The sequence below is a fragment of the Nocardiopsis prasina DSM 43845 genome (assembly GCF_000341265.1).
GTDB classification, from domain to species: Bacteria; Actinomycetota; Actinomycetes; order Streptosporangiales; family Streptosporangiaceae; genus Nocardiopsis; species Nocardiopsis prasina.
Map to the genome: position 1 here is coordinate 57,672 of NZ_ANAE01000133.1, position 52,973 is coordinate 110,644.

The window sequence follows — 52,973 nt, forward strand, 5'->3', positions numbered from 1 at the left end:
CGTCTGCGTGGCCCTGGGCACCCTGCTCGGCATCATCGCCGGTTACATGGGTGGCTGGGTCGACACCGTCATCAGCCGTGCCATGGACATCTTCCTGGCCTTCCCACTGATGCTGTTCGCGATCGCCCTCGTCGGCGTCATCCCCGACGGCGTCTTCGGCCTGACCGGCAACGGGCTGAGAATCGGCGTCATCGTCTTCATCATCGGCTTCTTCAACTGGCCCTACATCGCCCGCATCGTCCGCGGACAGACCCTCGCCCTGCGCGAGCGCGAGTTCGTCGAGGCGGCCAAGAGCCTCGGCGCCAGCAACCGGCACATCCTCTTCAAGGAGATCCTGCCGAACCTGGTCACGCCGATCATCGTCTACTCCACGCTCCTGATCCCCACGAACATCCTGTTCGAGGCGGCTCTGAGCTTCCTCGGCGTCGGCATCAACCCGCCCACTCCGAGCTGGGGCAAGATGCTCTCCGAAGCGGTGCCCTTCTACCAGACGGCGCCCTACTTCATCATCTTCCCCGGACTGGCCATCTTCATCACCGTCCTGGCGTTCAACCTCTTCGGTGACGGCCTGCGCGACGCCTTCGATCCCCGGACCTCGGACTGACCCGACCCCGAGCGGGGAGGCCCGTCTCCCAATCCGCTCACAAGTCCGGTCAACCCATGTTCCGACCATCCCCATACCAGGTTCAGAGAGGTACTTCCTTGATGAAGCGCACCCTCGGATTCGTCGCGCTCGGCGCGGCGGCGTCCCTCTTCCTGTCCGCCTGCGGCGGCGCCGCCACCGGCGGCGGCTCCGACTCGGCCGACAGCTTCGACCTCGGCTCCACCGAGGTCGTCAACGCCTCGGACAAGGCCGGCGGCACGCTCAAGTACGCGCTCGCCGCGGACTTCGACTCCACCGACCCGGCCAACACGTACTACGCGTTCAACTGGAACTTCTCCCGTTACTACGCTCGTACGCTCCTCGCCTTCAACACCGAGCCGGGCGACAACGCCACCGACCTGATCCCCGACATGGCCGTGGATCTGCCGGAGCCCAACGACGACTTCACCGAGTGGACCGTCAAGATCCAGGAAGGCCTCAAGTACGAGGACGGCACTGCGATCACGGCCCAGGACATCAAGTACGGCATCGCCCGCGCCAACTTCAACGGCGGCGTGTTCACCGAGGGCCCGCAGTACTTCAAGGCCCACCTGGACCAGGACGACCACAACGTCTACGACAACGGTGACGACCCGCTCGCGGGCTTCGACTCCATCGAGACCCCGGACGACCACACCCTGGTCTTCCACCTCAAGGACTCGTTCTCCGAGTTCCCGAACGTGCTGACCCAGCCGCAGACCGCCCCGGTGCCGATCGAGGCCGACCGCGAGGCCCTGTACCAGGAGAACGTCCTCTCCTCCGGCCCGTACAAGTTCGACGGTCAGTACGAGCCCGGCGTCAAGCTGAACCTGGAGCGCAACGAGCACTGGGACTCCGACACCGACCCCGTCCGTCAGGCCCTGCCCGACCGCATCGAGGTCGAGATCGGCGTCTCCCAGGACGAGATCGACGAGCGCCTGCTCAGCGGCGAGATCGACGTGGACCTCGCCGGCACCGGCGTGGGCCCGGCGATGAACGCCCGCCTCCTGGACGACGAGAGCGCCCAGGGCAACCTGGACAACCCGTTCTCCGGCGCCCTGCGCTACGTGAACATCCACCTCCCGATCATCGAGGACGTGGCCTGCCGCCAGGCGATCATGTACGCCGCCGACCGCGACAGCATGTGGCGCGCCTGGGGCGGCGCGACCGGCGGCGACCTCGCTACCAGTCTGCTCCCCCCGGCCATCCCGGGCTCCAACACCGACTCGGACCTGTACCCGTCCGCCGACAACAAGGGTGACCTGGACAAGGCCCAGGAGAAGCTCGACGAGTGCGGCGAGTCCGACGGCTTCAAGACCAACATCGCGGTCCGCACCGAGCGCGAGAAGGACGTCCAGACCGCCGAGGCCCTCCAGCAGTCGCTGGCCCGCGTCGGCATCGACGTCGAGATCAAGTCGTTCCCGTCCGGGGACTTCTTCGGCCAGTACGCCGGTTCGCAGGACTACGTCCGTGAGAACAACATCGGCCTGAGCGTCTCGGGCTGGGGCCCGGACTGGCCGACCGGCTACGGCTTCGCCTCCAAGATCACGCACGGCGACGCGATCATGGCGACCGGAAACTTCAACACCTCCGAGCTCGACGACCCCGAGATCAACGGTCTCTGGGACGACGCCCTCAAGACCGAGGACCCGGACGAGCGCGCCGAGCTGTACACGCAGATCGACACCCTCGTCATGGAGAACGCCGCCATCCTGCCGGTGGTCTTCGACAAGACGCTGATCTACCGCTCGGACGAGCTCACCAACGCCTACTACCACCCCGCGTACATGATGTACGACTTCATGGCGCTGGGCGTCGACCGGGGCTAGGTCCCGAAATACCAGCCTGAACTAGTACGAGAAGGCAGGTGAAAGCGGCGGGGAGCCCGAGGCGATCCCCCGGGTGTCCCGCCGCCGACCGCGATGCTGAATTATGTTCTCCGCCGCCTTGGTGCGGGTCTCTTGCTTCTCGCCGTCGTCACGGCGGTGACCTTCTGGATCTTCTACGTCCTGCCCAGGTGGGCGGGCGTCACCCCGCACGGCATGGCGGCGATGTACGTGGGCAAGGCGCCCACCCCGGAGGCGCTCGACGCCACCGTGGAGCGCCTTGGCCTCGACCAGCCCGTCGCGGTCCAGTTCTACGACTTCATCCGTACGCTGCTGCTCGGCCAGGAGTTCACCTTCGGCCGTGAGACGGTCCAGTGCGCGGCCCCGTGCCTCGGGTACTCCTTCACCACGAACTCCCCGGTGCTGCCGCAGCTCCTCGACCGCCTCCCCGTCACCCTGTCCCTCGGCCTCGGTGCCGCGGTGATCTGGGTCATCGGCGGTGTGGCCGTCGGCGTGCTCTCCGCTGTCAAGAAGGGCAGCATTTTCGACCGCCTGGCCATGGGCGTCGCCCTCATCGGCGTCTCCCTGCCCATCTACTTCACCGGTCTGCTCGCCCTGGCCTTCCTGGTCCACGAGTGGGGCCTGTTCCCGGTGTCGCGCTACGTGCCGTTCACCGAGAACCCGGTGGCCTGGTTCCAGGTCATGTTCCTTCCCTGGGTGACGCTGGCGTTCCTGCACGCCGCCCAGTACGCACGCCAGACCCGCGCGGGCATGCTGGAGACCCTCAACGAGGACTACATCCGCACCGCACGGGCCAAGGGTCTGAGCGAGCGCAAGGTGATCTTCAAGCACGCCCTGCGCCCCACCCTGACCCCCATCGTCACCATCCTGGGTCTGGACATCGGCATGGTCCTGGGTGGCGCGATCCTCACCGAGACGGTGTTCTCCCTCAACGGCGTGGGTGCCTACGCGATCACCTCGATCGTGTCCAAGGACCTGCCCGTCGTCCTGGGCGTCACGCTCCTGGGCGCGGTGTTCATCGTCGTCTGCAACCTGATCGTCGACCTCCTGTACCCGGTCGTCGACCCCCGGGTGCGCATCGCCAGGTAGGGCGCGCCGCACACGCCCCAGCGCCGAGCGCTGAACCAGACCAGCTCTACTGAAGGAAATGTGACATGGCCTCGACCGGACCGGCATCGGCTGCCCCTGACGCAGTCGTGCGCGTGGATGACCTGCGGGTGACCTTCCCGACGATGGACGGCGACGTCCACGCGGTGAAGGGCCTGTCCTTCGAGGTGCCCGCCGGTGGCGCGCTGGGCATCGTGGGTGAGTCGGGTTCCGGCAAGAGCGTGACCTCGCTGGCCCTGATGGGTCTGCACCGGGGCAGCCGCGCCGAGATCACCGGGTCGATCGAGGTGGCCGGCCAGGACGTGGTGACCGCGAGCGACAGGAAGCTGCGGTCCATGCGGGGCAACGACATCGCGATGGTCTTCCAGGACCCGATGCAGTCGCTGCACCCGCAGTACACGATCGGCAACCAGCTGGTCGAGGCCTACCTGGTGCACCACCCCAAGGCCGGCAAGGCCGCCGCCAGGAAGCGCGCGGTGGAGGCGCTTGACAGGGTCGGTATCCCCGAGCCCGCCAAGCGGATCAACTCCTACCCGCACGAGTTCTCCGGCGGCATGCGTCAGCGCGTGGTCATCGCCATGGGTCTGATGTGCGATCCCAAGGTGCTGCTGGCCGACGAGCCCACCACCGCCCTGGACGTCACCGTGCAGGCGCGCATCCTCGACCTGCTCGACGAGCTGCGCCGCGAGCTCAACATGGCGCTGATCCTGGTCTCCCACGACCTCGCCGTGGTCGCCGGTTCCGTGGACGAGGTCGTGGTCATGCGACACGGCCAGGCCGTGGAGCGCGGCGACGTGCGCACGGTGCTGTCCTCGCCCGAGCACCCCTACACGCAGGCGCTGCTGGCCGCCGTGCCGCGCGTGGAGATGTCGCGGGCCGAGCGCCGTGCGCAGGACCGTGCCGACCGCGTCGAGCGGGAGAAGCGCGAGGGCACCGTCACCAAGCCGGGTGACTTCGAGGCCTTCACGCCCGCCTCCACCGAGGACGAGCCGCTGCTGCGGGTCCGGGACGTGGCCCAGCGCTTCAGGGTGCGTGGTGGTACGTGGGGCAGGGCGACCGACTTCTGGGCGGTCAAGGGCGTCAGTTTCGACCTGTTCAAGGGCGAGACCCTGGGCGTCGTGGGTGAGTCCGGGTCGGGCAAGAGCACGCTCTCCCGGATGGTCATGCGGCTGCTGGAGCCCACCGAGGGCACGGTGGAGTTCGAGGGCCGCGACATCACGCACATGCCCGAGCGGGGGCTGCGTCCGCTCCGCCGCGACGTGCAGATGGTGTTCCAGAACCCCTACTCCTCGCTGAACCCGCGTCTGACCATCGGCGAGAGCATCGGGACGGCCCTGCGGGTCCAGGGTGAGCGGGACGGGAAGAAGATCCGTTCGCAGGTGCAGGAGCTGTTGGAGCGGGTGGGTCTGGAGCCCAACCACTACAACCGGTTCCCGCACGCGTTCTCCGGAGGCCAGCGCCAGCGCATCGCCATCGCCCGAGCGCTGATCCTCAAGCCCAAGCTCATCATCTGCGACGAGCCGGTCTCGGCCCTGGACGTGTCCACCCAGGACCAGGTGCTGCGCCTGCTCTCGGAGCTCCAGGACGACTTCGGCCTCACCTACATCTTCGTCGCCCACGACCTGGCCGTGGTGCGCCAGGTCAGCGACCGCGTCGCGGTCATGCGCAAGGGCGAGATCGTGGAGATGGGTGACAGCGACTCGGTCTACGAGAACCCGCAGAGCGACTACACCAGGCAGCTGCTCACCGCCGCCCCCGTCCTGGACCCGGACGAGGCCCGTGACCTGCGCGCTGAGCGCGTCGCCAAGCGCGCCGCTGACGCCGCCTAGTCCCTGGGACGACTGTGACGGGGCCCCGGCCACTGGAGGACAGTGGCCGGGGCCCCGTGTTCGTTCCCCGGGGCGGGTGCGCCTACACGGGCTTGCGGAGTTCGGTGACGCAGTCGCGGTACTTGTCGACGGTGTACTGGCCCTCGGGGCCCCAGGAGGTTCGCTGCCCGGTGACCTCCAGTCCCGCCTCCCGGACCCAGCCCGCGAAGGCCTCGGGGGAGACGTCGGAGCGGTTGCCGTCATCGCGCCACCGGCGCTGGCTCAGCCACCGCTGGGCGATCCTCCCGGGGCGGCCCGCGCGCCGGTTCACCGGTGCCAGGCGCAGCGACCAGTCGGGCTTGCCCGCGTGGTGGATCACCGCGGTCGCCCCCGGTTCCAGCACGCGCGCGACCTCGCCGAGGTATCCGGAGATCACGTCCGGGTCCAGGTGAACGAAGACGTCGAAGGACCAGACGAACGAGATCGACGCGTCGGGGACCGGGTCCATCGAGTACCCGGGGGTGTGGTGGACGTCGAGGCCGTGGCGGCCCTCGAACCGCTCAAGGCAGCGGTCCAGACAGCTCTCGTTGACGTCCACGATCCAGACCCGGGGGGAGAGCTCCAGCAGGTGCTCGGTCCAGCGGCCGTGTCCCGGACCGATCTCCAGGGAGGTGCCCCGGGCAGCCCCTGGGGCGAGCAGCTCCGCGACCAGCCCGGCCTTCCACTCCTCGTAGGGCTGACCGCAGTAGGCGGCCATATGGGCCCATTCGTCACCGCTCCGCTCCCAGGTGTGCGTACCTCCCCAGGTCCGGCGATTCCAATCAACGGTGGGCATTTCTCTTCTTCCTCCCGGGGGTGGGTTCCGCGTTCGTGCTGGTGAATCGCCTCGAATCCTATCCCCGTGCCGGGTGGAGGTCCTTTTCGGAGAGGGCAGTCGTTTTTTGTGCGGATTCGCATTGCTATTTCGGAGATGATCCTTTCGGAGGCTTTTCGAACGCGGGAGAATGGGCTGACCGTGTCCCGGGAAGGAAGCCGGGATGGGCGAACTGGTGTTGGTCAGGCACGGGCAGACCGAGTGGAGCCGGGTGGGCCGGCACACCGGCCGCACCGATCTTCCCCTGACCGAGGAGGGCGAGCGACAGGCGGGGGCGGTGCGCCCGATGCTGGAGGACCGGGAGTTCGCGCTCGTGCTCACCAGCCCGCTGGACCGGGCGGTGCGTACCGCCGAATTCGCCGGTCTCGAAGGCGCCGAAACCCATCCCGATCTCGTGGAGTGGGACTACGGCGCCTACGAGGGGATCACCACTGCCGAGATCCACCGGAACACGCCCGACTGGAACCTGTGGACGGACGGGGTGCCGCCGGGGGCGAAGGGGTTTCCAGGTGAGGGCCCGCAACAGGTGGGCGCGAGAGCCGACCGGGTGCTCGACCACCTCGCCCCGGCGCTGGAATCGGGCGACGTCGTCCTGGTGGCACACAGCCACCTCCTGCGCGTCCTGACCGCCAGAAGGCTCGGGCTGCCGCCTTCGGGAGGGGCTCTGTTCCGTCTCGACACGGGTTCGGTCAGTACTCTCGGAACGGAACACGGGCGTCCCGTCCTGACCTCCTGGAACCGTTCCTGGTAGTCCTGGGGAATGAGTCATCGAAAAAGGCGTGGTCGCGAGGAAAAGGCGATTTCGTGTTTTGTGCCCGCCGGTGTTCTGGGTACGGTCCCCGTGGATGGACATCGAAGCGCGAACAGGAAACGTACTCCCGATCCCTCGTCCACGCCCCGCTCCCGATGACGGGCCACCTCCCCGCTCGCTCCCGCCCCCTGACCCACGCCACCCCAACCGCCCCGGTCAGTAGACCGGTCGGCCGTCCGTGTCGGCTCCCTCTCCCGGCACGGACGTCCGCTCCACCCGCAGACGCCGGGCCTCCACGGCCATACGCGCCCTGCCTCCGGGAACGAGCCCTCCCAGGGACAGCCCAGCGGGAACCATGCCGCAGGCTGACCGGTCTCCCCGCCCAGGGCAGGGCCCGGTCCAGGACCGTCGCCTCTTCGGGCACGACCGGTGTCGCGTAGGACCGCGTCCAGGGACCGCTGTTCAAGGGGATCTCGTCGCATCCCCGTGACCGTGGCGTCGCGGTACGACACAACGGGTCCACGCACCGGACGGGACCCACCGGTGGTGGGCGGCCGTCACAATGGAGGGATGTCGAAGCGCCCACGCCTCCAGCCGCCCCAGTCCGCAGACCAGCCCTGTCCCTGCGGCAGGACCCGGGCGTACGGCCAGTGCTGTGGGAGGCTGCACGACGGCTCCGCGAAGGCCGCCACCGCGGAGGACCTCATGCGCTCGCGGTACAGCGCCTTCGCCGTCGGCGACGAGGCCTACCTCCTCCGCTCATGGCACCCGGACACACGCCCGGCCGGGGTCGAACTGGACCCGGCCACCGAATGGGTCGAACTGGAGATCCTCGGTACCGGTCAGGGGACCCCCTTCCACAACGAGGGCACCGTCGAGTTCCGTGCCCACTACCGGGAGGGCGGCCAGGCGGGGCGGGTGCACGAGCACAGCCGATTCCTGCGCCACGACGGCGCCTGGGTCTACCTCGACGCCCTGTAGGGCCAGACGCCGGACCGTCACGAACAGGGGCGTCGGAGGCACCGGCGACCCGCGCGGGTCACCCGGGCACGGTGTGGGCGCGGGCGGCCGGTCCCCGTGTTCGGGCGGACACGGACCGTCGGTGCGACACGGTAGGAAGGAACCGTGAACACCCCCCGACCGACCGGAGCCTGACATGTCGTCCCACATCCCCGAGACCACCGGCATCCCCGACCCGGTGCGTCAGGGCGAGACACTGGAGTCCATCGCCGCCAGCCTGGCCGCGATCATGCCGGAGAACTGGCAGAACGTCACGTACAGGTTCTGGCGGGTGGGGGGCTTCTCCCACGAGGACGTGGTCGCGGCGAGCACCGACGGCGCGGTCCACGGGTTCCCCCCGCCCCCGGAGGCCACGCAGGGCGCCCTGGCTCTGAAGGACCTCTTCCACGAGGCCGGCAAGGGCACCTGGCTGTCCGTGACGGTCTCGCTCGAGGCCCCGGGAGGTTCCGCGCCGAGTACAACTACGACACCGAACCCGGTCTCCCCGAGGACGTCGCGCCTGTGGCCTACCTCCAGGAGCTGCGCCGCTACCCCCGGGGCGGGGACACGCTCCCGCAGTGGTGGGCCGGTCAGCTGGAGCGCACCCGGCCGGAGGAGCTCGACCGGCTGTACGCGGACTTCGGTGCGGACCTGGTCGCCGCCTGCCGGAAGGCCGGCCTGAGCGCGGAGTACGCACCTCCCACCAGTACGAGCCTGAACGTGCCCGGGATCGGCGCACTCCCGGACAGCGACCTGCGGGAGACCTTCGAACGAGCGGCCGTCAGCTCAGCCGGGGCCAGGTCCGAGATCGCCGCGAGCGTGGCGAACCACCTGGTGGACAGCGCGCGCGAACAGGGCATCCTGTCCGCCCTGACCTCCGACGGCGCCGTGGTGGTGTCCGCGCTCCGCGACGCCTTCCACGAGGTCGGCGCGCAGGCCTCCTTCCAGGGAGTCAACACCCTGGTCGTCCAGCTCCCCGACGGCCCGAGCATCAGCACGGACATCGGCTCCTTCCGCTCCGGGGTGGAGGGCGCCACCCCCGAGCAGGTCAACCAGCACGCCTGCGCGTTCGCCCACGCGGCCCTCGAACAGTTCGCCCAGGCCACCAGGAACAACCAGGCGGTCAGCACTCCCGCCTCCGGGCGGTTGCGGGTCCGGCTCTACCCCGCCAGCGCCTTCCCCGAGGGCGTAGTGGAACAACTCCTGGCGCGGGAGATCGCCCCCGGCCTGTGGCAGACGGTGGTCATCGACAGCCCCGAGTCACTCCAGCCGGTGTCGCGGGTGACCCACGAGCAGTCCGGACGCCCCGACGCCGAGGTCTTCACCGAGGCCGTCGCCAGCGCGCTGGAGGAGCCGGTGGAGGCGAGCGAACACGAGCTCAGCGGGGCGAGGATCGTTCACCTGGGTGCCCAGCACCCGTACGTCGGGGCCCACGCGCACGCGCTGGACCGGTTCGTGGGGGAGGCCCCGTACGGAGTCCTCGTGGCCTTCCCCGTACCGCAGGTGATCCTCGCCCACCCGCTCGGTCAGGGACACCCGATCGCGGGGATGGACCACCTGGGCCAGCTTGCCCAGCGGTTCGCCGACGACGCCGAGAAGCCGATCAGCCCGCAGCTGTACTGGTGGCACCCGGGGTCACGGGACCGCGCGCAGGGGGAGCCGCTCGACCTGCGACCGGTCGGGATGACCCTCGACCACGAGACCAGGTCGGTCACCCTGCACACCTCGGACGACGAGTTCGCCTCCCTCGTCGACTCCCTGGTGCGACAGGGCTGAGGTGCGGGCCCGGTGGTCAGCGCCGTTCGCGCAGCCGCCGGGCCAGCTCGCCCGCTCGGGAGGCGGTGTCCGGATCGGGGTGGTGGCGGGACAGGGCGTCCAGGACGGGGAGGGTGTCCGGGTGCGCTCGCAAACGGACCGGATCGGGGTCCTCCAACACGGTCCGCTCGACGTCCGGGGTGCCCTCGGCGGACAGGAACTCCGGCAGGTCCGCGTTGTCGGGGGTCATCGCCGCTGCGATCATGTCGATCACCACCCACGGTCCGTGCTCACCCAGGACCCGGTCGATGCCCCGCTGGGTGAGCATCCCCGAGGAGAGCAGGACGACCGCCGCCATGCTGGCCACGGCGGGGCGCGGTGAGTGCAGCAGGGAGCGCAGTTCGGGCTCCAGTTCGGAACTCGTGGTGTTGAGTACCTGGGTGCCCACCCAGCGGCGCAGGGCCACACCGGGCCCGTGGACGACCGCGCTGATCTGCCGCAGTGCCTCGGCGGGGCCGCGCCGGTCCAACCAGGGACCGGCCTCGGCGAGGCGTTCCTCGACGGGCAGCACCGACAGCGCGTCCAGGAAGCGCGCGGCGCGGGCCTCGGCGAGGGTGTCCACCAGCGGAGCGTGGATGCCCACCTCCAGCAGGAGCTGGCGGACCCCGTAACGGCCCAGAGCGGTGAGTTCGACGGTGCAGTGGCCGTGACCGTCCGGCCCCGTGGCGTGGGTGGGGCGGTGGTCCAGGGCGACCGCCCCGGTGTCGGAGAGCTGCCACAGGACGTGCAGGAGCAGGTCGGTGGCGCTGGTCACGGGAGGCGTCGGGGAGAGCAGCGCCTCACGCGCCAGGGTGTCCAGGTCAGGGCGGGAACCGTCAGGGGCCTCGTACAGGTGGCGCAGTACCCCGGGGAGCAGGTCGGGGCCGGTGGTACCGGGGGTGGGCGGGTCCGATCGGGTGAGTTCGCCCCGGGCGTGCTCGATGGTGTGCTCGAACTCCCGGAACCACCAGCCCAGGACCTGCGCGGGGTCGCGCACCCGGTGTTCGAGTCCCGGTGCGGGGCGGGCGTGGGCGTCGTCGATCTCCACCAGGCCCAGGCGCAGGGCTGCCGACCAGGGGACGACGAAGTGGGCGACATCGGCCACCGAGTGGAGCCCGCCCAGCCAGGTGGCGCGCTCCGTGACGAGACAGGGGAGGTCGGGCGGCCAGAGCGCGAACCGGGTGATGGCGGTCCGGGCGTCGTCGATGCCGGGCACCCCGTGCCGAGTGACCGGGGTGGCCGGGGCGCTCCAGCGGGCCAGGCTGAGGGCGTCGCACAGCAGTGGGGAGTCCAGCGCCATCCGGGCGAGGGCGTCGGCGGGGAGCAGTGACACGGGCCTTGCGGCGAGGGGTGGGTGCTCCGGGTTCGACGGGTCATGAGAGGGCATGTCCGCTCCCGGTTTCTCTTCGGGTGTTCGTCTGCGGACTCGGTACGGGGGGAGTGCTCCGCAGGTCTTCGTGAACCCCTCTTGTACCGCCCCCGCACCGGGTGGCGGGCCGGTTCGCGCAGATCGGTACGAACCCGGGAGGTGGTTGTCCACAGAACGCGGTTCGGGTCCGATGTCGGGGACGGGTCGTGTCTAGGCTGGTGGAATGGACCGTCGCACCGCGCTGGAGTCACATGTCCGATCGATGACCGCAGAACGGGTCGCCGTCCTCCTCACCACCCTGACGGAGGGGGTGGTCCGGTACGCGCGGGCCACACCCCCGACCCTGCTGCACCTGCTGCCGATCCTGGCCTACCGCCCGGGGGCCTTCGAACGGCTGACCCTCGCCCACCACCAGGTGCTCTACGCGGCGGTCGGAGCGGTGGAGGACCGGGAACGCCTCCGTGAGGCGAGGGCTGACCAGGGGACTCCGTGGGAGAGGGTGCCCGGGCCGGTGGAGCACGAGACGCTGTTGGCGAGACTGGACGCCGACCGTCCCGGGCTGGCGCGGGTCCGGGCGGAGTCCACCGTCGCGGACCTCGTGGACCTGGCGCTGATGTGGCCGGACGGGCGGAACGGCTACCACCTTCCTGACGACGCCATCGAGCAGTTCGGCCTGCCTCACGTCCCGCCCACGGTCCGGGAGGGTCTGGGCCGGCTCGACCTGGCCGGGGTGCGCAGGGTCGCCCTGACCCTGGGACTGGACCCCACCCGGGAACGCGCCACCCTGACGGACGGGATCGAGGAGGTTCTGGGCGCACCCGAACGCGTCGTGGAGCTGTGCCACGCCGCGCGGCACGATGTCGCCCACCTGCTGCTCGGCCACGCGTTCCTCGGGACCGAGGCGCGGACCTTCCTCACCAGGGGAGCCGGAGAGCCGTTCAGCGTTCCGGCGGACGGCACCGGGGACTCCGACCTGGACTGGATGTTCGAACACGGTCTGCTGCTGCCCCCGGAACACCCCGGTGACGGACTCGTCATGCCGAGGGAGGTGGCGTTGGCGGTTCGCGGTGCCCACCCGTGGCCGTTCGACCCCGCGCCGCAGGCGGTGGTGGGGGTCCCGGTGGACCGGATGACGCCGGGCGGGGGCGCCGACGTGGCCGAGGGCTCGCGCGCGGCGCTGACCGCCCTGGCCGGGGCGGACGTCCGGCTCCTGGAGGCGGTCGCCGAGCGCCCCCCGAGGCTGCGTGTGGACGGCCTGCTCATGAAGCAGGAGCGGCGGCGGCTCGCCCGGGTGGCCGACGGCGACGAGGACCTGGCCCGGGTCTGGCTGGAGGCCGGTGCGGTCCTGGGGCTCCTCACCGTCCGCCTCGGCCGGGTGGTGCCGTCCGAGCAGTCCGCGGCGTGGAGAGACCTCGACACGGAGACCAGGCTCGCTGCGCTGGCCGAGGCCTGGGCGGGAACGGAGGACGCCGCGCTCTGGTGGCCGGCACCGGAGGGCGGGTCCCCCTCCAGAGGGCGGTCCGGCCGGGCCCGGACGCGCTGGGCCCTGGCCTGCGCGCTCAACGACCTGCCTTGGGGGACCAGCACCGGGGTGGTGGGTCAGCGGTTGCTGGCCGAACGAGCTGAGGGTCGAGAGCCGCGCACGGGGGCGCGGTGGCTGGTCTCGGCGGTCACCTGGTACCAGCCGTCGGTGGAGGCCGAACCCGACACCGTGGGCCGTGTACTGCGGGCGCTGAGGGAGGCGGAACTGCTGGGGGCGGTCTTCGGTGGTGCGACCACCGAGGTCGGCCGGGCGCTGTCCCGGCGCTGCCGGTGCCGGTGGGAGGCCTGGCCGCACGGGAGCCCGGAAACGGTGGCGGGGGTCCGTTGTGGGCTGGGCCCGGCTCCAGCGGACGACGAGCGCCCGGCCGGTTCGCGGCGGTCGCCGGAGGGCGGTGCCGATGGGGGGCCGGCGGCCGGGAGAGGCCTCGCGGAGGAGCGGACGGAGGACGGGCGCGGGGAGACCGGACGGACGCGGTGGAGCGGGGGTTCCGAGGGGCGGCAGCCCCGGCGGGCGGGTGACCCTGGTCCGGAGCCCGGGATCGGGAGCCGTGTGAAGGAGGCCGGGACCGAAGGCGGGCGATCCCGTCGGCGGGATCGGGGAGCCCGGGACGGTGGTGGGTCCGGAGTGACGCGAACGGGAAGCGGCCGTGCGGAGGCCGGGTGTGGTCTGGTCGGGCCTGGGGAGGCCCGTCACCGGGAGTTGCGCGAGGCGGCCCGGGAACTCTTCGCCCCGGGGTGGTTCGGAGGGGGCGCGGACGGCACGGAGGGAGCATGATCATCCTCACCGAGATCGCTGATGGTCACGGTGTGTGGATCCGGGTGTATCGGGTAGCGCCGGGCGGCCTCGCGGGGGTGGACGAGGTGTTGACTGTGCGTGAACGCGCCAACCACGGCGTTTCTCGCCTTTTCCCTCTTTCCTGTCGGGAATGGAGTGTTTCGCGAGCTCGGTCTACTCGTGGGTAACCGTGATGTTCCGGCCGGTCCGAGGGCGTGCCGGAGCTTTCGTGACCCTGTGTAGGATTCCCTGTGCGTTCGCGTAACTCGGGTCACTTTCGTTCGCGTTCCACCACCCAGCCGCAGCCTCCGTGCGTCCGTGCGCCCTCTTACGGGTTCCGTGCGCTCTGGGGCACGTCTGTTGTGCCCCCGCACGTCCACGGGACCGTACTGAGAGGTAGACATGTCCCCTAACACCGTTGGTCTGGCGCTCCTCCTTCTGGGGGTGCTGCTTCTGATCTCCAAGCTCGTCCGCGTCCGGTGGAAGCTGACACAGAAGTTGTACCTGCCGAGCTCGATCATCGGCGGCGGTATCGCGCTGCTCCTCGGCCCCGACCTCTTCGGTCGGGCCATGGGACTGCTGGCCGACCGGGGCATCGCGGAGGGGTTCGCCGAGCGCGCCGCGGAGGGCGGGCTCTTCGGTGTGGACATCATGTCCGTGTGGGCCTCGCTGCCCGGGCTCCTCATCTCGGTGGTCTTCGCCAGCCTCTTCCTGGGCAAACGCATGCCGAAGATGCGTGAGGCGATCGACCTGGCCGGGCCCAACCTGTCCTTCGGCATCACCGTGGCCAGCGGCCAGTACGTCATCGGTCTGCTGCTCGCCCTGCTGGTGCTGGCGCCGTTCTTCGGCGTCCCCGTGATCTCGGGCGCGCTCATCGAGATCGGCTTCCTCGGCGGGCACGGCACCGCAGCCGGCCTGGGGGACACCTTCGAGCAGGTGGGCTGGGCCGAGGGCCAGGACCTGGCACTGGGCATGGCCACCATCGGTCTGCTCTCCGGGGTCGTCATCGGCATCATCCTGATCAACTGGGGCGCCCGCCGGGGAAAGACGAGCGTGATCAGCTCCGACAACAAGGGCTCCGACCGCGAGCAGGCCGGTCTGGTCGAGCGCGAGAAGCGCACCCCCGGTTCCATGATGACGATCCACCCGTCGTCCATGGACCCGCTGACCCTGCACTTCGGCCTGGTGGCCCTCGCGGTGATCATCGGTCAGCTCATCCTGTCCGCCCTCCAGTGGGTCGAGCAGGTCGTGTGGGCCGACACCATCGAGATCATGGCCTACGTGCCGCTGTTCCCGCTGGCGATGATCGGCGGCATCATCGTGCAGCTGTTCATCGACCGCTTCGACCGCAACGACATCGTCGACGAGCAGTCGGTGGAGCGCATCCAGGGCCTGTCGCTGGACGTGCTGGTCATCGCCGCGATGGCGACCCTGTCGCTCCAGGCCATCGCCGACAACATCGCCGCGTTCGCGGTGCTGTCCATCGCGGGCATCCTCTGGTGCCTGTTCGCCTTCCTGTTCCTCGCGCCGAGGATCATGCCGAACTACTGGTTCGAGCGCGGCATCGGGGAGTTCGGCCAGTCCCTGGGGGTCACCGCCACCGGCATGGTGCTCATGCGCGTGGTCGACCCCGAGGTGAGGACTCCCGCCTACCCGGCGTTCGGGTACAAGCAGCTGGTGTTCGAGCCGTTCTTCGGCGGTGGTCTGGTCACCGCTGCCGCGATCCCGCTGATCGTCAGCCCGCTGGTCGGACCGTGGGGCTTCCTGGCCATCATGGCCGCGACGATGGTCGCCTCGCTCTTCTTCGGTCTGGTGGTGCTCCGGCGCAGGCGTCGCAAGGAGGAGCAGCGGGCGGAGCAGGGCCAGGAGCAGGTTCCGGTCGCGTAGGACCGTTCAGGAGCCCTCGACGCGGGCTGGGGCGTGGGCCGAGGCTGCCCGTGCCCGGGCCGCGATCGACGGGTCGGGGTGGTGTTGTCCGAGCATGCGCAGGACGGAGCGCGTGTCCGGGTGCTCGAGCCGCCAGAGCCGGGCGACATCGTCCAGCAGGACCCGGTCGATGCCCTCGGCCGCCTCGGAGACCAGGAACGACTTCAGTCCCGTCTCACCGAGGCAGGTGGCGGCGGCGAACATGTCGATGGCGGTCCAGTGACCGAACTCGGCGGTCAGCCTGGCCCGCTCGTGCTCCGAGAGCATGCGCGAGGCCAACAGGACCACCGACGCCAGACTCGCCAGAGTCGGGTCCCCACTGCGGAGCAGGGCGTACAGCTGCGGTTCCACCCGGGAACTGATGGTGCCGAGCGCCATGGTGGCGTTCCACCGGCGCAGGGCCAGCCCGGGGCCGGAGGAGACGGTGACGATCTCCCGCAGCGCCTGTTCGGGGGTGCGCGCGTCCAGCCACGCCGTGAGGGCGACGAGCTGGCCGTCGAAGGAGAAGTCGGCCAGGGCGTCCAGGAACTCGTCCGCGTCGAGCCGGATGAACTCCTCGGTCAGGGGCGCGGGTCGTTCCTCGGCCAGGATGATCTGCCGGATGCCGAACCGGCCGAGGTCGGTGAGTTCCACCCAGGTCGGGGCCGCGCGGGGGGTGTGGGCGTCCTCGGGGTGGGGGCCGTGCCAGCCGAGGGAGATTGCTCCGGTGTCGCTGAGCTGCCACAGCGCCTGGGTCAGCAGGACGGTGTTCCAGGCGGGGCAGCGGGCCGGAAGGTAGTGGGCCTCGCGGGCGGGCAGGATCTCCTGGGTGACCAGGCGCAGGGGCACGTGCGCCCCGTTGGGCGACTCGTACAGGCGCGCCAGAGTGGTGTGGGGTTCGAGCTTGGCGATACCGCGCAGGGATTGCTCGACGCACGAGTGGAAGGCGAGGGTCCACCACCGCAGCACCCTGCCGGGGGAGCCGAGCCAACGCTCCAGCTCCGGCGCGGGGCGGGCCTGACCGGTTTCGCACTCGATCATGCCCAGGTGCTGGGCGGTGCGCCAGGCGACTGTGAACTCCTCGGCCTGGGACACGCAGGTGATCCCCTCGGCCCAGGCCTCGCGTCGTTCCCGGTCGCGACCGAGGCCGCTCGGCCACAGCCCGAACCTCTCGATGGCCGCGCGCACGTCGTGCGGGTCCGGCATGCCGTCCACGTCCACGGGGGTGACCGGGCCGCACCAGCGAGCGAGGTCGACGGCGGCGCGCAGGAGACGGCTGGACAGGGCCCTGCGGGCGAGTGCCTCGGTGGGGAGGAGGGACACCGGACGGGCCGCGAATCTGCGGTGGGACGGCGCTTCCGGATGGTGGGATGACATCTGTGCCCCGGCTTCTCCTCGCTCTGAGTTTCTCTCACTTTTACAGCGGGAGCGGGGGCCGTGGACCGTTTTCGAGGACATCGTGGGGAGAACGCAGTCGAAAGGGGCTTTCGGGTGGGGGACAAACCGGGAAGGTCGGCGGAAAAACCCGGCTTGGGGTTCCGTTAACGGTCTGTCCGGGATTGCCTGCCCTGGAATCCTGGAAGCAGCAGTGTGGATTCGCGGGCTCAGCGCAGGTGGGAGGCGCCGTTGACGTCCAGAACCGCGCCCGAGGACCAGGCCGCACCAGGGGAGGCGAGGTAGCGCACGGCCGAGGCGATCTCCTCCGGCGCGGCCACCCGGCCGAAGGGACTCTGCGCCCGGACCCCGTCCGTGAGCCGGGCGGAGACGCGCTCGGTCTCCACGAACCCGGGCGCCACCGACGCCACCGTGATGTCGTGCGGGGCCAGGGCCACCGCCAGCGACTGGCCGAGCGCGTGCAGCGCGGCCTTGCTGGCGCCGTAGGCGGGGTGGTCCGGCTCGCCCTTGAAGGCACCACGCGAGCCGACGTTGACGATGTGCCCGCCGTGGCCCCGGCCGATCATGTGCCGTGCGACCAGGTAGGAGAGGTCCGCCGCCCCGAAGACGTTGACGTCGACGGTCGTTCGCCAGGCCCGCCGCCACTCCTCGTACGAGGAGTCGGCGACCGGGTGCGCGACGTTCACCGCGGCGTTGTTGACCAGCACGTCCACACCGCCCAGGAGTGCGACCACTTCCTCGACCAACGCCGCCGCGGCCTCGGGATCACGCAGGTCGGCCCCGACCAGCACGTGACCCTCCCCGGGCAACCCCGCGAGGGTGGCCTCCGCCTCCTCGCGCCGCGAGCCGTAGTGCACGGCGACCCTGTCACCGCCCTCCGCGAAGGCGGTCGCCACCGCCCTTCCGATTCCCCTGGCAGCACCGGTGACCAGGACGTTGCGACTCATGGAGCGACCCTTCGACGGTGGTACGGCGACCCGAGGCTACCGTCCCGGGGCGGGAGACCACCGCCCCGCCCCAGGAGGGGCGGGTGCTCCGTGCCCTCAAGGACCGGCCAGCGGCCGACGGCCGCTCGGTATCGGCGGGCAGGGGAGCGCACGTCGAGGAGCTGCCGCGTACCGAGGAGTTCAGCGGCCCACCCCCACGGTGCCGAACCGGGCGCGGCGGGCGGCCCTCGCCGCGTCCGGGCCCAGCGCCCCCAGGGCGATCGCGGTCAGCACGCCGTCCGCTGCCGGGTGACCGGAGCCCCACATCAGCCTCGTGACGGTCTCCGGGTCGCGCCAGACCTGGGCGTCGGCGGGCAGCGGCGCGCCCAGCTCCACCCGCAGCGCGTAGGTGTCCAACATGACCACCACGAGCTGCTCCAGCCGCACGCGGCCGGGGTCGTTGCGGGCGTGCGCGATCCAACCGCCCAGCACGGGGTGGTCGCGGTAGTCCTCGAACACCCCGCACAACCCGTCGTCCGTGCCGTCGAGGAGCCGGAAGACGTCCAGCCGCTGGCGCCAGGCGGCGAGTTCTGCGCAGACCTCCAGCAGCTCGCGGGCACCGGTTCGGACGCCCCGCTCGGTCAGCCAGGTGCGTCCCAGAACCCGCGCGTCCACCGGACGCCCCTCCCAGAGCTGGAGCAGCAGTTCCCGAGCGGTCATGACCGCGGTCGGCGGGTAACCGGGCAGGGAGACCCCCCAACGCCGCCACCGGTGAGCCATGCCCTGGTCACCCAGGGGTGTGATCCGCAGTCCGGCGTCGGGGAGGGGCTCCACCGCGCCCACGTGGACCAGTGTCGCCACCGCGGCCGCGACCCGGTCCTCCGGAGCCGGGAGCGGCTCGTTCCGGGACGACGCCGATCCCCTCGGCGCCGGGACCGAGGGCGCCGGAGCCGCCCGGGCGGGCCACGGGTGGAGGGCCTCCACCAGATCGGGGATGGTCCACACGCCGCCCGAGGTGAACAGCTCCCCGAGCACACGCAGCCCGAGCGTGCCGTGCTCCGCCACCATCGCGGGCAGAGCACGGACCCAGGAGAGGACGATCCCGGCGTCGTCGTCCCAGTCCCTTGCCGCCGCGCCCGGACGGACCTCGGTGTAGGTGGTCCGCAGGAACCCGGCGCGCAGGGCGACCTCGAACAGCCGCGCCACCCGCTCGCGGGGGAGCCCCAGATGCGCCGAGGCCTCGTCCACGGTGTGGTCCGTGAGGATCTCCTCCTCAACCCCCTCAGCCAAGGGCAGGCCCGCCCCCGCCCACGCGGTCAGACGCAGTGCCCCCTTCAGGACGGGGCAGGCGCGAGCCGCGGGCGCCGAGCTCTCGGCGGGAGCCAGGTGCACTCGGGGGAGGTCCTCCGGCTCCCACAGGCGCCCCCACCACGGGGCGCCGTCCGGGGTCTCTGACCAGGGGACCTGATCACGGGGGAGGGGGAGGGCCTCCTCCACCGCCGCGCGCAGGGCCCGGGGACTCTCCTCGGGGCCGAGCAGCTCCCTGGCCACGAGGTGGTCGCACCAGGTCAGCCAGGTCGCGCGGAAGTCCTCGGGGAGCGAGCCCCCGGCGGACAGGGTGAGCACGACCCGGGTGACGTCGTCGCGGTCCCAGTCGGTCGGATCGGATCGGACGTGGCCGTGGACGGTGAGGAGCCGGGTGAGGAATCGCGGGTCGACACAACGGGCCGGGCGGGTCTCGCGGGCCCAGTCGAGGCAGGAACGGACAGCGTCGGTGACGGAGGGGGAAACGGTCATGGCGTCCTCGCTTGTCTCCCGGGGGCGGGGGCGGGGGCGGCCGCGTCCCTCGCACCACCGAAGGTGACGCGGCCACGTGTCCATCATCGGAGAATTCGCGTTCTTCTGCTGAGGGCCTGTGGACAACCCACGTTCGCCGGGTTCGGAGAGGACCGGATGAACCTCCGGGGGGCGCCGGGCAAACCCGTCGGAAAGCCCGCATCGCTGAAGGGCGGAACGCCCCGTCTCTTCGCGTTGAACCCCTCCCGAACGGACACCGTCGGCGACCGCGTACCGGTCCTGGAGCGTTATGGGTCGTTGGATGTGCATCCCTTGTACGCACCCTCTTCGGGTGCTCGGATGCCCCGGTGGCAGATCCGGAGCGAGGTCCCGGTGACCGGGGCGGAGCGGCTTCTCGTCCGGTGCTGCGCACCCGGACGGCGATGAACCGGGCGCGGCGCCCTTGACCTGCCCCTCCATGGTTGGCCTGCCCGAAAGCGACCGTCTCCGCCCCCGTGGTCGACCTGCCGGCCCGTGCCCACCCCACAGGGGCTGACATTGCGAGCCCGCGCGGTCAGAGAGCCCCTGGAGCCGGCGGTTGACGGTCGGAGAGGCCCCTACCGGGCCTGGGCCGCTGTGTCCCTCAGCGGGCAGGCCCTGATGCGGGCCAACACGCTGTCGGCCCAGGGGTGGGCGGACACGGTGCGGACGAACGACTCGGGGTCGTCGTCGACCGGCGGCAGCCCGGCGTCCACCAGTGCCCGCGCGGCCTCCTTCGGCGCACGGCCCGCGAGCCAGCGGTCCAACAGGACCTCCACGTCCACCGGGCGGACCCCCTCCACCAGGTCAAGGAACCCCTGCGCGTCGAGATCGGCCACGGGCGCGACGACCGGCACCTCGACGCCGGACTCGCCCAGGTGCCGGGCGGCGCAGTGGTCGCCCAGGTCGGAGGTCCGGTACCGCTCCGGGCCGACCCTCTCCACGGCGTCGAGGTCGGCCAGGACCTTGAGCGCCCGTAGGACGTGCTGTTCGGGCTCCTCGGAACCGGGGAGGGCGCCGGGGCCGCAGGAGTCGACCAGCTCGGCCGGGGTGCGCGCCCGACCGGACAGGAAGAGTTCGGCCAGCAGCAGGAACGGCGCGGGTCCGGGAAGTGCGGCCATGGTGGTCAGGGCGTCCGCCCAGGCGTTGGCGGCGGCCCCGGGACGGTCCTCGGCCCAGGCGCCCGCCGCCGGGCCGGGCAGGACGTGGAGGTAGGTGGTGCGCACCAGCGCCGCCGAGCGGGCCACGGAGAACAGGAAGCGGATCTCGGCCGGGGTGGTGTCCAGGTCGCTGGCGGCCCGGGCGGTCTCCTCCACGCCGAGTTCGTCGTGGTCGGTGCCGGGGCGCAGCAGTCTCCTGGGCGCCACCCAGGCGGCCAGGAGGGCGGCCCGGTGCAGGGTCGGGCAGGCGGCGGCCCGGGCGTCCAGCTCGGCCAGCGGAGCGGGCACGTAGGGCAGCAGCGGAGTGGGGTCCTCGTCCTCCACGCAGCCCAGTCGCGCCAGCAGGGGTGAGGCGGCGTCGTCCATCGGGTCGCGAACGGTGCGCGGGGTGAGGCCGGGTGTCAGTCCGATCCGCTCGATGGTGGCCCGCAGACGGCGCGGGCTCTCCACCGACAGCAGCCCCCCGGAGGAGACCAGATGGTCACACCAGGACAGCCAGCTGTCCCGGAGGCTCTCGGGCAGGGTTTCCCTGTGCCGCAGGATGGTGGCGACGTCGTGGACGTCGTCCACGGTCCAGTCGCCGGGTTCGTGCGCCCCGGTGTCGCGGTGGGCGCTGAGGAGGAGGGCCAGGTCGTCCTCCTCGAGGACGGGCGGGGGGTCGGTTTCGTCGGCCCAGTCGAGGCAGGCGGAGATGGCGGGCAGGATTCGCTCAGTCATGATGTAGTCACCGAACGTTAGGCGGATGGCCGAACCGCACTAGGTTAACCCCGGCAGGTGTTCTCGTATGGGAAAACGTCGAAAACCGGCCCCCTTGGCCTCCGTGTCCGGCCGGTGAATGGGTGCGTTTTTCCCTGGGGTTCATGGGGGAGCGGTGAAGTGGGGGAGAAATGCGGAGTAAAAGCGACGAAATCGTGATCAGTGAGTGTATCGACTGGTTTCGCCGTGCTCTCTCAGGTAATGGCTAATCAGCGTTTCGATGGCCGGAATCGGTCATTTTCTCAGAGGCTGTGATGTTTGGGGGCCGTGAGTCGGGAAGAATCGCCGGAGGCGGATGGCGGTGACCGACCTCGGGTGAGGGGCCCCGGGTCAGGGTGTCCGCACCGCGGGGTGGGGGTGGGCTGTCCGCGCACGAGGTTTGTGGATACCTGTGGGGAGTACATAGAAAGACAAATGCGATAATCCAACTGGATTTCGCACTTTACGTCATCCCAGGAGGTCGCCCGCGTGGCACGGAGTACCGACCCGGAAAGACGCCCCGAATGGCCCGACGGCATGGATGTCGAAGAGCTCCTCGGACGGGGGTGGCGGCCCACGCCCTTTCGCGAGTTCATCCTCAAGATCCACAGCCGCTGCAATCTGGCCTGCGACTACTGCTACATGTACGAGATGGCCGACCAGAGCTGGCGATCACAACCCCGCCGCATGGCCCGGCCCACCGTGGACCGGGTCGCCGAACGCATCGCCGAACACGCGCGGGCCCACGGCCGAGAGCGGGTGGACGTCGTCCTCCACGGCGGGGAGCCGCTCCTGGTCGGACTCGACCACCTGCGACACACCGTCCAGTCCCTGCGCAAGGCCTGCGAGCCCGACGTGCACGTCGCGCTGCGGATGCAGACCAACGGTGTCCTGATCGACTCCCACTTCCTCGACCTGTTCGAGGAACTCGGCATCCGCGTGGGCGTGAGCATCGACGGGGCCGAGGCCGACCACGACCGCCACCGCACCCGCGCCAACGGTCGGGGAACCCACGCCGAGGTGCGCGCGGGCATCGAACGGCTCAACGAGCGCGACGGCCGCCTGCTGGCGGGCCTGCTCTCCACCGTCGACCTCGAGTCGGACCCGGTCACCACCTTCGAGCACCTGCTGGAGTACGACCCGCCCAGCGTCGACTTCCTCCTGCCGCACGGCAACTGGGACGAGCCGCCGCCCGGCTGGTCGTCCACCGAGCCGCGCTACGGCGCGTGGCTGGTCTCCGTGTTCGACCGCTGGTACCACTCCGCCGAGCGCGAGACCAACATCCGCATGTTCAACGAGATCATCCGCCTCGTCCTGGGCAGCCCCTCACGCACGGAGAGCGTGGGACTCTCCCCGGCAGCCCTCGTGGTGGTGGAGACCGACGGAGGGATCGAACAGGTCGACAGCCTCAAGTCGGCCTTCGAGGGGGCGGCGAGCACGCCCCTGCACACCTTCACCCACACCTTCGACGAAGCCCTCTACCTGCCCGCCGTGGCCGCTCGCCAGATCGGCGCCCGCGCCCTCAGCGCCACCTGCACCGACTGCCCGCTCTCCCGGGTCTGCGGCGGCGGCCTCTACCCGCACCGCTACCGAGAGGGAAGCGGCTTCCTCAACCCCTCCGTGTACTGCGCGGACCTGTTCCACCTCATCACCCACATCCACCAGACCGTGGCCGCGGACGTGGCCCGCATCAGGAAAGGGCTCTGAATGTCAGATCCGGTTCCGGAACCGGTGTTCGAGGCGCTGTCGCGTGGCGGCGGCGGAGCCGGGGCCACCGCCCACCTGCGCGCCGCCCAGTTCGGCAAGCACCTCCTGCTGCTGCGGCGCGTCGTGGACGCTGCCCGGGGAGCCGGACACGCTGACGCCGACCGTGCCCGGGACGCCTACGACCTGCTTGCCGAAGCCCAGGAACACGCTCCCGACCGGGTCGCGACCGTACTGCGCCACCCCACCGTCGGAGTGTGGGCCCGACGGACCGCGCTCGCGCTGGCCGGGCACCGCCCCGAACGGCCCCGGGTGTCCGGACTGGCGGCGATCGCGGCCGTCGCCGCCCTGCGCGGCGGGATGGACGCACGCCTGGAGGTTCCGCTGGACGGCCCCACGGCGCCGCTGCCGTCGCTGGGCCGGGCCCTCGTCGGGGTGGAGAGCCGGAGGGTCGGCACGGGACGCGCCCTGTTCGAGACCACCGCGGGCCGGGCCGTGCTGCGTACCGGGAACGGACCGGAGGTCACCGTCCCCGAGGACCCCCACGAGGACGCGCCCGGCTGGCACGCCCTGCGCCGATTGGTCGCCGAACACCGGGGAGAGCGGCTCACGCTCCTTCTCGACGACCAGGACCCCGACCGCATGCCCGGTGCCGACCTGGTCGCCCACCGCCTCGGCGCCGCCGAACTCGCCCACTGGCGCCGCGACCTGGCGGAGTCCTGGCGGCTGCTGGTGGACCACCACTGGACCGTGGCCGCCGAGACCGCCGACACCGTGGTCACGCTGACCCCCATCACCGCGCCGGGCGGACGCGCCCACACCAGCGCCACCGCCCGGCACGCCTTCGGCAACCTGGGGCTGTCCACCCCGCCGGGACCGACCCTGCTGGCCCTCACCTTCGCCCACGAGGTACAGCACGCCAAACTCACCGCCCTGCTCGACCTGGTGGAACTCACCCTGCCCGAGGACGGCAGCCGCTTCTACGCGCCCTGGCGTCCGGACCCTCGTCCCGCCTCGGGGTTGTTCCAGGGGGTCTACGCCCATCTGGGGGTCGCCGGGTTCTGGCGCAGGCACCGGCACACCGTCACCGGGGACGAGGCTGCCCGAGCCCACGCCGACTTCGCGCACTGGCGGCGCTCCACGGTGGACGCGGCCGAGGCCCTGGCCGACTCGGGCAGGCTCACCGCCGAGGGCAAACGGTTCCTGGCCGCCACCGACCGCACTCTGAGGGCGTGGCTGGCCGAACCGGTCCCCGCCCCGGCGGAGGAGGCCGCCGAGGCCGCCGCCCGCTCCCACCGGGAGCGCTGGCACGCACGCCACGGCTGACCTGGATCAGGGGGCCGGCCCGAAGCGTGGGGCCCTCAGAGCAGGGGCGGATCGAAGTCGGCGACCAGCCGGCGGCCCTCCCCCGCCGCGCCGGTGAAGGAGTGCTCGCGGCCCAGGGCGCGCAGGAAGCCGGTGAAGGTGTGTTCGGCCATCGCGTCGGCGTCGTCCGTCTCCTGCTCGGCGCGCAGGTCCAGCACCAGGTTGGAGGCGCAGGCCAGTGAGCTGGGGTGCTCCTCGCCCAGCAGGGACCGGTAGCGGCGCAGGGTGCCCCGGCCCAACCGTGTGGCGTTCTTCGCCTCACCCAGGGCGGCCAGGTCGCTGGCCAGGTTGGTGGCGGCCGCCAGGGTGTAGTGGTGGTTGCGGCCGAGCCTGGCCTCCAGGGCGGTCAGCGCGGACTCGTTCATCGAACGGGAACGCGCCGGATCGCCCATCAACCGGTACAGCAGCGCGACGTTGCTCGTGCAGCCGTGCTTGTACGGGTGGTCGGCGCCGTAGGCCTGCGCGTAGCGCATGTCGGTGTCCTCGGCCAGCTCCAGTGCCCCGGCCAGCTCGCCGGTCATGCGCCACAGATTCGCCAGGCACATCGCCGCGGCCAGGGTGCTCGGGTGGTTGATGCCGTGCAGGCGCAGGTAGCGCGAGTGCGCGTCCTGGCCGAGTTCGAGGGCCTCGTCCAGCTCCCCCGAGAGCCTGCGGGCGATCGCCAGGTCCACCTGGGTGCGCAGCGTGCGGGGGTCGTCCACACCGAGGTGTTCACGACCGTAGGCGAGGGCGTCCTCGCCCAGGTCGCAGGCCTCGGTGTAGTCACCCGCCAGCCGCACCACCTGGGCCAGCCCGGACCAGAACGCCAGCAGCGTGGGCGAGGCCCCGGTCGGCCCGCTGCGCTTGAACAGCATGTAGGCGCGCTCGTGCTTGCTCTGCGCGCCCGCGAAGTCGCTGGTGAGCGCATGGTCCAGGGCCAGACTGTTCATGGCGCGCAGGGTCGCTGTGTCGTTCGGGCCGAAGGCCTCCTGGTACTGGCGCAGCACCTCCTCGTCGTGCTCGCGGGCCTGCCAGAAGTCCCCGCGCGCACGGTAGTCCGCGCCCAGCCCGGAGAGCACGGAGAGGGTCTCCGGGTGCGCGTGGCCCAGCGTGCGGCGCATCTTGGGGAGGATCGCCAGGTTGAGGTCGTGTGAGGCGATGTAGCTTCCCAGGTCCCGGAGCCGGTTGGCGTACTTGGCCTGCGCCTCCAGGACGAACGAGTCCTCCTCGCCGGAGTCGGCGGTCCATTTCTCGATGAAGTTCTCCGCGTACCGTCCGGCGGTCTCGAAGTTGCCGGACACGTACAGGAAGTTCAGCATGTTCAGCGCGAAGCGCCGCACCTCGGGCCGTTCCGATTCGGCGACTCCGGCCGGGCGCATGTGGGAGAGCAGTTCGAAGTAGCGCGCCTGGGACGCGGCGTCGGTGAAGGAGTTCGGGGCCGCCGCGCTGAGCAGGGACCACACCTCGACCCGGATCGACTCCTGGGTGGCCTCGTCCAGCTCCTCGCGCAGCAGAGCCTGGATCAGCCGGTGCACCTGGATGGTCCGGTTGGCCTGGTCGAGGCGGACCAGCGCGTACCGGCCCAGTTGGCCGATGGCCTTGCTCAGCCGGATGGGGTCGTCCATCAGGGCGGCCATCTCGGGGCGGATCGGACCGTCGTCCACGGGGAAGAACAGGTCCCGGGGGATGGGCTCGGGGCCGAAGAAGGCGCAGCAGCGCAGCAGCTCCATGGCCTCGGGCAGATTCTCCTTGAGTTTCTCCACGGACAGCTGCCAGGCGGCGGTCATGGGCTTGGGGTACTCAGGGGGCTTGCCCTCGCGCAGCAGCGGGCCGGTGCGCTCGGAGAGCAGGCGCAGGTACTCCTGGGTGGACATGCCGGTCTCGGACTGGAGGGCCCCGGCCTGTTCCAGCGCCAGGGGGAGGTGCCCCAGCGCCTCGGACAGCTCGACGGCCTCCGCGGTGGTGATGCCGCGCGGGATGCGCTTCTTGAGGAACTCCACGCTCTCGTGTTCGCTGAACACGTTGACCGGCACGGTCTCGGCCACACCCTCCCACCGGTGGTTGCGGGTGGTGATCAGCACGTGCCCGGGACCCTGGGGGATGACCTCGGTGAGTTCCTCGGGCTCGTCGGCGTTGTCGAAGATGAGCAGCCAGCGCGAGTACGGCTCACCCTTGCGCAGGGCCTCCAGGACAGCGTCGGCGGCGTCCTCGACCCCGGTCACCGCCGGGCCGGGGAGTCCCAGGTGCGGCGCCAGGTGGGCCAGCGCGGAGTCCACGAGGCCGGGCTGGTCGGCCATGATCCACCAGACGAGGTCGTACTCGGCCCGGTAGCGGTGGGCGTACTCCACGGCCATGAGGGTCTTGCCGACACCCCCGTACCCGTGGAGCGTGTGCGGGACCACCGGGTCCGAGGGGGAGTGGGGGACCACCGCGGTGACCTGGTTGAGCAACCCGCCGCGAAGTGCGCTGATCTGCTCGTCGCGGCCGGTGAAGTTCTTGTGGCGCGGCGGAACACGGCCCCAGACCTCGGGAAATCTGTTTCCGCCGTGTCCGGCTCCTTCCGGGAAACGGTTCCTGCTCTGGTCCTGGGGGTTCCCTTTGGAAGCGGTCACGCGTTGTCCTCCGGTTTCACATAGGCCCCACCAGGAATTTCTTTTCCCCTTGAACGGAAGAAATCCCGGTGTTGTGTTGTGTCACTACTTGTTGCGTGAGGGATTGGTCAACGTCATCAGCGTAGGCGAAGAGGTTAGGGAAGGACAGGTGTGTGGTAGGAACTTCTGTACGGCGAATCGAAGAACGCCGTGGCGAAAGGGCGGACCCCACCGTCAGTTCGCGGCTGGCCGCACGACGGCGGCCATTATCACGCGGAGGCGAGCACATGGGAGAACACGGGTCCACCGGGGGAACGGCACTGGTGGACGTGGGTGAACTGTCGTTGCGCGACCTGGAGGCGATGGGCGGATCGGCGATCGCCGAGGCGCTGCGCACGGTGCTCGACCCCGGGGAGGCCGGCGCCGAGGTGGTGGCCGGGTTCGTCAACGACCCCGAGTAGCACCGTTCGGTGACGCGACGTCGTCCGTGCGGCGAAAAGGACACAGGAATTTCGCAGGGGCTCGAACCACGCCCTGACCCGTGACACCATGGACAGCGCTCCTCACAGAGGTGCTGTCTCCATTCTCGCTGGCCGGGAGCTGCTTCATGACACGAGCCGCCATCGTCCACGCGCACGGACCGTTCGTCGGGGCGCGGCCCTTCCGCGCCCAGGACCGGCGACACTTTCTCGGCCGCCGTTCCGAAACCGAGGAACTGGTGCGTTCCTGGAGCCGCCACCGGCTCACCGTCCTCCACGGTGACAACGGGGTGGGAAAGACATCCCTGGTCAGAGCGGGGGCCGTGCCCGCGCTCACCGACCGCGGCAGCACCGTACTGCCCCAGGGCGAACTCCGCTTCGACCCGGTGTTCCCCGCCGCGATACTCCCCGGGCAGAACCCCTACAGCCGCGCGCTGCTGGCCCTGTGGAGCCCCTCGGAGTTCCCCACCCACGGACCCGGCACCTCGATCAGCGACTACCTGCGCACCCACGAGAGCACCGACCGGCAGGGTCTGCCCCGGCCGGTCTTCGCCGTCCTGGACCAGACCGAACTCCTCCTGCGGCGTTCCGCCGCGCCCGAACCGGTGCGCAGGGACTTCCTGGACGAACTGTTCACCGCCGTGGAGCACCGCACCGACCTCCACCTGCTGCTCTCCGTGCGCACGCAGCACCTCGACGAACTCCGGCGCCTGGTGGAGAAACGCGAGGTCGACCACGCCGAGGTGCGACTCACGCCGTTTGCCCCGGGAACCGCCACCGACGCGGCGGCGCGTGCCCTGGCGCTGGCGGGTTCCCGTACCGCCGCGCGGGACGCCGACCGGCTGGTGGACCGGGCCCGCACCGCTCGCGACGCGGGGGCACAACCGTGTCCCCCGAAGGACACCGTGGAGCCCGCCCTCCTCCAGTTCCTGGGGCAGGCGCTCTGGGAGCGGGCCAGCGCGTCCGGCACGGCCCTGGTCCCGGACGCCGAGTCCGAGGTCGACCGCCTTCTCACCGAGCGTCTGTCAGGAGTCCTCTCGGAGGTGGCGGACGAACACCTGGTGCCCCCGGAGGTGCCGTACGCCTGGCTGCGCGCGGTGGCGGAGGCCGGTCCACGGGGCGTGGGCCGGCCGGCCTGCGAGGATCCGGACAGCGAACTGACACCCGGGGTGGTCCACGCCCTGGAGGACCGCCACCTGGTCACCGCCAACCGGGACGGTTCCGCCTACCTGCTGCGCCACCCCAGGCTGGCAGGCCCTCTGGCGGCCCTCTCCCCGTTCGCGCGCGGGCCCTCCTCCCCGAGCGGCCCCGAACCCCTGGAGGCTGCCCGCGCCGCGCACACCCGGGGGGAGACGGCGCTGGCCGCCGAGCACGCCCGTCGCGGCCTGGGCCGAGCCGCGGCGAACCCGAGGGAGCGCGCGCTGCTCACCGCGCTTCTGGGCGACCTCGCGTTCGAGCGCGGCGACCACCTGACGGCGGCCCGACACTACGCGGACGCCGCCAGGCAGCGCGAGGCGGTCGGCGACGGCGCGGCGGTCTCGCGTCTGCTGGTCGCCGAGGCGCGCAACCGCCTGATGTCGGGCGAGAGGTCGGCGGGGCTCACGGGGGTGGCGGCGGCCGAGAGCCGGGTGCACGCCGACCCCAGCCTGCGGGCCGGGATCGGACAGGTGCTCTGGCTCGCGGGGCAGGGGAGCTCGGCCCTGGACGTTCTGGAGGGCGCCATGGTGGGTGGCGGCGGGATCACCGAGGCGCGGCGCACCCGTGGGGAGATCCGCGCGGAGCAGCGGGGAACGTCCGGTCAGGGGAGGAACTGAGCGTGGACTCCACCGTCCTGGTCGCCCTGATCACCGGTGTCATCACCGCGATCAGCACCCTGGGGGCCACGGCGCTGTCCGGCTACCGGACCGCGAAGGTCGAACGCTGGAGGGCCGATCACACCCTCAAGCGGGAGCGGGAGCAGCGCGAGTACGAGCGGGGACGGGCCCGGCAACGGGAGGTGCGCACACGGTTGGAGGAGGTGCGCGGCAGCGTGTTGCGGCTCGACATCGGCATGCGCAACATCGCCCAGATCCGGATGCAGGGTCCTCCCCGCCAGGGCGGCGACGACCTGTCCGACCTCGTGCGGCAGGCCCGGACCGACATCTACGAGGCGGTGATCGCGGTCGAGCGCATGCGCGACGTCCTGCCTCCGGACGGCCAGGACCACGTCGACGAGCTGCGTGACGCGGTGGACGAGGTGGTCAACCACGTTCAGGCGCGAACCGACCGGAGCGCCGACCAGGTGCACCGGGATTTGGCGTCGGGTCTTCGGGCGCTGGCCGGGGCGGTTCCGGCGGAGTGGGTGCTGGAGGCGGGAGCGCCCGTGGGGCGGTCCGGGGGCGGGGCCGGTTCCGTGGCGGAGCCGGCTGGGGAGGACGCGGGCGCAGAGCCAGGAGCAGAGTGAAGACGAGGGTCAGCGCGCCGGTGGCCCCGCACACGAGCAGAACCGTGCCGTGTACTCCCAGAGCCTCCAGCGCGTAGCCCCCGCCCAGCATCCCCGCGGGCAGAGCGCCGCCGCTGAGGAAGCGGACGGTGCCGGTGAGGCGCCCCAGGAGCTCCGGGGGGACGTGGGTGGTGTGGTAGGTCGCCACGGTGACGTTCATGTGCGCCCCGACGAACCCGATGCCGCCCCAGACCACGGGCAGCGCCGCCAGGAGCCAGGTGGACCCGGCCCGCTCGGCGACGACGAGCAGGAGGGTCAGGGCCAGCCACGACCACAGGCACAGCACCACCATCCGGGTGGGGGTCAGCCTGCGCACCAGGATCGGGGCGAGCAGGGCGCCGAGCAGCCCTCCAGCGCCGGTGGCCGCCAGCACCACGCCGAGCAGGAAGGCGGACAGGTCCTCGTCGGTGGCGGTCAGCATGATGATCAGCCACACCGACTGGAACAGCGCGTTGGTGATGGTGCACACGACCAGCGACCGCAGCAGGAAGCGGTCGGTGCGCAGCAACAGGAAACCCCCGGCCAGTTCCCGGAGGACGCCGTGCCGGGGGTCGGACCGCTGGGGCCTCGGCCGTGACCGGGGCAGCAGCCAGGCCGCCCACAGCCCCAGGGCGGAGACCACGGTGTCGAAGAGCGCGGGCAGTCCGTGCGCCAGGCCGTACAGGGCGCCACCGAGGGGGCGTCCGATCATCTGGGTGGCGTCGGTGCGGGCCTCGTTCTTGGCGGCAGCCCCGGCCAGCTCGTCCCGGGGGACGAGACGCGGGACGGCGGCCGCTCCGGCGGTGGCGTGCATGGTGCCGCACACGCCGTGCAGGGCCGAGGCCACGGCGAGCAGGACCACCGGCGCGTCGAACACCAGGACCGGGGCGACGAACAGGACGACACAGGCGATGCGGGCGGCCAGGCCGACGACCATGACGGTGCGCGGGTCGTGGCGGTCCACCATGAGGCCGACGGGGATGTGCAGGACGGTGCGCGGCACCATGCCGGCCGCGGAGATCCAGCCCGCCAGCACCGGGGAGCCGGTGTGGAACAGGGCCAGGAGGGGGACGGCCAGACCGAAGGTCATGGTCCCGAGACCGGCCAGCGCCACACTGCTCCACAGCAACGCGAAATGGCGTCGCCAACGTCCGGTGTCTCGGTTCGGAAAGGTTTCCCCAACACAGGGTTCCGTTGTTGACATCGTTCTCAATGCAGATGGAAAACGTGAGTGCCGAAAACCACGCAAGGGGTACTGGGGTGACAAATCCGAATGCCACAAGCCCTGTGGTGGAGGGCTTGTGCTGACCCGATCGGCGTGGTCCACGCGGTTCTGAAGGTCCCGGTTCATGCTATCCGGAAAAGCGTGCCACCTCGGCCTGTTGGTGTTCAAGATGAGCGTTTGAGTCGCAAGTGTCAACAGTGGAAAGGGTGATTGGCCGTTTTATGCCGTTTTCTCCGCTTGACCTCAACCACGGTTGAGGTCGCACACTGCTGGAGAACCGATCCGACCCTGGGAGCACCGTGCCCGACCCCACCTTCCTACCCGCTCCCGAGCACCTGCGCCGACGCCTTGCCGACGACCGTAGCGTCTGGCTGTGCACTCTACGTTCCGACGGCTCGCCGCACGTGGTGCCGGTGTGGTTCGTCCACCTGAGGGAGCGATGGTGGATCGGCGTGTCCACCACCTCCGTCAAGGCCCGCAACGCGTCGCGCGACCCCAGGGTGTCCCTGGCCCTGGAGGACGGCGACGCGCCCGTGGTCGCCCAGGGGACGGCCACGGTCCACGACCGCTTTCCGGACGACGTCCTGGCCGCCTTCCGTGACCGGTACGGCTGGGACCCGCGCACTCCCTACGGCAGGGACCCCCGCCGCTCCCTGCTGGAAGTCGGTGTCACCCGCTGGCTGATGTCCGGCGCCGCCCCCGAGACCACCCCGACCCCCGGGGGCGCTCACGACACCTCCTCGAACCCCGGAGCCTGTTGACCCCTCGGGGCGTCGGTGGAGACGAGCCTTCCCCGGAGCCTCACCGGTCCCTGGGGCCGCACCGAAGCCCGGACTGTCGGACCCCTGGTGCGCGGTCGTTCGCCCCCTGCTCCCCACTCGCCCCACACCGTCCCTCCGGGAGGTTCCAAGGGAGTGGGACGCGGCTCCGAGGCCGCGTCACACCCGGCGCGTACGGTCCTGCCCCGAGGCCTCACCGGTCGCCAGCCGTGTCACCCGGTGGGCCTCGGTGGGATCGGGACACTCCCAGCGTCGGACCAGCCGTTCCACGGCCGCCCGCGGTACCGGCGCGGACCTGTGGTCCATGCGTTCGCCCAGCACCCGGGGCGGTGCCTCCAACGCCACGATCTCCACCCTGGCCCGGTAGTCGGCCGCCAGGGACACCGACCGCCCGCGCAGGTCGCGCGACACGTGGGTGGCGTTCCACACGAACGACCTGCCCGCCCGCAGGTGCTCGCGGGCGCGCTCGGCGGCGGCCGCGGCCACCGGGCGCTGGTCCGCGGTAGGCCGAACCCCCAGTTCGGTGCGGAGCGCGTCCAGGCTCACCACCGGCACGTCCGGCCGGTTCGCCCCGATCCAGTGGTCCTTGCCAGCACCGGGCAGACCGGACATCACCGTCACGGTCAGCCGGGTGTCGTCGTGCGCCGCGTAGTCCGGGTCGCGGTCGGGCCTGCGGAAGAACCAGAACCGCGCGTGGTCGGAGGGGAAGGCGCGCGGTGTGTCCAGGCAGCGCTGCTCGGCGCAGTACTCGGCGTACAGCCCGATGTTGTCCAGCACCTCCGAGGTGTCTCCGCAGTGGCGCCCGAGGATGTCGGCGGTGGCCAGCACGACCAGGTCGTCGTTGCGGGCCAGCAGGCTGGCGCGGAAGGCGATCTGGCGCAGATCCGGGCGTTCCAGGGCCCAGAACGGCACCTGGTGGTGGCGGACCAGCGCGGCCACGTGCTCACGCCACTCGATCGGGGCCCCGGACTCCCAGAGGATCCGGCGGGCCAGCAGGTCACCGCCTCGGGAGTGCCCGTGGGCGGTCACCCGGCCGTCCTCGTCGCGCCGGGTGCACAGGGGTTTGGCCACGTCGTGCAGGAGCACGGCCGCGAAGATCCGGACCCGCTCGTCGGCGGGTCGGGCACGCCACTCGGGCAGTTCGGAGAGCGCCTCACACGCCATGCGGGTGTGCACCTCCACGTCCCCCTCGGCGTGGTGGACAGGGTCCTGCTCCACCCCGGCCAGGTCCCGCACCCACGCGAAGGCCTCCCGCACCCGTCCCCAGTCCAGGCCCCAGTACGGCGGAGCGGGGCAGAGCTCATCGAACAGTCGCATACAGCACCTCCGGATCGGCCAGGGCGTTGGCGATCAGGGGCCGGTCCAGCCAGTGCGTACCCGCGTCCAGGATCGCGGAGGTGAACTCCGCCCTCACCCACTTGTACCGGTCGACCGTGTGGTCGCCCTCCTCGACCTTGACGTACAGCCCCTCCATGAGGTCGGAGCCGTCCGTCTCGGCCAGCGCACGTTCGGGGTCGGCGCCACCGGCCCTGGCGGCCTCGGTCAGCGCCGCCCGCCACCCGGGGGTCCGGCACGCGGAGGCCCCGACCAGCGCGGTCAGCTCCGCGAGCGAGGCCAGCGGCCCCTCGTGGAGCACGGGCACCGACACCACGGGGGTTCCGGACAGGAGCGCCCTCCTGCGCGACGTGGACAGGAACGTCCCGTCGCGGGTGTCCAGCACGTCGAACTCACAGAAGTAGTGCGGCAGCGCGTCGTAGAACACGGTGTGCCGCGCGTACAGCCACTCGCCGTAGAGCACGTACCGGTCCTCCAGCCGGGGCCGCAGCGCGGGCGCGACCGCCGCCGCCCAGGCCTTGAACGGGGCGAACTGGCGCTCCCGGGGGCCGCCGGTCAGGTAGTGCCCCCGGCTCTGGAGCCGCAGTACGCCGTCGGGACCGAAGCTGATCCCGGAGTTGGCGCCGTCCAGCTTCTCCTCCACCACCAGGTGCCGCCCGGCCAGGTGAGCGAACGGCTCGGCCGACAGGTCGTGGTCACCGTGCTGGAGCCGCGACCCACGGATGTGCCGGGTGCGGGGGTACTTGCGAAGCATGTGACGGTTGTACACACCCGACGACCCACGGAGCCAGCGGTTTTCCGGCCCGAGCCCTCAGGTCAGTCTGGAGCGGGTGCCCAGCGACGCGGCGTCCGCGGCGGCGCGGCCCTCGTACCAGCCCTCGGAGCTGGAGGGCCCCCGGACCCGGGACGAGGTCAGCGCTCCGAAGGCCTCGTCCACCGCGGCCTCCACCGCCTTCTCCCTGGCGGCGAACACCGGCACGAGGTCGGTACCGGTCTCGGCGGTGACCGCCTCCTCGGCGGCGCGCGCCGACTCGGTGAGGCGTTCGCCCACCCGCACCGCGAACGCGGACATGAACGACGCCCGGAAGTCCTTGCGCGCCCCGCGCCCGGAACGGTCCCGTTTCGAACCGCTCACCCGCATCGCGGCCTCGGCCTGCACCAGCAGGGACGTGTACAGCAGGTCCACCGCCTCCACGTCGCCGGGGAACCCCATCACGGTGCTCAGCCCCAGTTCCCGGTGCCAGACGGCACGGCAGTGGTTGGCCTCGGCGACCTCGGTCAGGAGTACGGCCCGGTGCTCGTCGTAGGGCGAGTCCACCGGCAATCTGCGGGCGGAGGCGGCCTCCGGCTCCTCGGGGTCCTGCGCCACCAGGGCGAGGTCGATGCTGTGCCGAGCCATCATCTCCTGGGCCCGGGCGGTCAGCGCCTCGGCCTCCGACGGGAACTCGGTGGACTCGGCCTTGGCCAGCAGCGCCCGCACGCGCTGGAGCCGACCCCGGTCCACCGGAGCGGAGGTGTGCACACCGGGCCGGAAGGTGCCCGGGGGCGGTCCCAGACGGCGCATCGGCGGCAGCACACGCAACACGGCCAGGAGGCGCAGGACCACCTCGACCGCCTCGAACCTCAGCAGGCCGTGCTCGGTGCCCAACCGGGTCAGGTGCTGATCACCCGAGCCGGGGGCGGTCGCGCCCAGGGCACGCACCTGCTCGGTCCAGCGCGGGTCCACCGTGGCGGCCGAGTGGCGTTCGAGGTCGGCGGTCACGGCCTCGGCGCACACGGTGGCGGCGAGCGCGCCGGACTCACGGGACACGTGCCGGACCGTCTCCGTGGGCTGCCAGCCGCGCGCCCAGGCGTCGGCGATCGCGAAGAGCAGGGTGTCGAAGAGCGCGCGGCCCGCCGCCCCGGCCCAGGCGGGGTCCTCGGCGTCGGCCAGCCGGGCCGCCGCGAGATCCACGCCGCCGCCCTCCTGCCCGCGCACGAGCGCCTCCACGGCGCCGGTGACCACCTCCACGGGTATGTCCGAGGGACCTGGTCCGGCCCACTCGGCCTCGGCCCGCGCGTCGCCGCGTCTGCGGCCCTTCCTGCCCACGGTGGTACTCCCGGTTCGAGAAACGGTCGGGCCCTGCGGCCGTGCGGCCCCCTCCGGGCCGACTGGCCATCCTACCGGCCAGCGGTGGCCTGCGGATTCGGTGGTGGGGGTGGGGGAGCACACCCCCGCCGGCCCCGCGGGCCGCCCTGGCCGGTCGTGGAGTGGCCGCACGGAGGGACGCGGCGCACCCCGAGCGTCCCGGTGGCGGACCGCCTCGCGGGGTTGGCCAGCGGGCGGTCGTTCGCCGACCGGGCTCGACGAACGGGTCCCGGTCCCGCTCGGCATGATCGTCGGTACCCGGATCGCCGTTCCGGAGGGGCGCGGCCCGCCCGTGCCGGGGCCCTGAGCCCGGACACCGGGCGGCCCCGAGCGCGGGCGGGCGGGCCGTGGGACGCGTCAGGGTTTGCGGGCCACTCCGCCGTAGTGCGCCACCTCGCTGATCCGGCCGACCTCGGCGGGGTTCGGCCGCCAGAAGGGGACGGAGACCACCCCGGGCTCCAGGAGCTCCAGCCCGTCGAAGAACCGGCCGATCTCCTCCGGGGTGCGCAGATGGATGGGGAGCGCCGCGTTCTCGTTCCAGACCGCGGCGGAGTCGACGATCTGTTGGCTGGTGTCGGTGCTGTCGCACAGGGCCAGGAAGCTGCCCGAGGGCAGGGCGTCCACGTAGGCGCGGGCCAGCGCGTAGGTCCGCTCGTCGGCGGGGAAGTGCCCGAGCGTGCCCATGATGTTCAGCCCGATCGGCTGGCTGAAGTCCAGGTGCTCGCGGGCCTCGGCCAGCAGCGACTCCGGGTCGAGCAGGTCGGCGTCGATGTAGTGGGTGGCGCCCTCGGGGGTGCTGGTCAGGAGTGCGCGCGCGTGGGAGAGCACCATCGGATCGTTGTCGACGTAGACGATCCTGGAGTCGGGCGCGACCCTCTGTGCCACCTCGTGTGTGTTGTCGGCGGTGGGCAGTCCGGTACCGATGTCCAGGAACTGTCTGACGCCCTCCTCACGGGCCAGGTGGGTGACGGTGCGGATGATGAACTGCCGGTCGGCGCGGGTGAGCTCGACGATCTCGGGGAAGGAGCTCGCGACCTGTTCTCCCAGTTCGCGGTCGACCGGGTAGTGGTCCTTGCCGCCCAGCCAGTAGTTGAACACGCGGGCGGAGTGGGCGACGGTCGTGTCCAGGGGGGCGGTGCTCGGGGTGTCCGTCATGGGGGCCTTCCGGTGGGGGCAGGGCTGTCACGAATCAGGCGCAGTATCCTGCCCCGCCGTCCCTCCGGGCAACCCACATCCCTTTGCTCCCAAGGGTTCTCGGGAGCGCGGCGATGCTCTGCTCCGCCGCTTCGGTAGCCGGTCCGATTCCTCCCGACCCGTCCTGCGGAGGGGGCCGGTGCCCGACGCCGAAAGGCGCCCCTTTCCTCATGGAAGCGACCCGGAAACATTCGGCGCCTACCGTCGTTCCCACCGCAGCCACCGAGGAGTCTCCATGCGTCACGGAACAGGGTCCACGGGCGATGACGCGGCGGGGGCGGCGGGAGCCGCGCGCTGTCCGTACACCGCGCAGACAGCCCTCTCCCCCCAGCAGGACGGCGACCGGGGGCTGGCGCGCGGAGAGGAACCGCCCTGGGACCAGCTGCGCTCCCGACACGGAGGTCTGGTCTCCGTGGAGGTCTCGCCCGGCGTCCCCGGCTGGCTTCTGCTCGGCTACAAGGAGAACCTCCAGGTCCTGCGCGACCAGACCCACTTCTCAGCCGACCCGCGCCCCTGGGACGCCAGTGGTGCGGCGCCCGTGCGCGGGGCGGCCCTCAACCGCGACGGCGACGACCACCAGCGCCTGCGCCAGCCCATCGTGGACGCGCTGGCCTCCGTCGGCACCCAACAGCTCGTCCCGGTGGTCCAGCGCGCCGCCGTACACCTGATCGGACGGGTCGAGTCGGCGGGCGCCGCCGACCTCATCGGGCAGTACGCGGCACCCCTGCCCGCTCTGGCCCTCAACGAACTCCTCGGGTTGCCCGACTCCTACGGGCACCTGCTCGCGGACCTCAGCGCCCGCCTGTGGAGCGGCGACCAGAAAGGAGCCGCCACCGCCGCGCCGGCAGTGCGCGCCTACTTCCGGGGGCTGGTGGCCCGCAAACGCGCCGAGCCGGGCCGGGACCTCACCTCCTCGATCCTGGAGCACCCGCACGGGCTGACTGACGAGGAGGCCGTCGAGGCGCTGCACCTGCTGTGGGCGGCGGGCCACGAACCCACCACCCACCTCATCGGCAACGCCCTGCTCAGGTTGATCGAGGACCCCGGAGTGTGGACCGCGTATCTCGGCGGCACGCTCACACCGGAGGACTTCGTCGACTACGTCATGTGGACCGAACCGCCGGTCAGCGTGCTCGCCGGGCGCTACGCGACCACGGACATGAGGTTCGCGGGGGCCCGGATCAGGCGGGGTGAGCCGCTGCTCTTCGGGTTCGGCTCCGCGCACACCGACCCCTCCGTCTCCGGTGACACCGCTGACTCCGTGGCCCTGCTGGCGGGGAACCGCGCTCACCTGTCCTGGGGCGCCGGCGCCCACCGCTGCCCGGCCACCGCCTTCACCCGGGAACTGGTGCGCACCGCCATCGACACGGCGCTGGACCGGATGCGGGGCATGGTCATGGCGGTCGAGCCGGCCGAACTGCGGTGGCGCCCCGCACCCGGAGTACACGGGCTGGTGGAGCTGCCCGTCTGGTTCACCCCGACCGGGGAGCGCGAGCAGTCCGGAGCCCGGCCCGAGCCGCGTGAACCGGTCGTCAGACGCAGAAGCCGCCGCAGGACGCGGCTGCCCGCCGCTCAGGGAGCCCGCTACCAGGCGCCCTTCGCCGAGAAACCGCATGTCCCGGACCCCCTCGAACAGCTCCTGGAGACCTGGAACCCCCGGGCCTGAGACCGGGGGGGCCGTCCCGGACCGGACCTCAGCCGCCCTCGGGGTCCACCACGGCCAGTTCGGGGTGGACGCTCCCCGGATCGTCCGGAGTCGGCTGGTCGCCGCCGCGCCGGTGGTGGTCGAAGTAGGCGCAGGCGTGGCTCCGCACCGGGTCCACCCCGTACTCCACCGGGAGGTCGCCGAACTGCCTCCGCCACCGCTCCGGGGGCACGGCCACGACCGGCCCCGACACCTCAGTCGGAGGGCTCCACCAGCAGCACCTCCAGAGTGCGGGGACCGTGCACGCCCTCCACCCGGTCGAGTTCGATGTCGCTGGTCGCCGAGGGACCGCTGATCCACGTGAGCGGCCGTGCCGGATCCAGGAGCCGGACGGCCCCCGGCACCCCGTCCACCACCTGGTCCGCCCGCACCACGCACAGGTGGTAGTCGGGGACCAGCGTGAGGGCCCGGCGGCCCTGGTCCGGTCCGGCGTCCAGCACGATCGTCCCGGTCTCCGCGACCGCCAGCGCGCACCCGGTCACCACGCCGTCGCAGGCGTCCAGATCGGCCACCGACAACGGGGCCTCCGGCGCGTCGGTGAGCTGGCGCGCGGTCACCCGCGAGAGCCATTCCCGTGGAACACCCGAGGCGACCGCCACCCGGGCGGCACCGCGTCGCTCCAGTGAGGCGGCGATCCGCTCGGGCAGAGCGGCCTCCGGTACCCGTTCCACCAGCGCCCGGTAGTCCAGCAGCCGGTCCACCAACACCTCCAGGGCTTCCCCCTCGAAGTGGCTCTCGGCGTACCCCTCCCCAGGTGGGGGCGTCACCGGGTCGTCTGCGGGCACGTCCGCGAGCGCCGCCCGCACCCGGGCCAGGACCCGCCCCCGGGAACCCATGGCCCCGCCGCTCCCGCCACGCACGTCCGCGCCGTTCATCGCTGCCCCTTCCCCCGTTGCTTCCACCACTGGCGGAAGGACTCCGCGGGTACGTCCGGCACGTCCCGGGTGTCGGTCCACTTCCCCGCCTGCCCCGGCAGGTGCCGGGGCAGGTCCCCACCGACAAGCCCCGCCGCGCGCTGCACCGCGTCCAACGCCCCGGCCGAACCGAACACCGCCTCCGCCCCGGCCATGACGGCCTTCTCACCGAGGTGCCCGGGGCCCTCCGCGACCCGTTCACGCAGGTGCACCAGGACCTCCGGGATGTCGATGGCCACCGGGCAGACGTCGTAGCACGCCCCGCACAGCGACGACGCGTACGGCAGCGCCCGGTCCACCTCCGAGGACATCCCCCGCAGCTGCGGTGTGAGGATCGCGCCGATCGGCCCCGGATAGACCGACCCGTAGGCGTGACCACCGGTGCGTTCGTAGACGGGACAGATGTTCAGGCAGGCCGAACACCGGATGCAGCGCAACGCCTGGCGTCCCACGGTGTCGGCGAGCACGTCGGTGCGGCCGTTGTCGAGCAGCACCAGGTGGAAGTCGCGCGGACCGTCTCCCGGGGTCACCCCGGACCAGGTGGAGGTGTAGGGGTTCATCCGCTCCCCTGTGGAGGAGCGGGGCAGCAGCTGCATGAACACCTCCAGATCGGACCACGTGGGCACGACCTTCTCGATCCCCACCACGGAGATCAGCGTCTCCGGCAGGGTCAGGCACATGCGTCCGTTGCCCTCCGACTCCAACACCACGAGCGTCCCGGAGTCGGCCACGGCGAAGTTGGCCCCCGACACCGCCACCTTGGCGCGCAGGAACAGTTCGCGCAGGTGGACACGGGCGGCCTCGGCCAGCGCGTGGGGGTCGTCGGTGAGCCCGGGCGGGGCGGGCACCCCCCACTCCGACATCCGGTCCAGGAAGATCTCCCGGATCTGGGAGCGGGCCAGGTGGATGGCGGGCACCAGGATGTGGGAGGGCAGGTCCTCGCCGAGCTGCACGATCAGCTCGGCCAGGTCGGTCTCGTAGGCCGTGATCCCGGCCGCCTCCAGCGCACCGTTGAGTTCGATCTCCTGGGTGGCCATGGACTTGACCTTGACCACCTCGGTCTCACCGGTCCGGCGCACCAGCTCGGTGACGATCTCGTTGGCCTCAGCGGCGTCGGCGGCCCAGTGGACCGTGCCGCCCGCGCGGTGGACCGACTCCTCCAACCGTTCCAGGTGGTGGTCCAGATGGCGCAGGGTGTGGGTCTTGATCCGCTCGCCCTCGGCGCGCAGCCGCCGCCAGTCGTCCCCCAGCTCACCGACGACCGCGTCGCGTTTGCCCCGGATGGTGTGGGTGGCCTTGTGCAGGTTGTGGCGGGTGCGGGAGTCGCCGACCGCCGAACGGGCGGCCTCGGGAAAGGGCGGAAGGCCCAGGAACGTGGCGCTCATGCGTGCGCGTACTCCTTCTCGGTGCTGGCCAGGATCTCGGCGATGTGGGTGACCCGGACCCCGGAGCGCTGGCGGGACAGGGTGCCGCCGATGTGCATCAGGCAGGAGTTGTCCACCGCGCACAGGACCTCGGCGCCGGTCTCGGCCACGTGGCGGGCCTTGTCGAACCCCATGGCGGCCGAGACGTCGCCGTTCTTGACCGAGAACGTGCCGCCGAACCCGCAGCACTCGGCGGCGCCGGGGAGTTCGAGCAGTTCCAGGCCGCGCACGGCGCGCAGCAGCTGGTAGGGCCGCTCACCCAGGCCGAGGAGGCGCAGCCCGTGGCAGGTCGGGTGGTAGACGACCCTGTGCGGGAAGTAGGCGCCCACGTCGGTGACCCCCAGGACGTCCACGAGGAACTCGGTGAGGTCGTACACGCGGGGGCCGAGGTCGGCCATCTTGCGGGAGAGCCTGCTGCCCGCCGCGCCGAGCCGGGGGTAGTTGTCGCGCACCATCGCCGCGCACGAGGCGGAGGGGACCACCACCGCGTCAGCGCCGTCGAAGGTCCGGGCGAAGCGCACCGCGAGCCTCGCGGCGGGGCGCCGGTACCCGGTGTTGTAGTGCATCTGACCGCAGCAGGTCTGGTTCTCGGGGAAGACCACCTCGTGGCCCAACCGCTCCAGGAGGCGGACCACCGCGCGCCCGGTGTCGGGGAAGAGGGTGTCGTTGACACACGTGACGAACAGGGCGATCCGCATGGGCCTCCTTCACGCCCCGGCCCGGCGGGAGGAGCGTCCGGTCCGACGGACGGCAACCGGGGCACGTGGTCCGACCACTTTCGCACAGCGTCGCGAGGGGGAGCAAGAACCCCGTAGCGGTCTCGACACGCGTGCGTCGGGCGTTCAGGTGCCATATACACGACGCAGTGCATCCTTCCCCCACCCCGGGTGAGGTGTCCGTTCGGTGGGCGGGGCAGTCCGGGGAACGATCCATCGCACGGGTGGTCCGACCAATCGGCGAGGTCAGGCGGGCGCGAGCACGGGCATGGCGAGTAGAATCGCCGTGTTCGTGACGGAGACGGGGGAGTGGCGTGGTCGAGGACGTGCGGACCCCGGTGGCCCGACGGGCCGTCGAGCAGATCAAGGCCATGATCGCCGACGGGGAGGTGGGGCCTGGGGAGCGGCTGCCCACGGAACGGGAGCTCTCCGTCCGGCTGGGCGTCTCCCGGGGATCGGTACGCGAGGCGATCCGCTCCCTCACCACGCTGGGGGTGCTGTCGGTCCGCCACGGGGCGGGCGTCTACGCCACCGCGCTGCGCCCCGCCGACCTCCTGGAGGCCTTCTCCGTCCTGGCCGAGGTCTCGCGCGACGAGACCTTGCTGGAGGTCCTCCAGGTCCGCCGAATGATCGAACCCGCCGCCACGGCCCTCGCCGCCGCCCGCGCCACCCCCGAGGACCTGGCCCTGGTCGGCCGCCTCCTCGACCGGATGGAGGACGCGGCCGAACGCGCGCCCGCCGACCACGCCGCGGACGATCTCGGCTTCCACCAGGCCGTCGTGGCCTGCGCGGGCAACGCCACGCTCTCCGCGGTCCACGCCGGGCTGTCCTCGCGCACCTTCAACGAACGGGTCTGGGCCGGGCTCGGAGCGGAGGGGCTCACCGACACCCTCTTCCAGGACCACCGGCGCATCCACGAGGCGCTCTCGGCGCGCGACCCCGAGGCGGCCCGGGCGGCCGCCGCGGCGCACGTGCTGCGGGGGGAGCGCTGGCTCAGCCTTCGAGCCGACGGTTGACCCGGTCCGCGTACTGCTCGGCCCTGAGGACCCGCGACAGGTCCTCGCGCCGGGGCTCCGTGGAGCCGTCCTCCTCGAGGGAGGACTCCCCGTCCGGAACCTCCTGGCCGACTTCCGCGTCTACACCGAGTACCCCGTGGTCCTCGATCTCGTCGATCCGATGGTTCTCGGAGTGGTCCTCCAGGTACTCCGCCACGGCGGAGTCCTGGTCCGGGGCGCCCACGTCCATCTCGGCGTCCACGTCGTCGACGTCCGTGGCGTCCCTGTCGAATTCGGCGGATTCCGTCATCGGCGGCCCCCTCGCCTCGGTTTCCCTGTATTCGATCATGCCTGGTCGCGGCGGGAGACGCCAGTGGTCAGCCGCGCAGAGGGCGAAGAGGACGAAACGGGGCGCCCGTTGCCGACGGTAGGCTTTTGCGCCGTCGTCCGAAGACAGAGACGGAGTTCTCCTCCCAGTGATCACGCGCGAACGGGTCCGTGCCCTCGTCGAGGCCCCCTGGTTCCAGGCCAGCGTCATTACCCTCATCCTGATCAACGCCGTGATCCTCGGTTTCGAGACGTCGACGCGGATGATGGACAACCACGGTGATCTCCTGAAGAGCGTCGACCGGGTCATCCTGGCCCTGTTCGTCTTCGAGATGGGCCTGCGGATGTTCGCCCATCGCCGGGAGTTCTTCCGGGACCCCTGGAGCTGGTTCGACATGGTGATCATCGGGATCGCCCTGCTCCCGGCCTCCGGTCCGTTCGCGGTGCTGCGGATCCTGCGGGTGCTCAGGGTCCTGCGACTGTTGTCGGTGATCCCGTCGCTGCGCCACGTGGTGGCCGGGCTGTTCCGCGCGATGCCCGGCATGGCCTCGATCATGGTCCTCGTGGTGCTGCTGCTGTACGTCTCCGCGGTGATGGCCACCCGGCTCTTCGCCACGGACGCCCCGCAGTACTTCGGTGATCTGGGGACCTCGCTGTTCACCCTGTTCCAGATCTTCACCGCCGACGGCTGGAGCAACATCGCGGCCGAGGTCATGAAGCACCAGCCGTACGCGTGGGTGTTCTTCGTGGTCTTCGTCATGGTGTCCACGCTGATCGCCCTCAACCTGTTCATCGCGGTGGCGGTCGAGGCGTTGGACAAGGCCGGACACGAGGAGCAGTACGGCAGACCCGGGCAGGGCGGCGCCCCGGGCGCCGAGGAGGGCAGCGCCCCCGACGGAGACCCCGGGGACACCCCGGACGGTGGTGCCAGCCGGACCCCGGACGAGGGCCAGCGGCAGATCCTCGCCGAGCTGCGGGCGCTGCGCGCCGAGGTGGCCTCGCTCCGCGACGAGCGCGAGCTGCTCCGTGGCGAGCACGAGCGCATCTAGTCGCCGCACCAACCAGCAACCGCCCCGTGGTGCCGCGCCGTCCGAAGGACGTGTTCGCATGGGGAAGCCAAGCCAAGTGCGGGGGCCGAAGCCTCCACCGCCACCGCAACGGTCCGAGGTCGCCGTCGTGGAGCTCACTGAGCCGGGTTCGAGGACTGTGGGACCGGCGGTGGTACGCGTGGCGGGGGGCCTCGGCGTCCTGGGCCGCTCAGCGGGCTCCCGTACGGGCGCGGAGCTGTTCGGCCAGGCACTCGAGTTCGGCCGCCGTGGAGGGTGAGGCGTTGTTGAGTCCGCTGTGCACGGCCGTGGGGCTCCTCAGGAAGCGCCGGAGCACGGCCACGAGGGGCCCTTGCGGCAGAGCCCGCAACGCGGCGAACGCGCGAGGCACCGGCGGCGTCTCCATCGAGGCGAGGTTGTGCCGCATGATGTGCAGCATGCCGCGGACCGCGTCCGGATCGTCGGCCAACGCTTCCGGGCCGCCCGCCGCGTAGGCCGCCTGCTCCAAGGGAACCGCGGACGCGGCGTGCGTCCTGAGCCAGGCGTCCATCCGCGGCTCGGCCCTGGCGTTGATCCCGGCGGTGCGGAACGTTTCCACGATCCGCTCCAGACGCGGGGTGGTACGTCCGTCCGGCTCGCCGATCGGTGTCGCGACCCGGCGGGTGAGGACATTGGTCCTGCGGTAGCGGACCACGTCGCCGTCCATCGTGCCGCCGGTCGTGGGGAATCCCAGGAGTAACCGCTTGTGGCCGATCCGCGCGCTCAGCGCCTCCGGTCCGCCCGCCCAGTTGAGCATGGAGAGCACGTCCCCCGGGACACCCGCGAGTGATTCCAGCACCGCGTCCGCCTGATGGGCGCGGACGAAGACGGTGATCAGGTCGTACCCGCCCTCCGGGCGCTCGACCACCGGTACCGGCACCTGCCTGACCGCCGGGCTGTCCTCCTCGGCGAGCCGCACGCCGTGTCGGCGCAGAGCTGCCAGGCGCTCGCCCCGGGCGAGGAGCGAGACGTCGTGGCCGGCCTCGTGCATGTGTGCCGCGAACAGGCTGCCGCACACCCCGGCGCCGTAGACGAGCAGCTTCATGATGATCCTCTTTCACACGTTCGTTTGAATCATACGTTCGTTTGATTCAAACATATGTAGAGTCGCTCGTGTGGCAAGCCCAGACACCCGAACCCAGATCCTCGACGCGGCCGAGCACCTCTTCGCTGAGCACGGATACCGCGGCACCTCGGTTCGCGCGATCACCACACTCGCGGGAGCCAACCTTGCGGCCGTCGGCTACCACTTCGGCTCCAAGTCGGAGCTGATGGCCGCGGTCGCCCGCCGCGTGATCGAGCCCATCAACGCGGCCCAGCGCGCCGGGCTCGACCGACTGCTCTCCCGGACCCCCGAACCACCGGTCGCCGAACTGGTGGAGGCGTTCGCGGGGCCGATGTTCGACGGGATGCGGGCCGGCGGCGCGGGCGCCCGGACATCCAGGCTGATCATGACGATCCTCAGCGACCCCGCCGAGGAGGTACGCAGCTGGACCGGCCCGGCCGAGGACTCGGTCCGCGAGCGCTACCTCGCCGCCTTCGCGCGCGCACTTCCCCGCCTGTCCCCGGAGGAACTGGGGTTCCGGATGCGGGGGATCCTCGCCGTGACAGCCGTCGACCGCCTGGAGGTGCACCAGGAGCCCACACCGGGCTGCGGTTCCCCGGGGCCGGGCGAAGCGGCCCGGACGTGGGCGATCACGTTCCTCGCGGCGGCGATGAGCGCGCCTCCCACCCGGACCTGACGAGCCCGGACGGACGCTGGCGGCGCGGGTCGGGCGGCGTTCGCCCCGCGGCTCGCCGCGCTCGGGCCGTTGGTGTCCCGGAGGGGCTGGAGACGGGTTGGGCCGAACCCGTCCAGGCGGAGAATGACGGCGGGATCACCTGGGTGCGGTGTCTCCTCGCCCTCAGCGATGACACGAGGGGTTCCTTCGAGCGGCGCGGCACCACGGGTCGAACGCTGGTTGATGCGGCACCGGCCCGTGGAGGCCCGCGCCCCGGTCCGACGGTGGCGGAGGCGGAACGACGCGGAGCGGCCCCAGCCCCCGGTCCGGCGGTGTGAATCGCGTCCGTTGGTGCTCTGACGTGCGCGGAAGAGCCCGTGGTTGGCGGCTTTCATGGGAGGGTAGGGGGACAGCCGCACGCGGTGTCCGGTAGGGCCCGCAGCCGATCATGGACGACGAGGAGCGACCGGATGTCTGCGAGTACACCCCTTCCTCGGACCGAGGACGTCGGGAACAGGTCCGGTGGGGCCGTCCCCCTGGACCGCCGGAAGGAGTGGGCCGCCCTGGCCGAGCACCGCGAGCGGTTCGGCGACACCCACCTGCGGGACCTGTTCGCCGAGGACCCCGCGCGGGTCGACCGGTTCTCGCTCGACGTCGGCAACCTGCACGCGGACCTGTCCAAGAACCTCCTGACCGAGCGGACCCGGGGACTGCTCACCGACCTGGCGGAGGCCACCGGTGTCGCCTCCCTGCGCGACGCGATGCTGAACGGCGAACACGTCAACCTGACGGAGGACCGCGCCGTCCTGCACACCGCCCTACGGGCCCCACGCGGTGTGGTGATCCGTGAGGGCGGGCACGACGTGGTGCCCGAGGTGCACGCGGTCCTGGACCGGATGGCGGCCTTCGCCGACCGGGTGCGCGCACGGCGGTGGCTGGGTCACACCGGCCAGGCGGTCACCAGGGTGGTCAACATCGGCATCGGGGGTTCCGACCTGGGCCCGGCCATGGCCTACGAGGCGCTGCGCCCGTACACCGACCGCGGGCTGGAGTTCCGCTTCGTCTCCAACGTCGACGGCACCGACCTGCACGAGGCGCTGATCGACGCCGACCCCGAACGGACCCTGTTCGTGGTCGCCTCCAAGACCTTCACCACCCTGGAGACCGTCACCAACGCCACGGCGGCCCGGGACTGGCTCCTGGCCGGGCTGGGGGCGGACTCCGACGCGATCGCCCGGCACTTCGTGGCGGTCTCCACGAACGAGGAGGAGGTCTCCCGCTTCGGGATCGACACCGCCAACATGTTCGAGTTCTGGGACTGGGTGGGCGGCCGCTACTCCTACGACTCGGCGATCGGCCTGTCCCTCATGGTGGCCCTGGGCCCCGAGGGGTTCCGCGAGATGCTCGCGGGCTTCCACCTGATGGACACCCACTTCGCCACCGCTCCCGCGGAGCGCAACCTGCCGTTCCTGCTGGGCCTGCTCGGTGTCTGGTACGGCGGGTTCTTCGACGCCCAGTCACACGCGGTCCTGCCCTACAGCCACCACATGTCGAAGTTCACCGCCTACCTCCAGCAGCTGGACATGGAGTCCAACGGCAAGTCGGTCCAGCGTGACGGCCGCCCCGTCACCTGGCAGACCGGCCCGGTGGTGTGGGGGACACCCGGGACCAACGGCCAGCACGCCTACTTCCAGCTGCTGCACCAGGGAACCCGGTTCGTCCCCGCCGACCTGATCGGGTTCGCGCGCCCGGCTCCGGACCTGCCCGAGGGGCTGGTGCCCCAGCACGACCTGCTCATGGCCAACCTGTTCGCTCAGGGGCAGGCGCTGGCGTTCGGCCGCACCGCCGACGAGGTCGCCTCCGAGGGGGTGCCTGCGGACCTGGTCCCGCACCGGACCTTCCCCGGCAACCGCCCCACCAGCACGATCCTGGCCGACCGGCTCGACCCGTCGGTGCTCGGCCAACTGGTCGCCCTCTACGAGCACAAGGTGTTCGTCCAGGGGGCGGTGTGGAACGTCAACTCCTTCGACCAGTGGGGCGTGCAGCTGGGCAAGGTCCTGGCGAAGCGGGTGCAGCCCGCCCTGACCGAGGGCGCCGAGGTGCCCGACCTGGACGCCTCCACGGCCGCCCTGGTCCGGCGGTACCGGGACCTGCGCGGCCGCTGACCTGACGGGGAGCGCCTCCGGGGCTCCCCGCAGGACGGCTATCCCTCGCCGCCGCCGACGGCGGCGAGGGAGGGAGCGCGTCCGGCCTCGATGTGCGCGGCCATGGTCAGCCTCGCGAGCCGGGCGTTCCCGGTGCTGACCGCGGCGTAGATCTCGTGGTGCGCCTGGAACTCCAGGTGGGGGTCGCGGAAGGCCGTCAGGGCGAACAGCCAGCGGGAGCGGGAGAGGATCGGCGCCATGAGCTCGGACAGCAGCTCGTGACCGGCGGCTTCGACCACCTGCGCGTGAAAGTCCGCGTTCGCGGTCATGATGTGGTCCGGGGAGCCCGTCTCCGTGGCCTCCGCGGTCGCCTCCATGGCCGCCGCCAGACCGGCGTGCACGTGCCCCTCGGCGTGCTGGTGGGCCGCCCGCTCGGCGGCGAAGGGTTCGAGCCTGATCCTCAGGTCGAAGAGCTCGTCGACCCCCGAGGGGGACATCGTCCGCACGGTCGCGCCCCTGTGGGCGCTGGTCATGATGAACCCGTCGTGCCTGAGGTTGCGCAGCGCCTCGCGCACCGGGAGCCGGGACACGCCCAGCTCCTCCGAGAGCTCGCGTTCGCGCAGCCGCGCCCCCGGTGCGTACCGGCCGGAGATGATCCCCTCACGGATGGCGACCTCGGCCGCCTGCGTGAGAGGGGCCGACCCACCCGATGTCCGTGTCATGAGACCCGTTCCCGCCGTGTGCGCTTGGTTCACCCCCGGCCGGTGCGGGCGTCCTTGGACTCGGCCCCGAGAACCGGGAACGACGGGGGGAAGAGGGCCTCGACCGGGCGGTGGAGGCCGTCCCGCTCACTGTAGCCGCGCTGGAGTTCCTCGAACACCTCCTGCGCCTGGTTCCTGAGCGCGACCAGGTCCACACCGGGCAGTCGCCCGTCGGTCACGACCGGACGACCGGCGACGAAGGTGTGGGTGGCGTTGCGGGCGGTGCCGTTGAGCACCAGAGTGCGCAGGGGGTCCTCCACGACGCCGTCGCGGAAGTCGTCCAGGGAGAACGCGGTCAGGTCCGCACTCGCTCCGGCCTCCAGGCGTCCGAGGTCGGGGCGCTTGAGCGCGGCCGCGCCGCCCAGGGTCGCGGCGTCCATGTAGCCGCTCAGGCTGGCGGCGCCGTGCCCGTGGAGCAGGCGCGAGGCGTGCAGGCCCACGTCCATGCCGCGCACGAGGTCGGGTGGGAAGGAGTCGGTGCCCAGCGCCATCGTCACTCCGGCGGCCAGGAAGTCGTTGAAGGTCTCCAGGATGTCGCCGTACCGGAAGGTGGTCAGGGGGCAGTGGATCACGCTCACGCCCGCCCTGGCCAGGCGGGTGAGGTCGACGCCGTTCGGGCCGGTCAGCTCCGGGTTGCGGTCGGTCCACAGGGCGTGGGGGATGAGCAGCCGGTCGTTGAGCAGTCCGCTGCGCTCGATCAGGTCCAGCGGGGTGAGGCCGTGGCGCTCGATGATCACCTTGCGCTCCCACGGCTGTTGGAGGGAGTGCAGGCGCACGAGGAGGCCGCGCTTCGCGGCCTCCTTCGCTGTGCGCTCCAACAGTTCGGGCGTGAGCGTCTCGATACGGCAGGGGAGGAGGACCGGCCGGACGAGGTCGTCGTCGCGCTCGGAGAGCTCGTCCGCGAAGCGCAGGGCCTCGTCCAGGCCGGACTCACCGCGCGCGGGGTCCTCGACGAAGGTGCGCTCGCCGTCGGCGACGGCGCCCACAGCGGAGCGGTACGAGGGGCCGAGGTAGCCGCGCAGGCCCCAGTCGCGGGTGAGGTCCGCCAGGTGGCGCAGTTCCTCGGCGGACTCGTTCCACTCCAGGTGGATCTCCGAGGCGATCGGCATGTAGGTGGTGACACCGTGCAGGGCGAGCTGTGCCAGCCCGAACCTGCGCAGGGTGTCGCGCTGCTCGGGGGTCAGGACGTCGCGCGGACGGTCGCGCCAGTGCTCGACGGAGCCGACCAGGGAACGAGCGTGCGCCGGGTCGTGGTGCGCGTCGAGGATGAGGTGGTCGATGTCCACCAGGGCGTCCAGGTCGATCAGCCCGGGGGTGAGGATCGAGTCGCCCAGGTCCAGGACGGGCGCGGTCGACGTCGGGGTGCCGGTGCCCACCTCGGTGACGACGCCGTCGGAGTGGGCGACATAGCCGTCCCTCAACCAGACGTGGGAACCCTCGGAATGCGCCAGCACGTACCGTGCTCTGATGACCTGATCCATGAAACTTGTATACCACGAGCCCTTAAGTTGGGGATGGGTGTGGCCGTAAGGGGAGCTGAAGTTGGGGCCATATCGCTCTTGACAGCGGTTTTGCCCCAACCATAAGCTCCTCGAAAATTAAGCGGCTCACTGATTGGTATCCCAGATGAGGGCAAGAAAGCAGCAGGCGGAGTCGCACGGGGACGTGTCGAACCGCGGTTCGGTCGGTCGCGGTGACTGGGTGACCGCCATCGGCGTGAGCCTGCTGATCAGTGTCGTGTCCGTGTTGGTCGGCGAACACAAGTTCCGGGTCGGACCCGCCGCCATCGTGCTGTTCCCGCTGGTCTGGGTGGTCCTGCTGGGGGCCGTCGTCGGCCTCCAGCGGTGGCTCCCGCTGGGTGGAGGCGCCCGTTCGGCGGGCGAGGCCCTGATCCCGGTCGGCATGGTCCTCTTCCTCGCGATGCTCGGCACCGGCATCGGCCCGTCGATCGGCATGGTCGAACAGGTCGGACCGGCCCTGCTCATGCAGGAGGTGGGCCAGCTCTTCGGGACGATCATCCTCGCGCTGCCCATCGCCGTCCTGCTCGGCATGGGGCGCGCCGCCATCGGTGCCACCTGGGCGATCGACCGGGAGTCCTACCTGGCCTACGCCATCGACCGGTTCGGGACCTCCTCGCCCGAGTACCGGGGCGTGTTCGGCGTCTGGATCATCGGTTCGATGTTCGGTGCCGTCTTCATCTCCCTGATCACGAGCGTCCTTGGCGGCACGGGCCTGTACAACCCGCTGTCGCTGGCCCTGGCACTCGGTGTCGGCTCCACCTCGATGATGCTCGGCGGCGTGGGCGCCCTGGCCCTGCTCTACCCCGACCAGGCCGCCGAGATCGCCGCCCTGGCAGCCCTGTCCAACCTCGTCACCAACATCGTCGGCTTCTACGCGGGTGTGTTCATCGGCCTGCCCGTGGCCCGTCGGCTCTACGGCTTCTGGTGCCGTGTGTTCCGCCGCCCCGCCCCGGAGATCAAGGAGGCGGGGCTGGTCGCCCGGGGGCAGGTTCCCGAGGGTGACGCCTCGGTACGCCCCAAAGAGGACGGCGACGCCGCGGTCGAGGCCGAACGACCGCGCGACCCCGACGTCCCCCGGGGATGGCGGCCGGGTGTCGCCGCCTACGCCTTCGCCGGTGTGGCGGGACTGCTGCTCAACTGGCTGGGCACCGGCGGCTTCCACCCGCGCGACGTCGCGGGTATGGCCGTGCTGCTGCTGATGACGGGGATCGCGATCCTCCTGGCCCGCAAGGTGAGGGCCATCCCGGCCACGGTCTGGGTCCTGGCCATCGCCACGATCGTGACGACGCCGATCTCCCCGGTCGCCGGGGTGATCGCCGACCTCGTCCAGAACCTGAACGTCCTCCTGATCGGGCTGCCCCAGCTCGCGCTGGTCGGGATGACCATGGGCCGCGACCGCGAGGCGTTCTCACAGCTGAGCTGGAAGATCGTGGTGGCGGCCGTGCTGACCTTCACGACCACCATCGTCGCCTCCGCCACGCTCGCCGAGCTGTTCATCCACCTGTAGCCCCAGGCCGAACCGAGCCCCACCCGAAGGGAACCCGCATGCTGCGCGTCACCAACGCCGTCCTGCCCGGCCGGACCGAGCCGGTCACCGTCGTCGCGGAGGACGGGCGCATCACCGCGATCCAGGAGGGGGACGTCGCCGGGGCCCCGGGCGACCGGGTCATCGACGCCGAGGGCCGGACCGTCCTGCCCGGGCTGGTCAACGCCCACGCCCACATCGACAAGACCCTGTACGGCGGTCCGTGGGTCTCCGCGCCACAGGTGGAGACCGTGGCCGAACGCGTCGCCCACGAGCGGCGCCACAGGGACGCCCACGGACTGCCCTCGCGCGAGTACGCCTCCGCGCTGGTGGAGGCGATGGTCGCGGCGGGCACCACGCACCTGCGCACGCACACGGACGTGGACCCGGGCGTGGGCCTGCGGGGGATCGAGGCCGTCGCGGAGGTCGCGCGCCGGTACCGGGGCGTGATCGACATCGAGCAGGTGGCCTTCCCCCAGGGCGGGCTCGTCACCAACCCGGGGACGCTCTCCCTCCTGCGCGACGCGGTGGGGGCCGGGGCCTCGGTGATCGGCGGACTCGACCCCGCGGGGTTCGACGACGCACCCAACGCCCACCTCGAAGCCGTCTTCGACCTCGCCGCGTCCACCGGCACCGGTATCGACATCCACCTGCACGACGGCGGGTCGCTCGGAGCCTGGGAGATGGGCCTCATCGCCCGCATGACGCGGGAGTACGACCTGGGCGGACGCGTGGCGGTCTCGCACGCTTTCGGGATCGCGCACCCGCCCACCCGGGTCCGCCTCCTCGAACAGTTCGCCGAAGCGGGCGTCGCCCTGGTGAACGCGGCGGTCTACGACGCCCCCGTGCCACCGCTCCGGGCCTGCGCGGAGCACGGGGTGCTCCTGGCCGGCGGTACGGACGGCATCAACGACCTGTGGGGACCCTTCGGCGACGGCGACATGCTGCGTCGGGCCATGCTCATCGCCTACCGCAACTCCAGCCGCTGCGACGACGAACTGCTGCTGGCGCTGGACACCGTGACGACCAACGCCGCCCGTGTGCTGGGGGTCGACGACCACGGTCTGAGGGTGGGCGGCCCCGCCGACCTGGTGGTCGTCGGCGCGCGGTCGGCGGCCGAGGCCGTGGCCAAGGTCCCCGCCCGCGACCTCGTGCTCAGGGCCGGGACGGTCGTGGCCCGTGACGGTGTCTTCGTCGGCGCGGAAGGTGGAAACGCCCTACTCCGCTAGTGCAAACTCTGCGTAGTCAAGTAGCAACACATTGACACCAATGGGTGGCTACACGCAGAGACAGCAGGAGGCAGGGGTACATGACCGCGCCGATGGACGTGCCTGATTCTTCCCAGCACGCCGAGCCAGAAGCGGTCGTCGCGGGATCCAGGAACGCCGCCAGCCGATCCCTGCGCCAGATCGCCTGGCAGCGGTTCCGCAAGGACAAGGTCGGCATGACCGGCGGGGGCGGGGGCGGCCCCC

General features: G+C 71.5%; 42 protein-coding genes and 1 pseudogene (1 of these 43 only partly in view). 22 read left to right on the plus strand and 21 right to left on the minus strand.

All coding sequences use genetic code 11. The features are described 5' to 3' along the window. The 4 genes from D452_RS0114465 to D452_RS0114480 all read left to right on the plus strand — a co-directional run. A protein-coding gene (locus D452_RS0114465; protein ID WP_017544869.1) for an ABC transporter permease crosses the window boundary here: on the plus strand, positions 1 to 604 show its 3' portion. The gene continues 428 nt to the left of window position 1, outside the view; only the last 604 of its 1,032 coding nucleotides appear in the window; the start codon falls outside the window, past its left edge; it ends in the stop codon at positions 602 to 604. A 98-nt stretch (positions 605 to 702) separates the two neighbouring features. Continuing rightward, the gene (locus D452_RS0114470) at positions 703 to 2,451 is read left to right on the plus strand and encodes an ABC transporter substrate-binding protein (protein WP_026129313.1); all 1,749 of its coding nucleotides are present in this window, start codon (positions 703 to 705) and stop codon (positions 2,449 to 2,451) included. Positions 2,452 to 2,544: 93 nt separating this feature from the next. Beyond that, entirely contained in the window at positions 2,545 to 3,558 is a 1,014-nt protein-coding gene (locus D452_RS0114475; RefSeq protein ID WP_026129314.1) for an ABC transporter permease, read from the plus strand. A gap of 65 nt (positions 3,559 to 3,623) precedes the next feature. After that, a complete protein-coding gene (locus tag D452_RS0114480; RefSeq protein WP_017544872.1) occupies positions 3,624 to 5,405 on the plus strand; it encodes an ABC transporter ATP-binding protein in 1,782 nt (593 codons plus the stop codon). Between the two features lie 82 nt (positions 5,406 to 5,487). Here D452_RS0114480 and D452_RS0114485 read toward each other — a convergent pair whose 3' ends face one another. Beyond that, on the minus strand, positions 5,488 to 6,219 hold the full coding sequence (locus D452_RS0114485; protein ID WP_083927525.1) for a class I SAM-dependent methyltransferase: 732 nt from the start codon (positions 6,217 to 6,219) through the stop codon (positions 5,488 to 5,490). Positions 6,220 to 6,421: 202 nt separating this feature from the next. Here D452_RS0114485 and D452_RS0114490 point away from each other — a divergent pair, with 202 nt between their 5' ends. Continuing rightward, entirely contained in the window at positions 6,422 to 7,009 is a 588-nt protein-coding gene (locus tag D452_RS0114490) for a histidine phosphatase family protein (RefSeq protein WP_017544874.1), read from the plus strand. Between the two features lie 570 nt (positions 7,010 to 7,579). Then, positions 7,580 to 7,990: a YchJ family protein gene (locus D452_RS0114500; RefSeq protein ID WP_026129315.1), complete on the plus strand. Its 411-nt coding sequence runs from the start codon at positions 7,580 to 7,582 to the stop codon at positions 7,988 to 7,990. A 222-nt stretch (positions 7,991 to 8,212) separates the two neighbouring features. Here the strand turns inward: D452_RS0114500 and D452_RS31710 are convergent, their stop codons facing one another. Beyond that, a complete protein-coding gene (locus D452_RS31710) occupies positions 8,213 to 8,341 on the minus strand; it encodes a hypothetical protein (RefSeq protein WP_275040728.1) in 129 nt (42 codons plus the stop codon). 189 nt (positions 8,342 to 8,530) lie between these two features. On the opposite strand from D452_RS31710, the gene D452_RS28320 reads away from it, so the two are divergent. Further along, the gene (locus D452_RS28320) at positions 8,531 to 9,784 is read left to right on the plus strand and encodes a hypothetical protein (protein ID WP_017544877.1); all 1,254 of its coding nucleotides are present in this window, start codon (positions 8,531 to 8,533) and stop codon (positions 9,782 to 9,784) included. Positions 9,785 to 9,800: 16 nt separating this feature from the next. Here the strand turns inward: D452_RS28320 and D452_RS0114510 are convergent, their stop codons facing one another. After that, the gene (locus D452_RS0114510; RefSeq protein WP_017544878.1) at positions 9,801 to 11,135 is read right to left on the minus strand and encodes a hypothetical protein; all 1,335 of its coding nucleotides are present in this window, start codon (positions 11,133 to 11,135) and stop codon (positions 9,801 to 9,803) included. Between the two features lie 259 nt (positions 11,136 to 11,394). Here D452_RS0114510 and D452_RS0114515 point away from each other — a divergent pair, with 259 nt between their 5' ends. Together D452_RS0114515 and D452_RS0114520 are read left to right on the plus strand one after the other, a co-directional pair. Continuing rightward, complete coding sequence (locus D452_RS0114515) at positions 11,395 to 13,488, plus strand: hypothetical protein (protein WP_193374237.1); 2,094 nt, start codon at positions 11,395 to 11,397, stop codon at positions 13,486 to 13,488. Between the two features lie 402 nt (positions 13,489 to 13,890). After that, positions 13,891 to 15,375, plus strand: a complete 1,485-nt coding sequence (locus D452_RS0114520; protein ID WP_017544880.1) for a sodium/glutamate symporter — start codon at positions 13,891 to 13,893, stop codon at positions 15,373 to 15,375. Between the two features lie 6 nt (positions 15,376 to 15,381). On the opposite strand, the gene D452_RS0114525 is transcribed toward D452_RS0114520, so the two are convergent. From D452_RS0114525 to D452_RS0114540, 4 genes are all read right to left on the minus strand, one after another. Beyond that, entirely contained in the window at positions 15,382 to 16,770 is a 1,389-nt protein-coding gene (locus tag D452_RS0114525; RefSeq protein ID WP_040693835.1) for a hypothetical protein, read from the minus strand. Between the two features lie 227 nt (positions 16,771 to 16,997). Continuing rightward, on the minus strand, positions 16,998 to 17,735 hold the full coding sequence (locus D452_RS0114530) for an SDR family NAD(P)-dependent oxidoreductase (protein WP_017544882.1): 738 nt from the start codon (positions 17,733 to 17,735) through the stop codon (positions 16,998 to 17,000). A gap of 180 nt (positions 17,736 to 17,915) precedes the next feature. Continuing rightward, complete coding sequence (locus D452_RS0114535; protein WP_017544883.1) at positions 17,916 to 19,511, minus strand: hypothetical protein; 1,596 nt, start codon at positions 19,509 to 19,511, stop codon at positions 17,916 to 17,918. Between the two features lie 596 nt (positions 19,512 to 20,107). Next, positions 20,108 to 21,406, minus strand: a complete 1,299-nt coding sequence (locus tag D452_RS0114540; RefSeq protein ID WP_017544884.1) for a hypothetical protein — start codon at positions 21,404 to 21,406, stop codon at positions 20,108 to 20,110. Between the two features lie 555 nt (positions 21,407 to 21,961). On the opposite strand from D452_RS0114540, the gene D452_RS0114545 reads away from it, so the two are divergent. Further along, entirely contained in the window at positions 21,962 to 23,131 is a 1,170-nt protein-coding gene (locus tag D452_RS0114545) for an FxsB family cyclophane-forming radical SAM/SPASM peptide maturase (RefSeq protein WP_017544885.1), read from the plus strand. Then, entirely contained in the window at positions 23,132 to 24,454 is a 1,323-nt protein-coding gene (locus tag D452_RS0114550; RefSeq protein ID WP_017544886.1) for an HEXXH motif domain-containing protein, read from the plus strand. A 35-nt stretch (positions 24,455 to 24,489) separates the two neighbouring features. On the opposite strand, the gene fxsT is transcribed toward D452_RS0114550, so the two are convergent. Continuing rightward, on the minus strand, positions 24,490 to 27,084 hold the full coding sequence (gene fxsT / locus D452_RS0114555; RefSeq protein ID WP_017544887.1) for an FxSxx-COOH system tetratricopeptide repeat protein: 2,595 nt from the start codon (positions 27,082 to 27,084) through the stop codon (positions 24,490 to 24,492). Positions 27,085 to 27,350: 266 nt separating this feature from the next. On the opposite strand from fxsT, the gene fxsA reads away from it, so the two are divergent. Beyond that, positions 27,351 to 27,524 carry an FxSxx-COOH cyclophane-containing RiPP peptide gene (fxsA, locus tag D452_RS29675; protein ID WP_017544888.1) on the plus strand — a complete coding sequence of 58 codons (174 nt, stop codon included), beginning with the start codon at positions 27,351 to 27,353 and terminating at the stop codon, positions 27,522 to 27,524. Positions 27,525 to 27,670: 146 nt separating this feature from the next. Next, positions 27,671 to 29,356, plus strand: a complete 1,686-nt coding sequence (locus tag D452_RS0114565) for an nSTAND1 domain-containing NTPase (RefSeq protein WP_017544889.1) — start codon at positions 27,671 to 27,673, stop codon at positions 29,354 to 29,356. Between the two features lie 426 nt (positions 29,357 to 29,782). On the opposite strand, the gene D452_RS0114575 is transcribed toward D452_RS0114565, so the two are convergent. Beyond that, positions 29,783 to 31,132 (minus strand): MFS transporter, encoded by a 1,350-nt coding sequence (locus D452_RS0114575; protein WP_239646391.1) that lies wholly within the window; start codon positions 31,130 to 31,132, stop codon positions 29,783 to 29,785. A gap of 395 nt (positions 31,133 to 31,527) precedes the next feature. On the opposite strand from D452_RS0114575, the gene D452_RS28325 reads away from it, so the two are divergent. Then, on the plus strand, positions 31,528 to 31,989 hold the full coding sequence (locus D452_RS28325) for a pyridoxamine 5'-phosphate oxidase family protein (RefSeq protein ID WP_017544892.1): 462 nt from the start codon (positions 31,528 to 31,530) through the stop codon (positions 31,987 to 31,989). Positions 31,990 to 32,166: 177 nt separating this feature from the next. On the opposite strand, the gene D452_RS0114585 is transcribed toward D452_RS28325, so the two are convergent. The 4 genes from D452_RS0114585 to D452_RS0114600 all read right to left on the minus strand — a co-directional run bounded on the left by D452_RS0114585 (position 32,167) and on the right by D452_RS0114600 (position 36,625). Next, complete coding sequence (locus tag D452_RS0114585) at positions 32,167 to 33,324, minus strand: AAA family ATPase (RefSeq protein WP_017544893.1); 1,158 nt, start codon at positions 33,322 to 33,324, stop codon at positions 32,167 to 32,169. Beyond that, the gene (locus D452_RS0114590; protein WP_026129318.1) at positions 33,308 to 34,096 is read right to left on the minus strand and encodes an RNA ligase family protein; all 789 of its coding nucleotides are present in this window, start codon (positions 34,094 to 34,096) and stop codon (positions 33,308 to 33,310) included. The genes D452_RS0114585 and D452_RS0114590 overlap by 17 nt, the downstream gene beginning before the upstream one ends. Positions 34,097 to 34,153: 57 nt before the next feature. Next, positions 34,154 to 35,431 (minus strand): DUF2786 domain-containing protein, encoded by a 1,278-nt coding sequence (locus tag D452_RS31715; protein WP_017544895.1) that lies wholly within the window; start codon positions 35,429 to 35,431, stop codon positions 34,154 to 34,156. Positions 35,432 to 35,827: 396 nt separating this feature from the next. Beyond that, complete coding sequence (locus tag D452_RS0114600; protein WP_017544896.1) at positions 35,828 to 36,625, minus strand: SAM-dependent methyltransferase; 798 nt, start codon at positions 36,623 to 36,625, stop codon at positions 35,828 to 35,830. Positions 36,626 to 36,899: 274 nt separating this feature from the next. On the opposite strand from D452_RS0114600, the gene D452_RS0114605 reads away from it, so the two are divergent. Further along, complete coding sequence (locus tag D452_RS0114605; RefSeq protein WP_026129319.1) at positions 36,900 to 38,330, plus strand: cytochrome P450 family protein; 1,431 nt, start codon at positions 36,900 to 36,902, stop codon at positions 38,328 to 38,330. A gap of 28 nt (positions 38,331 to 38,358) precedes the next feature. Here the strand turns inward: D452_RS0114605 and D452_RS0114610 are convergent, their stop codons facing one another. The 4 genes from D452_RS0114610 to D452_RS0114625 are packed head-to-tail and all read right to left on the minus strand — an operon-like array spanning position 38,359 to position 41,405. Continuing rightward, positions 38,359 to 38,547, minus strand: coding sequence for a hypothetical protein (locus D452_RS0114610; protein ID WP_193374238.1), 189 nt, complete (start codon positions 38,545 to 38,547; stop codon positions 38,359 to 38,361). A gap of 16 nt (positions 38,548 to 38,563) precedes the next feature. Further along, entirely contained in the window at positions 38,564 to 39,244 is a 681-nt protein-coding gene (locus tag D452_RS0114615) for a LutC/YkgG family protein (protein WP_017544898.1), read from the minus strand. Continuing rightward, a complete protein-coding gene (locus D452_RS0114620) occupies positions 39,241 to 40,668 on the minus strand; it encodes a lactate utilization protein B (protein ID WP_017544899.1) in 1,428 nt (475 codons plus the stop codon). The genes D452_RS0114615 and D452_RS0114620 overlap by 4 nt, the downstream gene beginning before the upstream one ends. Next, positions 40,665 to 41,405, minus strand: coding sequence for a (Fe-S)-binding protein (locus D452_RS0114625; RefSeq protein ID WP_017544900.1), 741 nt, complete (start codon positions 41,403 to 41,405; stop codon positions 40,665 to 40,667). Before D452_RS0114625 ends, D452_RS0114620 begins: the two co-directional genes overlap by 4 nt. Before the next feature lie 389 nt (positions 41,406 to 41,794). Between D452_RS0114625 and D452_RS0114630 the strand changes: the two genes are divergently transcribed. Next, entirely contained in the window at positions 41,795 to 42,439 is a 645-nt protein-coding gene (locus D452_RS0114630) for a FadR/GntR family transcriptional regulator (RefSeq protein WP_083927528.1), read from the plus strand. On the opposite strand, the gene D452_RS0114635 is transcribed toward D452_RS0114630, so the two are convergent. Next, positions 42,417 to 42,728, minus strand: coding sequence for a hypothetical protein (locus D452_RS0114635; RefSeq protein WP_017544902.1), 312 nt, complete (start codon positions 42,726 to 42,728; stop codon positions 42,417 to 42,419). The genes D452_RS0114630 and D452_RS0114635 overlap by 23 nt on opposite strands. A gap of 166 nt (positions 42,729 to 42,894) precedes the next feature. Here D452_RS0114635 and D452_RS0114640 point away from each other — a divergent pair, with 166 nt between their 5' ends. Beyond that, complete coding sequence (locus tag D452_RS0114640; protein WP_017544903.1) at positions 42,895 to 43,794, plus strand: ion transporter; 900 nt, start codon at positions 42,895 to 42,897, stop codon at positions 43,792 to 43,794. A gap of 208 nt (positions 43,795 to 44,002) precedes the next feature. On the opposite strand, the gene D452_RS0114645 is transcribed toward D452_RS0114640, so the two are convergent. After that, positions 44,003 to 44,875 carry a ketopantoate reductase family protein gene (locus D452_RS0114645; RefSeq protein WP_017544904.1) on the minus strand — a complete coding sequence of 291 codons (873 nt, stop codon included), beginning with the start codon at positions 44,873 to 44,875 and terminating at the stop codon, positions 44,003 to 44,005. Positions 44,876 to 44,945: 70 nt separating this feature from the next. Here D452_RS0114645 and D452_RS0114650 point away from each other — a divergent pair, with 70 nt between their 5' ends. Together D452_RS0114650 and pgi are read left to right on the plus strand one after the other, a co-directional pair. After that, positions 44,946 to 45,572: a TetR/AcrR family transcriptional regulator gene (locus D452_RS0114650; RefSeq protein ID WP_017544905.1), complete on the plus strand. Its 627-nt coding sequence runs from the start codon at positions 44,946 to 44,948 to the stop codon at positions 45,570 to 45,572. 449 nt (positions 45,573 to 46,021) lie between these two features. Further along, positions 46,022 to 47,716, plus strand: a complete 1,695-nt coding sequence (pgi, locus tag D452_RS0114655) for a glucose-6-phosphate isomerase (RefSeq protein ID WP_017544906.1) — start codon at positions 46,022 to 46,024, stop codon at positions 47,714 to 47,716. Between the two features lie 38 nt (positions 47,717 to 47,754). Here the strand turns inward: pgi and D452_RS0114660 are convergent, their stop codons facing one another. Both D452_RS0114660 and D452_RS0114665 read right to left on the minus strand, forming a co-directional pair. After that, complete coding sequence (locus D452_RS0114660; RefSeq protein WP_017544907.1) at positions 47,755 to 48,417, minus strand: GntR family transcriptional regulator; 663 nt, start codon at positions 48,415 to 48,417, stop codon at positions 47,755 to 47,757. A gap of 29 nt (positions 48,418 to 48,446) precedes the next feature. Beyond that, complete coding sequence (locus D452_RS0114665) at positions 48,447 to 49,937, minus strand: chlorohydrolase family protein (RefSeq protein WP_017544908.1); 1,491 nt, start codon at positions 49,935 to 49,937, stop codon at positions 48,447 to 48,449. Between the two features lie 145 nt (positions 49,938 to 50,082). Here D452_RS0114665 and D452_RS0114670 point away from each other — a divergent pair, with 145 nt between their 5' ends. From D452_RS0114670 to D452_RS31400, 3 genes and pseudogenes are all read left to right on the plus strand, one after another. Continuing rightward, the gene (locus tag D452_RS0114670; RefSeq protein ID WP_239646392.1) at positions 50,083 to 51,483 is read left to right on the plus strand and encodes a DUF3100 domain-containing protein; all 1,401 of its coding nucleotides are present in this window, start codon (positions 50,083 to 50,085) and stop codon (positions 51,481 to 51,483) included. A 38-nt stretch (positions 51,484 to 51,521) separates the two neighbouring features. Beyond that, a complete protein-coding gene (locus tag D452_RS0114675) occupies positions 51,522 to 52,730 on the plus strand; it encodes an amidohydrolase (protein ID WP_017544910.1) in 1,209 nt (402 codons plus the stop codon). Positions 52,731 to 52,810: 80 nt separating this feature from the next. Continuing rightward, positions 52,811 to 52,973, plus strand: a pseudogene (locus tag D452_RS31400) (ABC transporter permease); the annotation flags it as partial.

Excerpts from the sequence above, each read along its gene's own strand:
- D452_RS0114475 (WP_026129314.1), top strand. The coding sequence starts at position 2,545 with ATGCTGAATTATGTTCTCCGCCGCCTTGGTGCGGGTCTCTTGCTTCTC.
- D452_RS0114480 (WP_017544872.1), top strand. The coding sequence starts at position 3,624 with ATGGCCTCGACCGGACCGGCATCGGCTGCCCCTGACGCAGTCGTGCGC.
- D452_RS0114485 (WP_083927525.1), bottom strand. The coding sequence starts at position 6,219 with ATGCCCACCGTTGATTGGAATCGCCGGACCTGGGGAGGTACGCACACC.
- D452_RS0114490 (WP_017544874.1), top strand. The coding sequence starts at position 6,422 with ATGGGCGAACTGGTGTTGGTCAGGCACGGGCAGACCGAGTGGAGCCGG.
- D452_RS0114500 (WP_026129315.1), top strand. The coding sequence starts at position 7,580 with ATGTCGAAGCGCCCACGCCTCCAGCCGCCCCAGTCCGCAGACCAGCCC.
- D452_RS0114515 (WP_193374237.1), top strand. The coding sequence starts at position 11,395 with ATGGACCGTCGCACCGCGCTGGAGTCACATGTCCGATCGATGACCGCA.
- D452_RS0114520 (WP_017544880.1), top strand. The coding sequence starts at position 13,891 with ATGTCCCCTAACACCGTTGGTCTGGCGCTCCTCCTTCTGGGGGTGCTG.
- D452_RS0114525 (WP_040693835.1), bottom strand. The coding sequence starts at position 16,770 with ATGTCATCCCACCATCCGGAAGCGCCGTCCCACCGCAGATTCGCGGCC.
- D452_RS0114530 (WP_017544882.1), bottom strand. The coding sequence starts at position 17,735 with ATGAGTCGCAACGTCCTGGTCACCGGTGCTGCCAGGGGAATCGGAAGG.
- D452_RS0114535 (WP_017544883.1), bottom strand. The coding sequence starts at position 19,511 with ATGACCGTTTCCCCCTCCGTCACCGACGCTGTCCGTTCCTGCCTCGAC.
- D452_RS0114540 (WP_017544884.1), bottom strand. The coding sequence starts at position 21,406 with ATGACTGAGCGAATCCTGCCCGCCATCTCCGCCTGCCTCGACTGGGCC.
- D452_RS0114545 (WP_017544885.1), top strand. The coding sequence starts at position 21,962 with ATGGATGTCGAAGAGCTCCTCGGACGGGGGTGGCGGCCCACGCCCTTT.
- D452_RS0114550 (WP_017544886.1), top strand. The coding sequence starts at position 23,132 with ATGTCAGATCCGGTTCCGGAACCGGTGTTCGAGGCGCTGTCGCGTGGC.
- fxsA (WP_017544888.1), top strand. The coding sequence starts at position 27,351 with ATGGGAGAACACGGGTCCACCGGGGGAACGGCACTGGTGGACGTGGGT.
- D452_RS0114565 (WP_017544889.1), top strand. The coding sequence starts at position 27,671 with ATGACACGAGCCGCCATCGTCCACGCGCACGGACCGTTCGTCGGGGCG.
- D452_RS0114585 (WP_017544893.1), bottom strand. The coding sequence starts at position 33,324 with ATGCGACTGTTCGATGAGCTCTGCCCCGCTCCGCCGTACTGGGGCCTG.
- D452_RS0114590 (WP_026129318.1), bottom strand. The coding sequence starts at position 34,096 with ATGCTTCGCAAGTACCCCCGCACCCGGCACATCCGTGGGTCGCGGCTC.
- D452_RS0114600 (WP_017544896.1), bottom strand. The coding sequence starts at position 36,625 with ATGACGGACACCCCGAGCACCGCCCCCCTGGACACGACCGTCGCCCAC.
- D452_RS0114605 (WP_026129319.1), top strand. The coding sequence starts at position 36,900 with ATGCGTCACGGAACAGGGTCCACGGGCGATGACGCGGCGGGGGCGGCG.
- D452_RS0114615 (WP_017544898.1), bottom strand. The coding sequence starts at position 39,244 with ATGAACGGCGCGGACGTGCGTGGCGGGAGCGGCGGGGCCATGGGTTCC.
- D452_RS0114620 (WP_017544899.1), bottom strand. The coding sequence starts at position 40,668 with ATGAGCGCCACGTTCCTGGGCCTTCCGCCCTTTCCCGAGGCCGCCCGT.
- D452_RS0114625 (WP_017544900.1), bottom strand. The coding sequence starts at position 41,405 with ATGCGGATCGCCCTGTTCGTCACGTGTGTCAACGACACCCTCTTCCCC.
- D452_RS0114630 (WP_083927528.1), top strand. The coding sequence starts at position 41,795 with ATGATCGCCGACGGGGAGGTGGGGCCTGGGGAGCGGCTGCCCACGGAA.
- D452_RS0114635 (WP_017544902.1), bottom strand. The coding sequence starts at position 42,728 with ATGACGGAATCCGCCGAATTCGACAGGGACGCCACGGACGTCGACGAC.
- D452_RS0114645 (WP_017544904.1), bottom strand. The coding sequence starts at position 44,875 with ATGAAGCTGCTCGTCTACGGCGCCGGGGTGTGCGGCAGCCTGTTCGCG.
- pgi (WP_017544906.1), top strand. The coding sequence starts at position 46,022 with ATGTCTGCGAGTACACCCCTTCCTCGGACCGAGGACGTCGGGAACAGG.
- D452_RS0114660 (WP_017544907.1), bottom strand. The coding sequence starts at position 48,417 with ATGACACGGACATCGGGTGGGTCGGCCCCTCTCACGCAGGCGGCCGAG.
- D452_RS0114665 (WP_017544908.1), bottom strand. The coding sequence starts at position 49,937 with ATGGATCAGGTCATCAGAGCACGGTACGTGCTGGCGCATTCCGAGGGT.
- D452_RS0114670 (WP_239646392.1), top strand. The coding sequence starts at position 50,083 with ATGAGGGCAAGAAAGCAGCAGGCGGAGTCGCACGGGGACGTGTCGAAC.
- D452_RS0114675 (WP_017544910.1), top strand. The coding sequence starts at position 51,522 with ATGCTGCGCGTCACCAACGCCGTCCTGCCCGGCCGGACCGAGCCGGTC.